This is a genomic window from Brunnivagina elsteri CCALA 953 (assembly GCF_002289455.1).
GTDB lineage: Bacteria > Cyanobacteriota > Cyanobacteriia > Cyanobacteriales > Nostocaceae > Brunnivagina > Brunnivagina elsteri.
This window is the reverse complement of record NZ_NTFS01000005.1, coordinates 1-43,048: the sequence shown is the minus strand read 5'-3', so window position 1 is coordinate 43,048 and position 43,048 is coordinate 1. Positions and strand designations below refer to the sequence as shown.

The 43,048-nt window shown below is 39.5% G+C and carries 41 protein-coding genes, 1 tRNA gene and 1 other RNA gene; 20 read left to right on the top strand and 23 right to left on the bottom strand.

Going from position 1 to position 43,048, the window contains the following annotated elements; genetic code table 11:
• Window positions 1-109 precede the first annotated feature (109 nt).
• Together CK510_RS01100 and CK510_RS01095 are read left to right on the top strand one after the other, a co-directional pair.
• Window positions 110-1,045, top strand: a complete 936-nt coding sequence (locus tag CK510_RS01100) for an alpha/beta fold hydrolase (protein ID WP_095719924.1) — start codon at window positions 110-112, stop codon at window positions 1,043-1,045.
• A gap of 52 nt (window positions 1,046-1,097) precedes the next feature.
• Window positions 1,098-2,204, top strand: a complete 1,107-nt coding sequence (locus tag CK510_RS01095) for a glycosyltransferase family protein (protein WP_095719919.1) — start codon at window positions 1,098-1,100, stop codon at window positions 2,202-2,204.
• 14 nt (window positions 2,205-2,218) lie between these two features.
• On the opposite strand, the gene CK510_RS01090 is transcribed toward CK510_RS01095, so the two are convergent.
• Window positions 2,219-2,452: a hypothetical protein gene (locus tag CK510_RS01090; RefSeq protein ID WP_095719918.1), complete on the bottom strand. Its 234-nt coding sequence runs from the start codon at window positions 2,450-2,452 to the stop codon at window positions 2,219-2,221.
• A 184-nt stretch (window positions 2,453-2,636) separates the two neighbouring features.
• Between CK510_RS01090 and CK510_RS01085 the strand changes: the two genes are divergently transcribed.
• Window positions 2,637-3,050 carry a secondary thiamine-phosphate synthase enzyme YjbQ gene (locus CK510_RS01085; RefSeq protein WP_095719917.1) on the top strand — a complete coding sequence of 138 codons (414 nt, stop codon included), beginning with the start codon at window positions 2,637-2,639 and terminating at the stop codon, window positions 3,048-3,050.
• 327 nt (window positions 3,051-3,377) lie between these two features.
• On the opposite strand, the gene CK510_RS01080 is transcribed toward CK510_RS01085, so the two are convergent.
• From CK510_RS01080 to CK510_RS01070, 3 genes are all read right to left on the bottom strand, one after another.
• A complete protein-coding gene (locus CK510_RS01080; RefSeq protein WP_095719916.1) occupies window positions 3,378-3,773 on the bottom strand; it encodes a VOC family protein in 396 nt (131 codons plus the stop codon).
• 314 nt (window positions 3,774-4,087) lie between these two features.
• Window positions 4,088-4,858 carry an SDR family oxidoreductase gene (locus CK510_RS01075; protein ID WP_095719923.1) on the bottom strand — a complete coding sequence of 257 codons (771 nt, stop codon included), beginning with the start codon at window positions 4,856-4,858 and terminating at the stop codon, window positions 4,088-4,090.
• Between the two features lie 127 nt (window positions 4,859-4,985).
• Window positions 4,986-5,792: a DUF8623 domain-containing protein gene (locus tag CK510_RS01070; protein ID WP_095719915.1), complete on the bottom strand. Its 807-nt coding sequence runs from the start codon at window positions 5,790-5,792 to the stop codon at window positions 4,986-4,988.
• Between the two features lie 80 nt (window positions 5,793-5,872).
• On the opposite strand from CK510_RS01070, the gene murG reads away from it, so the two are divergent.
• Window positions 5,873-6,943 (top strand): undecaprenyldiphospho-muramoylpentapeptide beta-N-acetylglucosaminyltransferase, encoded by a 1,071-nt coding sequence (murG, locus tag CK510_RS01065; RefSeq protein WP_095719914.1) that lies wholly within the window; start codon window positions 5,873-5,875, stop codon window positions 6,941-6,943.
• A gap of 197 nt (window positions 6,944-7,140) precedes the next feature.
• On the opposite strand, the gene CK510_RS01060 is transcribed toward murG, so the two are convergent.
• Complete coding sequence (locus CK510_RS01060; protein ID WP_095719913.1) at window positions 7,141-7,665, bottom strand: hypothetical protein; 525 nt, start codon at window positions 7,663-7,665, stop codon at window positions 7,141-7,143.
• Between the two features lie 222 nt (window positions 7,666-7,887).
• On the opposite strand from CK510_RS01060, the gene CK510_RS01055 reads away from it, so the two are divergent.
• Window positions 7,888-8,445: a Uma2 family endonuclease gene (locus CK510_RS01055; protein WP_095719912.1), complete on the top strand. Its 558-nt coding sequence runs from the start codon at window positions 7,888-7,890 to the stop codon at window positions 8,443-8,445.
• A 126-nt stretch (window positions 8,446-8,571) separates the two neighbouring features.
• On the opposite strand, the gene CK510_RS01050 is transcribed toward CK510_RS01055, so the two are convergent.
• From CK510_RS01050 to CK510_RS00985, 14 genes are all read right to left on the bottom strand, one after another.
• The gene (locus CK510_RS01050; RefSeq protein WP_373695775.1) at window positions 8,572-10,887 is read right to left on the bottom strand and encodes a pentapeptide repeat-containing protein; all 2,316 of its coding nucleotides are present in this window, start codon (window positions 10,885-10,887) and stop codon (window positions 8,572-8,574) included.
• A 16-nt stretch (window positions 10,888-10,903) separates the two neighbouring features.
• The gene (locus tag CK510_RS01045; RefSeq protein ID WP_095719910.1) at window positions 10,904-11,902 is read right to left on the bottom strand and encodes a zinc-dependent alcohol dehydrogenase family protein; all 999 of its coding nucleotides are present in this window, start codon (window positions 11,900-11,902) and stop codon (window positions 10,904-10,906) included.
• Window positions 11,903-11,962: 60 nt separating this feature from the next.
• Entirely contained in the window at window positions 11,963-12,736 is a 774-nt protein-coding gene (locus CK510_RS01040; RefSeq protein WP_095719909.1) for a coiled-coil domain-containing protein, read from the bottom strand.
• 167 nt (window positions 12,737-12,903) lie between these two features.
• Window positions 12,904-13,311, bottom strand: a complete 408-nt coding sequence (locus tag CK510_RS01035) for a PIN domain-containing protein (RefSeq protein ID WP_095719908.1) — start codon at window positions 13,309-13,311, stop codon at window positions 12,904-12,906.
• A complete protein-coding gene (locus CK510_RS01030; RefSeq protein WP_095719907.1) occupies window positions 13,311-13,538 on the bottom strand; it encodes a hypothetical protein in 228 nt (75 codons plus the stop codon). The genes CK510_RS01035 and CK510_RS01030 overlap by 1 nt, the downstream gene beginning before the upstream one ends.
• 274 nt (window positions 13,539-13,812) lie before the next feature.
• Window positions 13,813-13,886: transfer RNA gene (locus CK510_RS01025), tRNA-Pro, on the bottom strand.
• A 101-nt stretch (window positions 13,887-13,987) separates the two neighbouring features.
• A complete protein-coding gene (locus CK510_RS01020) occupies window positions 13,988-14,353 on the bottom strand; it encodes a DUF1818 family protein (protein WP_095719906.1) in 366 nt (121 codons plus the stop codon).
• Window positions 14,354-14,377: 24 nt separating this feature from the next.
• A complete protein-coding gene (locus CK510_RS01015; RefSeq protein ID WP_095719922.1) occupies window positions 14,378-14,830 on the bottom strand; it encodes a hypothetical protein in 453 nt (150 codons plus the stop codon).
• 315 nt (window positions 14,831-15,145) lie between these two features.
• Window positions 15,146-15,382, bottom strand: a complete 237-nt coding sequence (locus CK510_RS01010; RefSeq protein WP_095719905.1) for a DNA-directed RNA polymerase subunit omega — start codon at window positions 15,380-15,382, stop codon at window positions 15,146-15,148.
• 228 nt (window positions 15,383-15,610) lie between these two features.
• Complete coding sequence (locus CK510_RS01005) at window positions 15,611-17,152, bottom strand: glycoside hydrolase family 13 protein (RefSeq protein ID WP_095719904.1); 1,542 nt, start codon at window positions 17,150-17,152, stop codon at window positions 15,611-15,613.
• 177 nt (window positions 17,153-17,329) lie between these two features.
• Window positions 17,330-17,950, bottom strand: coding sequence for a GDSL-type esterase/lipase family protein (locus CK510_RS01000; RefSeq protein ID WP_095719903.1), 621 nt, complete (start codon window positions 17,948-17,950; stop codon window positions 17,330-17,332).
• 315 nt (window positions 17,951-18,265) lie between these two features.
• Window positions 18,266-18,616, bottom strand: a complete 351-nt coding sequence (locus CK510_RS00995; protein ID WP_095719902.1) for a ribulose bisphosphate carboxylase small subunit — start codon at window positions 18,614-18,616, stop codon at window positions 18,266-18,268.
• Between the two features lie 174 nt (window positions 18,617-18,790).
• Complete coding sequence (gene rcbX, locus CK510_RS00990; protein WP_095719901.1) at window positions 18,791-19,183, bottom strand: RuBisCO chaperone RbcX; 393 nt, start codon at window positions 19,181-19,183, stop codon at window positions 18,791-18,793.
• Between the two features lie 184 nt (window positions 19,184-19,367).
• The gene (locus tag CK510_RS00985; protein WP_095719900.1) at window positions 19,368-20,798 is read right to left on the bottom strand and encodes a form I ribulose bisphosphate carboxylase large subunit; all 1,431 of its coding nucleotides are present in this window, start codon (window positions 20,796-20,798) and stop codon (window positions 19,368-19,370) included.
• Window positions 20,799-21,649: 851 nt separating this feature from the next.
• On the opposite strand from CK510_RS00985, the gene CK510_RS00980 reads away from it, so the two are divergent.
• From CK510_RS00980 to CK510_RS00965, 4 genes are all read left to right on the top strand, one after another.
• Complete coding sequence (locus CK510_RS00980) at window positions 21,650-22,747, top strand: ligand-binding sensor domain-containing protein (protein WP_095719921.1); 1,098 nt, start codon at window positions 21,650-21,652, stop codon at window positions 22,745-22,747.
• A gap of 233 nt (window positions 22,748-22,980) precedes the next feature.
• Window positions 22,981-23,751 carry a 3-methyl-2-oxobutanoate hydroxymethyltransferase gene (gene panB, locus CK510_RS00975; protein ID WP_095719899.1) on the top strand — a complete coding sequence of 257 codons (771 nt, stop codon included), beginning with the start codon at window positions 22,981-22,983 and terminating at the stop codon, window positions 23,749-23,751.
• A 79-nt stretch (window positions 23,752-23,830) separates the two neighbouring features.
• Window positions 23,831-24,577 carry a Uma2 family endonuclease gene (locus tag CK510_RS00970; protein ID WP_095719898.1) on the top strand — a complete coding sequence of 249 codons (747 nt, stop codon included), beginning with the start codon at window positions 23,831-23,833 and terminating at the stop codon, window positions 24,575-24,577.
• Between the two features lie 146 nt (window positions 24,578-24,723).
• Window positions 24,724-25,458 carry a Uma2 family endonuclease gene (locus CK510_RS00965; protein WP_095719897.1) on the top strand — a complete coding sequence of 245 codons (735 nt, stop codon included), beginning with the start codon at window positions 24,724-24,726 and terminating at the stop codon, window positions 25,456-25,458.
• 291 nt (window positions 25,459-25,749) lie between these two features.
• On the opposite strand, the gene CK510_RS00960 is transcribed toward CK510_RS00965, so the two are convergent.
• Window positions 25,750-26,817 carry a CsgG/HfaB family protein gene (locus CK510_RS00960; protein WP_245911795.1) on the bottom strand — a complete coding sequence of 356 codons (1,068 nt, stop codon included), beginning with the start codon at window positions 26,815-26,817 and terminating at the stop codon, window positions 25,750-25,752.
• Between the two features lie 616 nt (window positions 26,818-27,433).
• On the opposite strand from CK510_RS00960, the gene serA reads away from it, so the two are divergent.
• The gene (serA, locus tag CK510_RS00955; RefSeq protein ID WP_095719896.1) at window positions 27,434-29,014 is read left to right on the top strand and encodes a phosphoglycerate dehydrogenase; all 1,581 of its coding nucleotides are present in this window, start codon (window positions 27,434-27,436) and stop codon (window positions 29,012-29,014) included.
• Window positions 29,015-29,257: 243 nt separating this feature from the next.
• Window positions 29,258-30,178 (top strand): 50S ribosomal protein L11 methyltransferase, encoded by a 921-nt coding sequence (gene prmA / locus CK510_RS00950; protein ID WP_095719895.1) that lies wholly within the window; start codon window positions 29,258-29,260, stop codon window positions 30,176-30,178.
• A 148-nt stretch (window positions 30,179-30,326) separates the two neighbouring features.
• On the opposite strand, the gene trxA is transcribed toward prmA, so the two are convergent.
• A complete protein-coding gene (trxA, locus tag CK510_RS00945) occupies window positions 30,327-30,644 on the bottom strand; it encodes a thioredoxin (RefSeq protein WP_095719894.1) in 318 nt (105 codons plus the stop codon).
• Between the two features lie 180 nt (window positions 30,645-30,824).
• On the opposite strand from trxA, the gene fabG reads away from it, so the two are divergent.
• The 3 genes from fabG to CK510_RS00930 are packed head-to-tail and all read left to right on the top strand — an operon-like array spanning window position 30,825 to window position 32,090.
• A complete protein-coding gene (gene fabG, locus CK510_RS00940; RefSeq protein WP_095719893.1) occupies window positions 30,825-31,592 on the top strand; it encodes a 3-oxoacyl-[acyl-carrier-protein] reductase in 768 nt (255 codons plus the stop codon).
• Window positions 31,593-31,632: 40 nt separating this feature from the next.
• Window positions 31,633-31,881, top strand: coding sequence for a type II toxin-antitoxin system HicA family toxin (locus tag CK510_RS00935; protein ID WP_095719892.1), 249 nt, complete (start codon window positions 31,633-31,635; stop codon window positions 31,879-31,881).
• Entirely contained in the window at window positions 31,881-32,090 is a 210-nt protein-coding gene (locus CK510_RS00930) for a type II toxin-antitoxin system HicB family antitoxin (protein ID WP_095719891.1), read from the top strand. Before CK510_RS00935 ends, CK510_RS00930 begins: the two co-directional genes overlap by 1 nt.
• Before the next feature lie 186 nt (window positions 32,091-32,276).
• Here the strand turns inward: CK510_RS00930 and CK510_RS00925 are convergent, their stop codons facing one another.
• Entirely contained in the window at window positions 32,277-33,404 is a 1,128-nt protein-coding gene (locus CK510_RS00925; protein WP_095719890.1) for an MraY family glycosyltransferase, read from the bottom strand.
• A gap of 363 nt (window positions 33,405-33,767) precedes the next feature.
• On the opposite strand from CK510_RS00925, the gene groL reads away from it, so the two are divergent.
• The 6 genes from groL to CK510_RS00895 all read left to right on the top strand — a co-directional run bounded on the left by groL (window position 33,768) and on the right by CK510_RS00895 (window position 40,640).
• Window positions 33,768-35,471, top strand: coding sequence for a chaperonin GroEL (gene groL / locus CK510_RS00920; protein ID WP_095719889.1), 1,704 nt, complete (start codon window positions 33,768-33,770; stop codon window positions 35,469-35,471).
• Window positions 35,472-35,958: 487 nt separating this feature from the next.
• Window positions 35,959-37,113, top strand: coding sequence for a magnesium/cobalt transporter CorA (gene corA, locus CK510_RS00915; RefSeq protein ID WP_095719888.1), 1,155 nt, complete (start codon window positions 35,959-35,961; stop codon window positions 37,111-37,113).
• A 95-nt stretch (window positions 37,114-37,208) separates the two neighbouring features.
• Window positions 37,209-37,916: a hypothetical protein gene (locus tag CK510_RS00910; RefSeq protein WP_095719887.1), complete on the top strand. Its 708-nt coding sequence runs from the start codon at window positions 37,209-37,211 to the stop codon at window positions 37,914-37,916.
• Window positions 37,917-37,967: 51 nt separating this feature from the next.
• Window positions 37,968-38,424, top strand: an RNA gene (gene rnpB, locus CK510_RS00905) — RNase P RNA component class A.
• Between the two features lie 383 nt (window positions 38,425-38,807).
• A complete protein-coding gene (rnc, locus tag CK510_RS00900) occupies window positions 38,808-39,521 on the top strand; it encodes a ribonuclease III (protein WP_095719886.1) in 714 nt (237 codons plus the stop codon).
• Window positions 39,522-39,632: 111 nt separating this feature from the next.
• Window positions 39,633-40,640, top strand: a complete 1,008-nt coding sequence (locus CK510_RS00895; protein ID WP_095719885.1) for a Gfo/Idh/MocA family protein — start codon at window positions 39,633-39,635, stop codon at window positions 40,638-40,640.
• A gap of 260 nt (window positions 40,641-40,900) precedes the next feature.
• On the opposite strand, the gene CK510_RS00890 is transcribed toward CK510_RS00895, so the two are convergent.
• Complete coding sequence (locus tag CK510_RS00890) at window positions 40,901-42,301, bottom strand: peptidoglycan-binding domain-containing protein (protein WP_095719884.1); 1,401 nt, start codon at window positions 42,299-42,301, stop codon at window positions 40,901-40,903.
• Window positions 42,302-43,048: the final 747 nt, after the last annotated feature.

The following is a 43,048-nucleotide window of genomic DNA, read 5'->3' as shown; positions in this document are numbered from 1 at the left end:
GGTTAATTAAGTATTCAAGAGTCAGGATTCAGGAGTTAGAAAATCTAAAGCTTGTATTCAGCGACAGTGAATGTATCCAAAATCTAAAATCCAAAATCTAAAATCTAAAATGAAAGATTGGTGGCAGCTAAACTTTCCCAAGGGTAGACAAAGTTTAACTATTACAGATGCTAACGGTTATCCCGTCAAAATTGCCTATGGTGAAGTAGGTACAGGAAAACCATTATTTTTATTTCATGGTGTTGGTAGCTGGAGCTATAATTGGCGCAATAGTATTAAACCGCTATCCAAATATTTTCGGGTTATTTGCTTTGATGCTAAGGGTTATGGATTTTCAGAAAAACCAGTATCACGTCGAGAAACAGAAGGACATCAAGTTATTGAATTTGTGCGAATTATTCAGGCATTATGTAATGAACCTGTCGTAATTTTAGCAGAGTCTTTGGGTGCTTTAACTGCACTTGCGATCGCGCAGGAAAATCCCGATTTAATTGCGAGGTTAGCGGTGATTAATGTGCCTATTTTTGCCCAAAAATTACCTCATTGGGGAATGTCTTTACTTTCACAAGTTCCACTTGAGTTAATCCAAACTATAGATAGTTTACGTCTTCCTTATTTGTTTTCACCTCTAGTTAGAGAAGTGATGGCAATCGAACGTCGTAGTGTATTATATAATCCATCAACCCTAACTAAAGAGGATGTGTATTGGATAACTTATCCCTATCTCGAATTCTCTGGTACTCTCACAAAAGTCGCAGAAGAATTAAAGATTGCTGCACAAGAAATTGAATGTTCGCAAAAAAATAAACCTAATTGGTTAACTAAAATCCAAAGTAATCTCAGTAACATTAATGTTGCCACGTTAATTATGTGGGGGGAACATGATACTTGGTTTCCAGCAAGTGATGGAAATAAATTACACCAACATATTTCTAATTCACGCTTGCAAATAATTAAAGAATGTGGTCATGATGCCTCATCAGATGCATCACTAATTATTAATAAAAATGTTATAAATTTCTTGAAAGATACTCAATTCATTTGATTTGCTTTCCCCGATAGAGAGATATTAACTCTAACTTAAATATTCTAAAATTATGCAACGTCCCACTATCTATATTGCTATTACCAACCACGGATTTGGTCATGCAACTCGCACCGCATCTGTAGCTGCAACAATCCAAAAGCTATTACCTGAAGTTTTGCTTATTCTCACAACAACTGCACCAAGATGGCTCTTAGAATGCTATATCGAAGGTGATTTTATCCACCGTCAACGTGCTTATGATTTAGGTGTAGTACAAGCTGATAGTTTAACGATGGATAAACCAGCAACTCTAGAAAAACTGTTAGAAATTCAAAAAAAACAAAAATCAATCGTCGCTACCGAAGTAGATTTTATTCAACAAAATCGCGTTGATTTAATCTTAGGAGATATTCCCTTTCTGACACCAATTATCGCCAAACAAGCAAATATTCCTTGCTGGATGATTAGTAACTTTTCCTGGGATTTTATTTACCGTGATTGGGGATGTGAATTTATTGCGATCGCAGATTGGATTAGTGAATGTTACGGTATGTATCCAGGAGTAACCCCAGAAGAATACCGCACTTTCCGTCTTCCCTTCCACGAACCAATGCAAGCATTTCCCAATATTACCGATATTGGTTTAACTGGTGGTTCTCCTCGCTATTCAGAAACAGAAATTCGTGCTATTTGGAATATTCATACAGCCAAAGAAAAAACTATCTTACTTACATTTGGTGGATTAGGTTTGCAACAAATCCCCTACCATAACCTCAAACGATTCCCCGACTGGCAATTTATCACTTTTGATGCATCAGCACCAGATTTGCCAAACTTAATCAAAATTGCCGATAAAAAATGTCGTCCAGTCGATTTAATGCCAGCTTGTAGTCGAGTATTATCTAAACCTGGTTTTGGAACCTTTTCGGAAGCAACCAAACTTGATTTACCAATAGTTTCCGTGACTCGCAACGACTTCGCAGAAGCAGCATTCTTAATCGAAGGAATTTCCAACTACAACCAACACCAAATTTTAACACCTCAGGAATTTTTCGAGGGAGATTGGGATTTTATCAATCAACCACTTCAACAACCACGCAAAACAGAACCCATTGCTAAAGATGGCAACGAATTCATAGCCAAAAATGTAATTAACTTTTTTAAAAGTATTAATTAAATTATCAGCCAAAATTACCAACCAAAAAACTTTTTAATGTCTGTCACCATCTGTTGAATCATTTGAGGAAAATTGCTGATTTTTTGGATAAGAGCTTCTGGACTATATCCGAAAAACATGAGAACAATTGCGATTACAAAGATTGCGATCGCAGCACTAATTACTGTATTTAATACATTCAGTAAAGCTTTAAAAATTAGCCATACAACTACTAATTGAGCAATTAAAAATATTAAACTAGCTGACATACAAATGCCTTAACCGACTCTGATTATTAACTCCTTACCTTAATCCTTCCCAAAAAATATTTCAGTGCCGATAAATACTCTTCTCAAAACTAAGCATCTAAAACATATTATATATTCCTCTCTGCGCCTCCGCGACTCTGCGTGAGATAAGTTAATCTAGACTAAACACAATAAATTCATCACAATGACTCACTATCAAAAACTACTCAAGGTTTCTACCAACGGCAAATCACTGTATAATATCACACCAAGGATTGCCGAAATTGTCACCGAATCAGGAGTGAAAATAGGACTTTGCACAGTATTTTTACGACATACATCAGCTAGTTTAATTATCCAAGAAAATGCCGATCCAGATGTTTTACTAGATTTAGCCAACTTCATGGCAAAACTTGTTCCAGAGTCAGCAAAATATATCCATGATGCTGAAGGAAGCGACGATATGCCAGCACATATCCGCACTGTCTTAACTCATACTTCCGAACAGATTCCCATCAATAATGGACACTTGGTTTTAGGAACATGGCAAGGTATTTACGTTTGGGAACATAGACAACAAAACCATGTTCGAGAATTAGTAGTTCATATCTCCAGTTAATCTCAAAATTAAAGAATGAATATTTATTTTGAATATTTAATTAAATCGAAAAAATAAATCACCAGAGTGTAGAAAATCACTGACATTACTGAAACAAATTTAAACAAAATATCTCAATATACTCAGTATTCAAGTACATGGCTGCCAACCACTTTTGTAACTAGCTATCTTCTACTACCCCGGTGTTTTTCAAGCGGATAATTCCGCTAAAAGTACAAAAGTAAAGGGTTTGGTAATACTATCTCTGTTATGTTTCAGATACAGTATCCTGTTACACAGTTTTCTCGAAAATTTGCCGACATATCCCCGATATCTAGAGAATTAATCTTATCTCAGAGCATAATCTGGCTGATATTCTACTAACTCTATTTCATTTCCGTCTGGATCATTTACATATATTCTATGTTTAGTTTCCGGGGATTGCATTATGTAGTAATCAATTCCTTCTTGCTTTAAGTGCTGTTGCATTGCATCACCATCTTTAATTACGATTCCAACATGATTAATGCCAATATTCTCGTAATTTGTGTGAACTTTTTCTGCGTTTGGTGTATGATTTAGGGCTAGATAAAATTGGTTATTACCGAAATGTAGCCATTTTCTACCTTCATAAACTCCTTCAACACGTACGTTCCAATCGGGAAATAGTTTGTGATAAAATTGCTTACTTACATCAATATTTTTGCAGGAAAGATTGATATGTTCAAATCGCAGCATGTCCATATTTTTGTTCCTTATTTAGATTTAGATGAATGAGATAATTGCATCACGCAGAGACGCAGAGAAATTACATAATTAGAATTGAGAGTATCGCACCAATTACAAAATTCTCCATATATGGGGTAACTTTTTTTGTCTCTTAAATAAATTATAGTCGTAATGACTTCGACTTGCGAGGCGTAAAGAGTTATTATTAATGGTATATTTGTATTATTTTTGTTAAAGAAGCTGAATATATACTAAAAACTGATTAGGGCTATTACTTTTAAATAAAGTGAAAACCTTTGAGATGCCTCCTTCGTCAGCATGACCGAATTTCAGTATATTTGAATTCTATTACGATTAACCAAAGTTGCACTAGCTTGATCGACAGGCATTAAAATTACTTCATTAATATTTACATGTGGTGGACGAGTCGCGCAGAAAAAGATGACATCAGCAATATCATCAGGTGTAAGTGGGGTTAAACCTTGATACACTTTATCCGCACGTTGATTATCCCCATGAAAACGCACATTACTAAATTCAGTTTCCACCATTCCCGGATCGACAGAAGTAACTCGAACTTGCGTACCAATTAAATCCAGCTTTAAACCTTCAGAAATCGACTTGACGGCGGCTTTTGTAGCACAATAAACATTACCACCGGGATAGGTTTGATGTCCAGCAATCGAACCAATATTAATAATATGACCTTTGTTACGTTGCACCATTCCCGGTAAAACGTTGCGAGTCACGTAAAGTAAACCCTTGACATTGGTATCAATCATATCCTCCCAATCTTGGAAATCGGCTTCTTGGAGTTTGTCCAAACCGCGACTTAAACCAGCATTATTGACCAAGATATCAATATGCGACCATTCAGGGGGAAGATGGGAAATAGCAGACTCAACAGCAATGCGATCGCGCACATCTAGCTGAATTAAATGTACATCTGAAGCTTGAATATTCAGAGTTTCCACAACCTGCTGCAATTTCCCCATCCGTCGTGCAGCCAAAATTAATTTTGCCCCAGCTTGAGCAAAATATTTCGCACAAGCAGCACCAATACCACTACTAGCACCTGTAATTAATATAATTTGATTCATATATTGAGAATTGGGCATTGGGGATTGGGCATTGGGCATTCGGTATTAAAGAGGATACAAGAAAATGAGAAGACAGTTATGATGAGGGCAAAAATATATTTTATTCCTTCTGCCTTCTGCCTTTCTCCTACTTAACTATTTGGACTCGTTGCGTCACCATTGTTGTACCATCACCACGCATAATCACAGCAGAAACCCACTGACTACCGGGGGTTGCGGGAGCTGTACCAACCTTAAATAATCCACCTGCGGAGAGTAATTCCAGATTAACAGGAGTGGGATTGAGGTATTTTTCGGGTTTTACAGGTTCCTCCAAAGCAGCACCTAAAAGATAATCTTCGCTAAGGGGTTCTTGAACGATCGCATCAAAAGTATACTGTTGTCCCACCTTTACTTGCTGAGGTAACTTGATATCAATTTGGGGTGGTTTTGCTCCGGATGTAATTTGGGTTCGTTCGGATAATATATCCTGTTGGATGATTTGCGAACCAGAAATGCGTTGACGTGAGCGAATTGTCGTGTTGAGTGCTAAATTCTGGCTGTTTGTCGAAGGTAAACCAGATATCTGGGTTACGGTTTCGGCAATGGTGACATTACCTTGAGTTTTCCAGGATTGTAGCTGTGTCGTGTAGCGTAATTTGGGGTAACGCTGCCAAAGCGATGCTAAAGCCTTTTCCATATTTGGGCGTGTCAAGCCGTCACCATGTGTAAAATTTGGACTATAGTATTGCATTACAGTTTTGATATCGCCCTTAGTTGCTGCGGTATCAATTTGCACCAATAAATTGGTGAGGGAGGGAGGAGCATTAGATGGAGTAACGGCTTTAACGGATTGCCAGCCAGTAATTAAACTGAAAGCAATTAGAAAAAAAGTTGACTTTCGGTTGACTGCCACTAGGGAGCGTCTCAGTAATAAATTAATTTGGTTAGACATTGCTGATACGTTGGATATTTAACTACAGAAAACTGTGAATTGTTTTATCTTAATGAAGCTATAGCTCTGGGACAAGTTGGATGGTTGATACGATACGATTATTAATTGCAGCAAGCGGTACAGGAGGACACCTGTTTCCTGCGATCGCACTGGCAGAGAAATTGCCAGGGTATCAAATAGAATGGCTGGGTGTTCCGAATCGCCTGGAAACGCAGCTAGTTCCCAAACAGTATAAGCTGAATACTATATCTGTTGAAGGATTTCAAAAAGGTTTTGGGATTTCGTCGCTCCTCACGCTGGGTAAGCTGGTTGGTTCTGTAATCGCAGTTCGGAAATTACTGAAACAAGGCAATTTCCAGGGTGTTTTTACTACAGGTGGTTATATTGCTGGACCGTCGGTAATTGCAGCGAGATCGCTTGGTTTACCTGTGATTCTCCACGAGTCAAATGCCTTACCTGGTAAAGTTACCCGTTTTTTTGGACCCTGGTGTGATGCGGTGGCTGTTGGTTTTGATGTGGCGGCAAAGTACTTACCTAAATCAAAGGTAATTTATACTAGTACTCCAGTTAGAAGTCAATTTTTAGATGCGGAAATTGTTTCAACTTTAGATTTATCAATTCCCCCAGAAGCACCTTTAATTGTCGTATTTGGCGGCAGTCAGGGTGCGATCGCGGTTAATAAATTAGTGCGGAGTTGTTCCCCTGCATGGTTTGAAGCGGGTGCTTATGTGGTACATATCACTGGGGATAAAGATGAGGAAGCTGGGAGTTTGCAACATCCACAGTATATAAGTTTGCCTTTTTACGAGAATATGGCAGCATTATTACGTAGGGCAGATTTGGCTATTAGTCGTTCTGGAGCGGGCAGTTTGACGGAATTAGCGGTATGCGAAACCCCAGCAATTTTGATACCCTATCCTTTTGCGGCTGAAGACCATCAGACGTATAATGCGAATGTGTTTACTGCTGTGAATGCAGCATTATTATTTAAACAAGCGGAATTGACAGAGGATATTTTGCGAAGCGAGGTTTTGCGGTTGTTAAAATCCCCCGATGAGTTGCGGAAAATGGGGGAAAATGCCAAAACCGTAGCTTTGACGGATAGTGCGGAGAAATTAGCGCAGTTATTGCGGGAAGTGATGGAAAAGTAATTTGAGGCAAGGAAGTGAGGGAACCCAGGAAGTCGGGTTCCTTTCCCCACGAACAATCTCCCACTCAGCATGACTAAATTACGAAGTCTAAATTACGAAGTCGGGTTCCTTTCCCCACGAACAATCCCCCACTCAGCATGACTAAATTAGTAACCCGACTTCTAACCCCACGCGAAAACCCCAGTAAATGCTTACGATTATGGCTGAATGAAAATAGTACCTGAATTGCGATGGACAGGATTACCGTAGTAATGGTGATGGGGATTTAGAATTCTGGGGTTAATAATAGTTGAGTTGCGAATATTCGGATTGAAAAAAATTGGATTTATCAAAGTTGTATCCTTGATATATCGTCTTACACGGGGTTGGATAATTACCCTCCGTTGAGAATAAGAATTATGATAAAAATTATCGTTTCCTTGAATTATTTGTCCGTTGTATGGGTTAACGGGAAATGGTGTAGAAATTGGACTACCGTAGATAAAGTTAGTTACGTAAGGTTGGAAATCACGCTCACTGGTTTGTGTATGTTGGTAGATGACGCTGGGTTCATGGTAATTATCGTAAGTTGTGGTGCGTTGATAGATAATTGTCGAACTTTGGGCAGATGCGGGAGATGTCATTGTCAATGTAGCTGTTAATGTAGCGCTGACTCCCAATGCTAAAAAAATTAAGTTGGAGGTACGCGAACTCAGTTTGCTAGAAAACATACTTTGAAGCATACTGTTATTTTTCAACCCGGTGATTTCGGGATTTTTTGATAGTTTTACTTTATTTATACATGTTATTTTCCCGCAGAAAAACAGTACAGAACAAGTTATAGAAAATACAAAGATTGGATATTAGTCTAAAAAATGATTTCATCCTTTTGAGTCCTACGCAAGCTAAAATACAATGGTGATTCTAAACTTGCCACAAAATGTCAGTTAAAGGTGGTTGCGAAAATGACGATTTCAATCCCCAAAGTTACTTTGGAAGAGTTTTGTAAACTTTCGTATATCGATGAATCACCAGCTTGGGAATACATCAATGGAGAGGTGATTCAGAAACACATGGGAGGAGGTAAACATAGTCTTTTACAAAAGTGTGCAGTGGCAACCATTGATGCAGTAGGTAGTAACTATGAAGCTTTTCCAGAATTACGTTGTTCATTTGATAATCGCTCTGTAGTTCCTGATGTAGCAATTGTAGCCAGGGAGAAAGTACCTGTTGATGAAAATGGTGATATTATTAGCACTGGTATTAATTTTGCACCTGCTTGGGTAATTGAAATTCTCTCTCCAGACCAAAGTCAAACTAAAGTGACTGGTAATATTTTACATTGTCTTAAAAATGGTAGTGAGTTAGGATGGTTAATTGACCCAAGTGAACGTTCTATTATAGTTTATCAACCCAATTCTCTGCCTATTATATTAACAGCAGATGGTACTTTACCTGTATTAGCAGGAATGAATCTAACGCTTTGTGTTGGTGAAGTTTTTTCTTGGTTAAAACGAAGATAGAATTTTTGGATAATTTGGAGTGAAAATCGCGCAAAGACGCAAAGGAATCAAATGCAAAGAAGTAAAATATTTTATTGTCGTTGTGTGACTGGAACTAATATCACGTTTTTTTAAATTCTCAATTTTCTACTTCAAATAAATCAATAAATTCAAACCAGGAATTGTGCGGGAAAGTGTCCATAAAAGCAAAGTGATATAAAGTACTCCCAAACTCCATTGATACCATGCCAAACTGGAAATAATGCCAGGAAGATATTCATCCCGCAATCGAATATCATTGAAACCTAAACGTAATAAATTATTCAAACTAAAATCAAAATAATTTAACCAATTCCAACGTCTATCCCATAATATTGGCATATATCTTTCACGAAAAGACGGATTTCTGGGAATCACAGGTAAACGTCCAATAAGTAAACGCAATTGTCGTAATGTTCCATCTTCAGTGAAATAGGAAATATCCATTTGATTGTGAAAACGTCCAATTTTATAAAGTCGAATAATTAAAGTTATCGGAATTGGCAAAATGATTAATAGCAAACATCCCAAAGTTAGCCAAGGTTGTTCGGCATTCCGAAAAATTGCTAATAATCCAATAATATTAAAAATGCAGAAACTTCCTAAAATCCAATAAGTTTCATAAGAATTAGGGAGAATTGGCACTGGATGGAGACGACGAAACCTATCTATCAACCAATAGATGATACCAAAAAATGCGATCGCAATTATTCCCACTCCAAATACTAACCATACCTGCGTACCATATCCCGATAGCAGCAACAACAAGGATAAAGCAAACCAACTCCAAGCAGTTAATAACCAGCTACCTAATAATAAAGGTTCACTGATTATGATGCGGCTTCGTTTCTCACTTACTCGTGTTGGGTTATCCTGGGGGAATATCTCCGATAAACGCTCATCACTAACTTGAAGATACGTATCAAAATCAATACCAGGCAGTGCAAGTAATTCACTGCGATCGCGAAATGGTTCTTCTTGACGATGCTCAATAATCGCTTCTATCTGTGCAGCAGAAAAACCCAAATCAATTAATTTTTCTGCCGAAACCGTATTAATATTAGTACCAAATAATTTTCGAGCAAATTCAATCAAACGTAATTGCTGCTTAGTATATTCTAGTTGGTTAACATCAGAAATTTGCTGTAGCGCTCGAAAATTCTGTACCAAGTTTCGTAAAACATTCTGATTCCCCTGTAACCCAGAAACAGAAAGCATTTTGCCAATTTCACCGGGATTTCCCAAAATCTTCGCTTGATTCGAGTTAAACCCCAAACCCGACACATTTAAATAAGCAGACTTGGTAAAATTAGTATCGCTAAAATCAGCCAAATTTAAAATGCTCGCACTTCGCAAATTCACAGGTAATTTGAAATTTGCTTCCCTAAAAGTAACAGCTTGTTCAAACGTCGCTTCTGTCAACAATAAAAACTGATTAAAATTACTTCTAGTAAATTGCGTTTGTCCAGCAAAACGTACTTGGGAGAAATCCACATTCTTCCACCATGTAGAACGACTAAATTTAGCTAACTGTTTAAAATTTGCTTGAGTAAAATTAGCATTTTCTTGAAAACTACTATCTTGAAAATAAGCACCTTCTTGAAATTGAGTTTGTTTAAAATCAGTTCTATCAAAAAAAATACTATTGAATAACTGAACTTCCCTGCGAAAAGAAACATTAGTAAAATTAGCTGCACGACCAAACCTTGTCTCAGTAAAGTTTACAGATTGATTAAAAATAGCACCCTGTGCATCAATAGGTTGGAGAAAAAAAGTATTTGCAAATTGAACAGCACCATTAAATCGCGTTTGTTGCATTGTTAATGTTCCGCGAAAAACGCTAATATCGCTAGATAAATTTGCCTGACTCCTTAATAGCGATCGGCAATCCTTAGAACTTGGTAAAGACATTCCTAATAATTCTAAACAAACACCGCGTAATTGTTCAATTTGTTCCTGTTCTATTGGGGAAAAAGTTGGTGAAATTGCTTGTGGATATATGGTAGTTCGTATACCCAAATCACTACCAATAAAATCACCTTGAATCAGTGAATTACTCAAATCCAAACCCAAAGACTTCGCACCAGCCTTTTGTAACTCCTTCCGTAAAACCTGATAAAATTCATCACGAAAGCTTGAATTTTCTGGTCGTAAATCTATCGTCATTTGTCGTAAATCTAGAGTCAAATTACCCTCACGTAAAATTGGATTATGCAGTCGTTCTTGCAATAATTCCAATGTTAGGGGTATCCGTTCCATCTGCGATTGTGCTTGTGCGGTAAGAGGGAAGAAGAGGAGAAATAGAGAAATTAGTGAAACGCAGAGGTACGCAGAGGTAAAACGCAGAGGTACGCGAAGTAGTTTCTCTGCGAGACTTTGCGCTTTTCTCAGCGAAACTCTGCGTTTAAACAATGATTCGTCCAACTTGATTGTGTTTTAATTAATTATCAATTAGTAGAACAATTTTACCTGTCATTGACCCACTTTCAAGTAATTGATGAGCTTTTGCTGCATCTGATAACGGAAACTCATGACTAACGTGAATTTTTAACTCTCCTCTATCCATCCAACTCGCACATTGTTCGAGAATTTCCCCATGATATTGTTGCACTTCTACCATTCCTTGCAACATCGGTGTCAACATTAATTCTAAGCTAATACGGAGATTACGGTTACGTGCAACCTTCCAAATAGTGTTTGCATCGGGTTCCAAAATCGTCACAATATCCCCATATACCCGTACTGCTGGAAAAGATTGAGAAAATATTTCCCCACCAATAGTATCAAATAGTAAACCCACACCTTCCCCATTCGTCCAATTTAAAGCAGCTTGGACAAAATCGGTTTGCTGGGAATTGATGACTTGATCTGCTCCCAATTGTCGAACAAAGCTAATTTTATCCGAGGAACGCACAGTTGTAGCAACCATCGCACCTTTGAGCTTTGCCAATTGTATCGCCACATGACCCACACCACCAGCACCAGCATGAATTAATACCTTTTCCCCAGGTTCAAGTCTGCCGCGATCGTATAATGCTTCCCAAGCTGTGATTAATACCAAAGGAGCAGCAGCAGCTTCCGCAAAGGAGACAGAAGTCGGTTTCTTTGCCGCAAATTTCTCATCAATGGTAGTGTATTCGGCGTAATTCCCTTGGTGTCCACCCAATCCACCATTACAGAAGTATACCTCATCACCAACGCGGAATTTCGTCACTTCTGCACCGATAGCTTCGACAATTCCCGCTCCATCGCAACCAATAATTGCAGGCATTTTATCGGGGTAAAAAGTACCACGTTGCCGGAGTTTTGTGTCAATAGGGTTGATTCCTGCGGCTTTTAGTTGAACTAAGATTTCTGTTGGTTGGGGAGAAGGTTTTGGTACTTCCTGTAGTTGCAATACCTCTGGGTTTCCTGCTGCTGTCATTAATACTGCTTTCATGACTTTCTCCTGCGATGCACTTCTTTAAGGTTAATTTATCGTAAATGGGAAGAGCAATAATTATCCATTTGGTCGTCTTCTGTAATGCGCTTTCACATAGGTTCCATCTTTCCGATAATACGAATTGACATACACATAATCATTTTGATTATAAATTCTTAGATATTCTTCTACCGAAATTTTCTTTTTGGTTGCAATCTGATTATTATTGGGTTGTGACTGTTGTGAGCGTTTCGCTTGAGCAATTTCTGTCTTCAACCTAGCTATTTCATTATTTTGTTGTTGGTAGTTTTGATATAGCGTTTGATACCTTTGTTCCCATTCATCTTTTTTAGCCTTTAATCGAGACTTTTCATTTTTTAATTCTTCAAGTTCAGATATTTTGCTTTGAAGACTATTGGATAATTCCCTAATTCTGCTATATTTTTCTGATTTTTGCTGGTTAAACTGAGATATTTGGTCTTGTAGATTATTGATTATATTTTCTTTTTCTCGATTAAAATTTGTTGAATTTTGAGTACTTATTGTTAAGTCAGATATTGTATTTTGTAAGTCATTTATATGAGATTGTTTATCTTGAACTGTTTTTGTAAGGTTTTGAATATTTTCTTGTAAAACAACTATATCGGCATCACGGTTAGATATTTCTCTATGCAAATTAGAAATATTTTTTGAAAGATTAGAAATTTCTTTTATACGATTATCTAGATTATTTTTATTAGTTTGCCTCTCTCTAAGTAAATTATTAAACTCTTCAGATAAACGATTTAGGCGGGAATTTAACTCGTTAATAATTGATTGATAATTGCTATCAGTAGTAGAAGTGTTAGTCACGAGGACTAACTTTGTTGATATAACTCTTATTAACTCATCAACCCTATAAGCAAGACGAAGACGATAAGGGCTAATTTGATTACTATTTTGTGCTATCTCGGTAGCTAATTTATCGATAACTTCCGAAAGAATAATTTCTGAGGGTTGTCTACTTTTAGTAAAAAGAACTAAAGCTGTAACAACTCATGAATTGACAACACAGATATGGATGAACTCAAAAAACCTTGCTTATCGCGTGTCAAAATAGCCTCTAAGCCTTCAGCAACGGCGCAAAAAATCTGAACAGCATCTTCAAAATCTGTCAAACCAGATGCGATCGCCGATTCCAAAACTGCTCGATTAACAGGACAAATTGCCATAACAGTCAGTGTCTCTGAAACTGCTTGCCTTGCTTGCTCAAGGCTACGGGTATATTTTCGAGCAATGTAAAAAATGTCCGTTAGCGTTGTTGCCGTTACGTAACCAACAACTTGACCAGAATCCATCGCTTGGAACAGCAGTTCTGCGTCTTGGAAAAATGGCTCTCGCTGCAATAGAAAATCTAGGACAATATTAGTATCAATTAAAACTCTCACTACAGATACTTCTCCGCTCGTCCCTCTTCTAACATTGCAGCCACTTCTTCATCCGTCGGTGCTAACTGATCTGTTTTTAACAAGCCGCGCATTCGACGGATTGCTTTAGAGCGATTAGGTTGGGGGATTAGATCATTTTGCAAAGACTCAATAATGGCACTTACCAGCGCTAGGCGATCGCTTGGTGGTAACTTGAAAACTTGCTCCTGCAATTCTTGTAGCAACATAAAGGTTTTTCTTATATTTTACAATTTTGCTAATTGGTTGGTAGAAAAAATCAAAAATGATTTAGTTTAGGTAATTTGGGATTTTCTCATCATAGAAAAATCGGGTTTCTTTCGGTTTCTGAGGTGGTGTGATTGAAATGCGATCGCGAAGCGACTCCTGTGGAGTTATCGCACCCCAAACACTACAATCAACCCAAAATTCAAAAACCTGCTAGCGTCTCAAACACCAACAGGTCAAAGCTTTTTTCAATGAAACGGTTTTTAAAAACCAAAATCGGAACGTTGGGATTTGAACCCAAGACCTCCACTACCCCAAAGTGGCGCGCTACCAAGCTGCGCTACGCCCCGTAAAAGCGACTTTAGATTATCTACATGAAAAATCTAAGCTTCGCAACTATCAACCCAAACATAATAGCATAATTTGCTAGAAAAATAATCTTACCAGAAAATTAAAACACTTTCAGCATACTCGCAGCTTGAAGCAAACCACCAACCGCAGCAGCAGCAAATTCACCCTCTACAGAGCGTCCTGAATTGAGAATAAAGCGTAAACTATAGTCATGGGGATAACCTTCAACTTCCAGCCAAACCAAATCACTCTCAGCTTCACAAGCAATTTTTTCCTCATCCATCAATTCAGATGCTAATTGCTGCATTGTATTTGACAATTGTAGAGATAAACGACAAAAATCATCTAATTCAGCTTCAGTTAATTCCACAGCCCAATTTTCAGTACCCAGCAAACCTTTAAATACAGGAACAGAAGGATTCCAACCAATTCTCCAACCAACTCCAGTTTTAATGACACGATTCATTTTAGTATTGGGTATTGGGGAAATTTACGATTTGGGACTAAATACATTAACCAAAGTTTGAACTAATTCATTACGTTGACTACGAGAAAGTTTTGCGATCGCAGCTTTATCTCCATCCAAAGGATTTTTTTTCAACAATTCGTGTCCTGGATAATTAGTATCATATATAACTTCGTTTGCATCTAAGTAATCAGCTAATGTGATTTTCCAATCCAAGCGATAATTTGGCGCACGTCCTTTAATATAAACATGATATTGAATTATCCGTCCGACTAAAGTGTTATTTTCAGCAACTTTTCCACCTTCCCGACTTGTGTAATTATTTTCTTTGGGAAAATCAGGTAATTGCTGATAAACTTGTCTCCAAACATCACCAACTGTAATTCGCTGTGCCATGACAGGTTGAGTCGCAAACCAGCCTGAGCCTAGAGTAGTATTAATATTACTTGGTTCAGCACTAAAAAATACGGCAGTCATAACTATTATTAATAGTGCTAAATATAAAATTCTGCGTGTTGATTTTAGCCTGAAAAATCTTGATTGATTAATTAAGTAAAAAGGAATATTGGGAATATTTAGAAACTTTTTATTTGCCATTATTTTAGTAGCTTTTCTATATAGTGTTACATTCTCTAAAAATAATTTTAAATTTCTACCTAAATCAAGATCGAAAAACTACAAACAAGAAATTTCCACTAAAAATATATTCCACCAAAAATATAATATTACGAATAGACAACGTAGGGGCGAAGGGTTCTTTGCCCCTAATTGCCCCTAGATTTTAGTGTAAAACTAGAGTTCACCAATAATTTCAGGTTGAGTCAACTCATCCGACATCTCGATAATTGCCCGCAACACAGGTTTCATCAGCACATCATCCGTATTGTCAAAATCTTCGTAACGACGACGCTTTGCACGATTTGCCACCTGAACCGTAATACGATAGCGATTTGAGGCTGCATAAATCAAATCTTCTGCACGATGCATAATTTGAGATTGTGTTGTCTCGAATTTAGAGCGCTTGAGCATAATCACTTGTTCTTGAGGTCAATTCTTAGTGTAACAGTGGCGAGTGGGGAATAGGGACAAGCGGGAAATTTAATAATTTTCCAATAGCCATTAACCACTTCTATTGATTGAGGTAAGCTTTGCTATAGAAATTTTATAAGTAATCTGCAATACTCTCAAAATTCATCCATACAACTTCATGGCTAATTTAGTGGAAACATCGGTTGAACTCAGAAAATATGACCTCAATTATTTATTCCCAACTGCCAAAATACAACCACTACGAGGAGGAACATTTAAGCTAAGATTCTGAATTTCTCCCTCTTCATTCCATTCAACTTCAGCATCCCCATAAAGTAATTTTCCCGGTTGAAAATCCAATTCAGCCACACCAAAAGTTGCTTTTGCCGATGCAGTACCTGCGTTAACTGCAATCAACAACTTTTCATTCTCAAACTCATTTTCTGACTGATTGTTTAATATCCGGGCAAAGATATATAATTCACCTTGGGCGTACAATGTTTTGTATTCACCGATTCGCAAACATGGATATTGGTGACGCAGGGCAATTAACTTTTTATGTGTATCAAGTATTTCTCTATCCCAAGCTGATTCTAGTGGAAATACCCGTCGTGAATCCGGATCAATTCCTCCAAACAATCCCACTTCATCGCCATAATAGACACTCGGCGCACCTGGGAATGTCATCATTAGTAATGTAGCTAATTTAACACTATCCTTATCTCCACCTGCTATTGTCATCAATCTTGCAGTGTCGTGACTAGCAAGTAAATTTAATTGAGTTAGCTGAATTTCCCAAGGATAAAGTGCGAGTAAATCTTGAATTTTGGCAGCATATTCGGCAGCAAACAATGGTGGATATGGCTGATAATCGCGGGATTGAACCTGTTCTAAAACAACCCTATCACCTGCGGCAAATGCGATCGCAGCACCAGCAAAAATATAATTCATCACACCATCAAATTGGGTTCCATCCAACCACTCTCTAGAATCACCCCATACTTCCCCCACAATATAGGCTTCAGGGTTAATTGCTTTGACGCGATCGCGAAATTCCTGCCAAAAACCTGGTGTCTTAATTTCAAATGGTACATCCAATCGCCAGCCATCAATACCAAATTCAATCCAATATTCGGCAATTTCCATAATATATTCCCGCACATCGGGGTTATCATGGTTAAATTCTGGCAAAGCACGATTTTCACCCCAACTTCCATAATTAGCTGGTGCATCTCCAGTATAAGGTGCCAGGGGCCAGCCTTCTATCTTGAACCAATTTACCCAAGGGGAATAAGGACCATTTTCTAATACATCGTGAAAAAAGAAAAAACCACGACTTGAATGATTAAAAACCCCATCCAAAACAACTTTAATATTACGAGAATGTGCCGCATCCAATAATTCTTTAAATGCTGCATTACCTCCCAACATTGGATCTACTTGGTAATAATCATGAGTATGATAGCGGTGATTGCTAGCTGATTGAAAAATTGGAGTAAAGTAAATTGCATTAATCCCTAAAGATTCAATATAATCCAACTGTTCCATAATTCCCCACAAATCTCCTCCTTTATATCCTTGTAAAGTTGGCATTGCTTCCCAGTCTTCCCAACTTGCACTCTGGAATAATCTTTTGCGGGGTTGTTTGCTCTTCGCATCATATATTTGTTTGCTCTTCGCGTCAGATATTTGTTTGCTCTTGGCAAAACGATCGGGAAAAATTTGATAAAAAACAGCGTGCTTTACCCAATCAGGCGTTTGAACTTGCATGTGTTACCAATCATAGCTTCATCGCCATAATTACAGATTAATCATACTTTGCGATCGCACTGAGGGTAGAACTTTTAGCACTTAACAATTGAATACTCTTAAAACTCTTCTTCTCCGCGTCTCTGCGCCTCTGCGTGAGTTAAATTAATATTGTAAGCAGTAGCGATATTACTTACATCAAGTGCGATGTGGAAACCACTTTAACCAACCATCCCAATTTTGAACAATATCAGCAAATGCTTGATAACCTCCACTACGAGGATGTGCTTTATCATTCGCGTATGCTTCATCAAACCAAATAGTTGATTTTTTCAGAACCGGGAAAACATCAAGATAGGGAATATCTAATTCCCGACAAATCTTGGCAAAATAATTTGATAATTCGGCAATCCGAGTATTTTGTTCATTATCCAACATTGGTGATGGTCCAACCATTAAAACTGGATATAATTCTTTTGCTTCCTTCAAAATTTGCCGCACATTAAATATAGAATTTAACAGCGATACTCGCATTTTTCCATTGACAATAGCAGTATCATTTACCCCAAATGAAAATACAATTCTACCGTCATCATCAGATGGTAAGCGATGTAGAACTTCATTTCGCCAGCGCTGTTTCAGTTCTTGAGTTGTTTCACCTCGAACTCCTAAATTGTAATAAGTTAGGTCATAACCTTTTTTATTAGCATCGACGCAAACTCTACCAGTCCAACCAAGACATTCAGAGTCTCCAGTACCATTAACAAAAGACTCGCCAACAAAGCAAATTCTAACCGGAGGTAGATGGTCTGATTTCACTGTATTATGTATTTATGAGAACGTTAAGAAGCACATTCTAACCGATGAAACTCTAATTGCAAATTGCGATTGTAAGTTTTGAGACTTGAAAAATCATAAAATTATGTTAAGTAGAGTCAAAAAGTTAATCCTGCATTAAAGTTTATGGCACTCAAACTAAATAAATGCTTGATAAATGCTTGAAAATATCCGAAAACAAATAGGAGAGGCAGAAATTCCACCTCTCCTATACATGGTGATAAATAAACCAAAGTTAAAGTCAAACCTAATTGCTTAACCAGACTCAAATTTGCTCATCAAATCTACTAATTAAACTTAGTAGCGATAGCCACTAGTACCACCTTGGCTTGGTTTGTGAACAATAAAGCTAAGTACTTGACACTGCTTGATATTGTCAAAACCAACAACGCGGATGTAGCAATTACCATACTGAGAACGGCACTCTTGTACTTCACCAAGTACTTCTTGGGTGCTACGTGCGTTGAACAAAGGCAACTTCCACAATGTCCAATAAAATTCGGTTGGATCGGACTTTTCATTGAACTCAATAGCAGGAATATAACCTTGGTTCAAAATGTACTGAACTTGTTTTTGAATTTGAGCGTCAGAGAGAGGGGGAAGGTAAGAGAGAGTCTCAAAACGACGCTCTTTTGGTAAAGTTTGCATAGTTTAATGGTGTGATGGGTTGCAAATAATTGATTATTTGATAGTTTTTAGTTATTAGCTAGTTAGTATCGGTTAATTTAGTTATTAGTTATTAGTTATTGATTTCTGGCTTCTGCCTGTAACCATTATCTATTAACAATTACCCATTACCCATTACCCATTAGTAATTATCTATTAACTACCATCGTGTAATTCATTGTCCAATTCATTCTTAGAGCTTGGGTGAGACACGCTAAACTGCGTGATACGCTCAAAATGCTGCTTACGGTGTTCCATATTGGCTTGCTGAATCCCCATACGAACCATTTCGGGTAAAAATTCAGCAACTTCTTCGGCAATGTGTTCGCGAACAGTCATTATTCGCATCGCTAAATCTGGTTTTTCACAGAATAAGCTTTCGATAAACTTTTCCCCATCTTGAACCTTACCTGCGGAAAAGTTGTGCAACCAATGCTGTAAGGGAGGATTGGTTTCATCAAGCTGTAATAACACCGTTCGCAATGCCTGATATGTCAAGTAGCTTTGCAGCGTCTTTGCTGTATCTTTCGCAATTTGCTTTATATTCATGCCTGACCCCAGCTTTAGGAGTGATGAGTATGAGTGATGAGTTATGAGTTATGAATTATAAGTGTTAAGTTCTGAATCATGAAGTTAGCAAAAATACCAACTTCCAACCCTCAGCCCCTAAATCTCAACTCCTAACTCCTGTACAGACGACCCGGTGGGTCGTCTCTCAACTCCTAACCCTTCATCAGACGGTATCCATTGCCTCGAACTCGAACTTGATTTCTTTCCACAGTTCGCAAGCAACAGCAAGTTCAGGAGACCATTTACAAGCTTCGCGGATAATGTCGTTACCTTCGCGAGCCAGGTTGCGTCCTTCGTTACGTGCTTGGATACATGCTTCAAGAGCAACACGGTTTGCGGTTGCACCAGGTGCATTACCCCAAGGGTGTCCCAATGTACCACCACCGAATTGGAGTACGGAGTCATCGCCGAAGATTTCAACGAGTGCGGGCATGTGCCATACGTGGATACCACCGGAAGCAACTGCCATCACACCGGGCATGGAAGCCCAGTCTTGGGTAAAGTAGATACCACGAGACTTGTCTTGCTCTACGTAGTTTTCGCGCAATAGGTCAACGAAGCCCATTGTAATACCGCGTTCACCTTCGAGTTTACCAACAACGGTTCCGGTGTGGATGTGGTCTCCACCAGACATACGTAGGGTTTTAGCCAATACACGGAAGTGAATACCGTGGTTCTTTTGGCGGTCGATTACTGCGTGCATTGCTCGGTGAATGTGCAGCAAAATACCGTTGTCACGACACCAATGAGACAGGGTGGTGTTAGCGGTAAAACCTGCTGTCAAATAGTCATGCATGACGATGGGCATTTTGAGTTCTTTGGCGAACTCAGCCCGTTTCATCATTTCTTCGCAGGTAGGAGCGGTGACATTCAGGTAGTGACCTTTGATTTCGCCTGTTTCTGCTTGTGCTTTGTGGATTGCATCAGCTACAAACAAGAAGCGATCGCGCCAACGTTGGAAAGGCTGGGAGTTAATGTTTTCGTCGTCTTTGGTGAAGTCCAAACCACCACGCAAACACTCGTATACAGCACGTCCATAGTTTTTAGCAGATAGACCTAATTTGGGTTTAATTGTACAACCCAACAAAGGACGACCATACTTGTTTAATTTGTCACGCTCTACTTGGATACCGTGGGGAGGACCTTGGAAGGTCTTCAGGTATGCAACAGGGATACGTAAGTCTTCCAAACGCAATGCACGTAACGCTTTAAAACCAAATACGTTACCTACAATCGAGGTCAACATGTTAGTTACAGAGCCTTCCTCGAACAAGTCGAGAGGATAAGCTATGTAAGCAATGTATTGATTATCTTCACCAGCAACTGGCTCGATATCATAGCAACGACCTTTGTAGCGGTCTAGGTCGGTAAGCAAGTCAGTCCATACGGTAGTCCAAGTACCTGTGGAAGACTCAGCCGCAACAGCAGCACCAGCCTCTTCGGGTGGTACTCCTGGTTGGGGAGTCATCCGGAATGCTGCAAGAATATCTGTATCTTTAGGTGTGTAATCTGGGGTGTAATAAGTAAGTCTGTAATCTTTGACCCCTGCTTGATACCCTGTTTTAGCCTGGGTCTTCGTTTGAGCGTAAGACATATTTCCCTTCCAACAAGATGTCACTTATCGACTATCAACGCGATCGCAATTCGCACAATACGCAATTTCACTCTCTATCAAGCATTATTACTATCTAAGCCCTGTACTTAAGTAATTAACATAAGTACATGATTTTTTTATTCTTTTCTGCTATGTAAATAGAGCCTCTCTATCTTTTGCCCAACATCCAACTAAATCGTCTCGAACTTATTAACCGCTTTGTTCAAAGAAGCAGGTTTTACATATCTTCTCTTTGTTATACTCTTTTGACTCAAGGAACGCGAACTAGCTGAAAGTCTTTTCGGCTCTCGGTTGCGATTCTACTTGACTTTCATCTGGGCACAAACATAGACAAAAATTTCTCTGAAGGAGATTTAGGTGAACGAACGGCGAAAGACAAAAATTGCACATTGCGTAAATTGTGATTCGTTAATCACTATACCAATAATAGGATAAGTTAATCTTTGAATATTCTTAACATTCTTATTTAATTTTGTTATTCCATTTTTATTTAAACTTTTTGTAACAAATCTTTTACAAAGGGCTTGATTTGTGATTTTGGGAATAGGGAATTAAAAGAGTGGTAAAGTGTTCTGTATTTAAATCATATAATCTAAATTATTATAATTATTGTGGAGTAGGCATCCCTGCCTGCCCTAATATATAATTTAGGCGCTTTTTAGCTTAATTACCTTAAAAGACCGATAGAACTACGGAGAGCATAATTAGTTCGTATAATTAGTTTGCAATATTGCCCATTAACCAATTTAGTCAAAAAAAATACCCATAAAGTATTGAAAATTCCAAATTTTGGGAACACTGATAATAATCCTGAGCTTTTCGCAAAGGCGATGGGGAGTGTCTCCAAAGGAAACTTAACAGTGGTATTTTTTCGTAAGCCGACTAGTTTATTAATTACATCTGCCTTAACAGGGTTGATAGTTTTGTCTGGGGCAAATAGGGTGACATTTGCTCAAAGCACTCTAGATATCGATCCATCCGAATTAACTCCAGCTTATCCGGCTTCTGCACCTCCTCCAGGAAAAGGAGAAGGGAACGATGATAGAAGGCAGGAAATTGACTACCGAGTTAACGCTTTACAAAGGGATTTTACGGGTAATCTCTGGGTTGGTGCGTGGCGAGGATTATCGCGAATTGACCCAAATACAGGTAAAATTTTAGCGAGAGTAAGTTTACCCAATACTGCAATTGGCGCGATCGCACAAGATAAGGTTGGGCGTTTGTGGGTAGGAACTTACGAAGGCTTGAAGCGAGTAGATTTACGTACAAGTGAAATCACCGCTCAGAATTTATTTTTACCTTCCAAGCGCGTCCTGTCATTATTAGTAGATAAACGTGGTTACTTGTGGACGGGGACTGATAACGGTTTGGCGTTGGTTAGTCCCGACCAAGGTTTAATTATGACCACAGTTAAAAATTTACCTGGTGTTAGTGCGAATGCGATGACATTGGATGCAGAAGGACAACTTTGGGTAGGAACCCTCGATGGTTTGGTACGGGTAAACTCAGCCAATGCCTTGATACTAAAAAAAATTCAGAATTTACCAGGGGGAACAGTACAAACCCTGGCAATTAGCCCCCAAGGATTAATCTGGGCTGGGATGCCAAATAATTTACTCGTGATTAATCCCAAAAATGGTATGGTGTTGCGTTCTGTAACAAGATTGCGCGGTAAAAATGTCACATCAATTCGCTTTGCCAAGGATGGTAGTGTTTGGGTGGGTACAAATAGTGGTTTAATGCGTTTAAATCCGAGTACGGGAGCGCTTTTAGACCAAGTTGCAGGCTTACCATCAAGCCGAGTTTTGGCACTAGAACCCGATACAGGAAACAAATTGTGGGTTGGAACTAGTGAGGGTTTAGCTTGGTTGATGCCAAAAATGCCCAAAGCAAAAACCCATGTGGCATTCAGTCGGGAAGTAAAATAGAGTTAGAAGTTAATAGTTAGGAGTTAGGAGTTAGAAGTTATACTGCAAACGGCTTAAAATTTGACTAATATAGAACCCCTCTCCAACCTCTCCCCTTACTAAGGGGAGAGACTTAATAAATATTAGGTTTGGCAGATAAAAAGTATAATCCTTAAGCGTTTTTAGTATAATAATTCCCAACTCAAAACTCATAATTCCTAACTCAAAACTTATAATTCCTAACTTTGCCGATTATGCCTGTCACCATTCAGCAACTAATTCAGTGGAAACAACAAGGTCGTTCGATTATATCTTTGACGGCATGGGATTATATAACTGCTCAAATCCTTGATGCTGCTGGTGTCGATTTGATCTTGGTTGGTGATTCAATGGCAGCAATACTTGGGTATGAAACGACACTACCAATTACATTAGATGAAATGATTTATCATGCCAAAGCAGTGCGACGTGGGGTAAACAGAGGATTAATAGTAGTAGATTTACCGTTTTTGACTTACCAAGAAAGTATTCAGCAAGCGATACATTCGGCTGGTCGGGTATTAAAAGAGACGGGGGCAAAAGCCGTAAAGTTGGAGGGTGGATATCCAACAATGGTGGAAACAGTTTCCCGTTTGGTGGAAGCTGGGATTCCGGTGATGGGGCATGTGGGATTAACACCGCAGTCAGTACATCAATTGGGATTGCGACAACAGGGGAAAACACAGGAAGCTGGAGAGAGAATTTTACACCAAGCGATCGCATTGGAAGAAGCAGGAGCATTTGCGATCGTTTTGGAACATATACCCGCAGATTTGGCTTTGCAAATTACCCAAAAATTAAGCATTCCCACAATTGGTATTGGTGCAGGGAAGGATTGCGACGGGCAAGTTTTGGTGACTTCAGATTTATTAGGACTAACCGAAAAACAACCACCTTTTGCCAAGGTTTACACTAATTTACGTCAGATAATAAATAGCGCAGTCCAGGAATTTAGCACGGAAGTCAGAGAAAAGAATTTTCCGTAATAAATCCGCAATAAATCCGCAATAAATTTGATTAAAATGTAAAGGCAAACTCCAACCCCAATTAACTTGGAGTGTTCCTATGGTTTTACAAATTAAACCAATCCCAAAAGAACCAATTGTTACCTGGGAAGCACTCCCAGCAGACTATGTTCTCCCCGATGATCCAGTGGAAAATATTCAACAACCCTCCCTTGCATCTGCCCTTACCAATGCTTTAGGTGCAGCAGAACGCATTCAACCACAAATGCTAATTGGTTCTAACTTTGGACTAGTTGCCACAGTCAACAAGAAAATTGTTGTCAAAGCACCAGACTGGTTTTATGTACCCCAAGTGCAACCTGTCGCAGCAGATATCATTCGTCGCAGCTATACCCCAAATTTAGAAGGTGCTTCTATTGCTGTAGTCATGGAATTTCTTTCAGATACCGAAGGTGGAGAGTTATCGGTACGTTCTACTCCTCCCTATGGGAAGCTTTATTTTTACGAAAATATTCTTAAGGTTCCGACTTACGTTACCTACGACGACTACGAACCAAGTATAGAAGTACGTTGCTTACAAAATACGGAATATACCAAAATCTCCGCAGATGAGCATGGACGCTATTGGATTCCCCAACTGGAATTATTTTTAGGAATTTGGCAAGGTGAAAGGTTATGTCAAACCCTAAACTGGTTGCGATGGTGGGATAAAGATGGAAATTTGCTGTTGTGGAGTAGCGAACAAGTCGAACAAGAAAAACAACGTGCTGAACAGGAGAAACAACGTGCTGATTTATTAGCCGCTAAATTACGGGAATTGGGTGTTGATCCCGACACTCTATCTTGAATCATCATGTTCTAGTGCAAACTCTACTGTGCTAGAACATTTATACTCAAGCACTCATCAAAATAGTAAAATGTAGTTTAATCACAAACTTATGTTATCGACCCGAATATAAAGACGCGTTTATTTCCCACATACTGAGTAATTTTATGACTTCTACTCCGGAAATATTATCGATATCAACACCAGCACCTTTCCCAGACCATACGCAGCTACCAGAGTCTGACGGCACATTTGTGAAGAATTTTCAAGAGCATCCCCAAAGTATTTTACTAACAGATTCAATTACTCCAGTATTGCAACATATTCATCCAACTGGAGACTATTGTATCGGTCAAGATAGTGGCATTTATTGGCGAATGATGGACCCACCAGAAAAAGGTGCAGAAGCTCCAGACTGGTTCTATGTAGGGAATGTACCGCCAGTTTTAAATAATCAAATGCGACGTTCCTATGTGTTGTGGCAAGAGTTGATTCCCCCACTTATTGTTTTAGAATTTGTTTCTGGTAATGGTGAAGAAGAAAGAGATAAAACTCCTTGGGTTGGTAAATTCTGGGTTTATGAACAAGTAATTAGACCTGCTTTTTACGGTATTTATGAAGTACAGCAAAGTCGAGTGGAAGTTTACCATTTAGTCGAAAATCGTTATGAATTAGTTACAGAAAATCAACGGGGACATTTTTCTATTCCTCCCCTTGGTGTGGAATTGGGTATTTGGCAAGGTCTGTATCAAAATGTAACCTTACCCTGGTTACGTTGGTGGGATGCAGATGGCAATTTGTTATTAACAGGTGATGAACGCGCTGAACAGGAAAAACAGCGTGCTGATTTACTAGCGGCTAAATTACGGGAATTGGGTATTGATCCCGATAATCTCTGTTGATAACAAATAATTCGTAATTAGAGGTAATATAGCACTTCCTGTTTGGATGCAATGTAATACGGTTCGGTTAAGGTTCTGGAGACGTTCCACCGGAACGTCTTTACAAGGGTTCTAGCCACATTTGTTGTCTTAACCGTAGCTTGCTTCTCTCTTCTGAGTACCGTATTGGGATGCAATGTAAATTGGATGCAATGTAAATAAGTGCAAAAATCAAGGGCAAACATCTGTTTACCCTTACGATGTTAACTTACTGCAAATATTACGAACTATTAATTACAAATTATGTGGTGTTTATTCAGTTGGTTTTGCTACATCGCCAACTTTGAATGTGGTGCCAGAAACGATTTTACCGATGCTGGATAATGCATCGACTTCCGTTAATTCAACTACACCAACTTGTTGAGTAATTTTACGGATGACTTTACCTGTTGCGGGGTCTTTGACTTCTCTGGTTACTCGTTCAATTGATAGTTTCATTCCTTGACGATAACCGCTAGAACTACCTTGATTAAAAATTACACTTTTACCGGAAATATCAGCAACTAAAGCTTCTTTTGTAGGTAATGATTTTGGGACTGCTGCAATTTGACTGGAATCAGAATTGATTTTTTTAGCTACTTGCTCAATCGCATCTGCGGTTGCAAGTGTGAGTAATTTAGATTCTTTATTTGAGTTACTATTAATACTAAATCCACGCACGCTGAGATTTCCATCACCACGTCCTGATTTACCTTTGCCTTCTGCGGTGGCAATAATTTCACCTGTGGTTGTATTTACCATGCGTACATTTAATTGTACGTTTGCAGCAGCTTTTTTACCTCCAGCACAAACCCCAAAAGCGCAGACTCCACCATTGTCACGTTCGATATTAAAACCAGTCACAGAACCAATGACGACAACATCAACTCCCAGAAGTTTACCAATTTGGGCAGCAGTACTTGTGTCAACTCTTCCCGATGCACCAAGATTTTGCTCTTTTAAAATTGCGTCTAATTTACTCCGTTCAATTACACTATATTTGCCACTATCTACTAACTTATTCACTAAAATATCGCTGACACCTTTTCCATCACCGCGAATATACCAATACCAAGACTCAACGTTAGCAACGGAACTATAATCAAAATCCAAAACAGCGATTCTAACTTTCTCTTTGGATGTTGATTTGAGATTTTTAAGTTTGACAGATGCAGTATTTTGAATATGTGTATTTACTAGTTTTTTATCTATGGCATTGACGCTATTAATATTTATCGTCCCCAAACCAAATATCAATCCAGTAGTGATAACAGGTAGATAGAAACGTCCTAAAGCCATAATATTTTTTGTAGGTTTTGTATTATTGGTAACTTTATACATCTGTATTACTCCTTTCACCATCAATTTAAGCAAATAGTATTGAATCCGATTCCTGTGCTTCTAAGTAACTCTGAGGAAACTAGATAACTCATCATATCTACTATTTTTCCAAAAACAAGTATTGTCACTACATATATCAGCAAATTTACGTAATCTTCATGGCGATATATGCTGGATATGCTGGGAAACGCCACTACAAGACATAAATTTTATTTTCTAACGATAGGTATTGACTGAATCTGATACTGAAGTTGGCACTCTGATTACGGTAGAAGCTTAGGGAACAGAAAATTATCAGAAAAAATAATTAAAAATATTGGTATGTGGGGGCAGGCAATAGTTTATATTTACCGAATGGGTGGCGATACGCCTTTGCGGTTAAGCTCTGCTTATCGCAGCCACTAGCTTCTTGATAGTGGAGGACGCAAAGCCGGAAAAGTAGACTTAGCAAGTAGCAAACGAAGTAATAACGGATAATAAAAATAATAAAAATTATCAAAAGTTATCAAAAGTTGTTGTCGTTCCTGCTGAATCGGAAGCATTTAAGTCTAAACTGAAGAGTCTTGCCCAAAAATTAACTCAAGCTTTAAACCTCAAGCTTTAAAATCAAGTAATCATGTCTAAGGTTCTCGTCTCCGATCCAATTGACCAGGCTGGGATTGATATCTTATCCCAAGTCGCTACAGTTGATGTAAAAACAAATTTAAAACCAGAAGAACTCATTAGTATCATTGGTGAATACGATGCGCTAATGATTCGTTCGGGTACTCGTGTTACTCAAGAAATAATTGAAGCTGGTACGAACTTAAAAATTATAGGTCGTGCTGGTGTTGGTGTTGATAACGTTCACGTTCCCACAGCAACTCGTCATGGGATTGTGGTTGTTAATTCACCAGAAGGTAATACGATCGCAGCAGCCGAACATGCGATCGCAATGATGCTAGCCTTATCTCGCCACATTCCCGATGCCAATGCTTCGGTAAAACGTGGTGAATGGGATCGCAAAACTTTTGTGGGTACGGAAGTTTATAAAAAAACCTTGGGTATCGTCGGTTTAGGTAAAATTGGCTCCCACGTTGCTGCTGTTGCTAAGGCAATGGGGATGAAGTTACTCGCTTTTGATCCCTTTATTTCTACCGAACGAGCCGAACAAATCGGTTGTCAACTTGTGGATATGGATTTATTGGCTCAACAAGCCGATTATATTACCCTCCACATCCCCAAAACACCGGAAACGACACACCTCATTAACGCTGAACTACTGGCGAAAATGAAACCGAATGCCCGCATTATTAACTGTGCCCGTGGCGGTATTATCGATGAAGATGCACTTGCTAATGCTCTCAAATCAGGGCAAATCATAGGTGCGGCAATCGACGTATTTGAATCCGAACCCCTGGGAGAGTCAAAATTACGGGACATCGGTAAGGAAATCATCCTCACACCCCACTTAGGTGCATCCACTGCCGAAGCTCAAGTTAATGTGGCAATCGACGTAGCCGAGCAAATTCGCGATGTATTATTAGGACTTCCCGCACGTTCTGCTGTCAATATCCCTGGACTTGGACCAGATGTACTAGAAGAACTCAAGCCTTATATGCAGCTTGCGGAAACCTTGGGTAAATTAGTCGGACAGCTTGCTGGTGGTCGAGTAGAATTACTCAATATCCGTCTTCAAGGTGAACTTGCGACTAACACAAGTCAACCGCTAGTCATTGCCAGTTTAAAAGGGTTATTACATCAAGCATTGCGCGAACGAGTTAATTACGTAAATGCCAGCATCGAAGCTAAAGAACGAGGTATTCGTGTGATTGAAACCCGCGATGCCTCGATTCGCGATTACAGTGGTTCATTGCATTTGGAAGCGACGGGGAATTTAGGAACCCATGCGGTAACTGGTGTACTATTAGGTGATAGTGAAATTCACCTGACTAATATTGATGGTTTCCCCATCAACGTTCCCCCCAGCCAGCACATGCTATTTACCCTACACCGCGATATGCCAGGGATTATTGGCAAATTAGGTTCCCTTTTGGGTAGCTTTAATGTCAACATTGCTAGTATGCAGGTGGGTCGTAAAATCGTCCGTGGCGATGCGGTAATGACACTCAGTCTTGATGACCCTTTACCCGATGGTATTTTAGCTGAAATTATTAAAGTACCCGGTATTCGAGATGCGTATACGGTAACACTTTAAATATACTAAAAACGACTAAAAAATAAACTTCTGTCATACTGACGAAGGAAGTATCTCAGAGTTTTTTACTTCATTTAAAAGTAAAGCTCTAATCAATTTTTAGTATAGTTAGGAGTGATGAGTTAAGAATTAAAGTGTTGGATTTCTCATTCTTCATTCCCAATTCTTAATTTATAACTTTCAACTCCTAACTTTCAAATCTTAATTCCTAACTTCCAACTCCTAACTCTTAACTTTATTTTTGTGTCTAATACCTGGTGGGAATTACAGATTTTTTGCGAGACTGAACTGGAAGAATCGGTTTTTTGGCGGTTAGAAAATTTTGGCTGCCAGGGAAGCGCTAGCGAGCGGAAAGGTGATTCTAGTGTCGTTAAAGCTTATTTGCCGCAAATTAAAGTCCATTTACTCGATTTAGCAGCATTATCTTTGTGGCTGCGACAGGATGCTCTTTGCTTCGGAATCGTTGAACCTGAATTGCAGTGGAATTTAATTGATGAGCAAGACTGGGCAAGCAGTTGGAAACAATATTGGCATCCCCAAGAAATAGGCGATCGCTTTTTAATCAATCCAGCATGGCTACCACCACCAGAAAACTCAGACCGTTTGCTAATTAAGCTTGACCCTGGTGTTGCTTTTGGCACAGGGAATCATGCAACAACACAACTTTGCTTAGAAGCGTTAGAAATGCGTTTCAGTGATTATAATTCATTTTTTCAAAGCGGTAATACTAAAGAAGATAATGCGGTAATTGCGGATATTGGTTGTGGGTCTGGTATCCTTTGCGTCGGTTCTATTTTACTTGGTGCAAAGAAAGCCTATGGTGTGGATACTGACCCTTTGGCAGTAAAAGCGACTATGGAAAACCGTATTCTGAATGGGATAGCAGCCGAGCGGATAATTGCTGGAGAGGGAAGCGTTGAAGCTTTAGTAAAAATGCTCGAACAGCCAGTGGATGGCATTGTTTGTAATATTTTAGCCGATGTAATTATTAGTTTAGTGCCGCAAATAAGCGCGATCGCAAAGCCTTCGACTTGGGGTATCTTTAGCGGAGTTTTGGTAGAACAATCTAAATCTGTTGCCGATGCTTTAGAAAAACATGGTTGGATAGTCGCAACGCTCTGGAAACGCAAAGAATGGTGTTGTTTAAATGTACGGCGTTCTTAGGATTTTTGGATTTTGCGAAAAAGTGCTAATTACAGCACATCAACCCTATCATTTATGAGTGAGGGCGGGAAAACCCCACCCCTACATCAATTTGGGTAAGATAATTTATTTTTGCTCTACCCTAATTCTAAATATATGTAAATTGAAGTTAAAGCTTAGTTTCCAAATGTCGTACTAAATCTGGAGCTTGCATAACACCCTCAATTTTATCTACGGGTTGACCCTGTTTAAATAAAACCAATGTTGGTAATGCATAAATTTGATATTGGGTTGCTAACTGCGGGTATTTTTCAGTATCAATTTTGGCAACCTGCATCCGACCTTGGAGTTGAGCATTGACCTGCTCTAAAACCTGACTCATAATCTTACAAGGTCCGCACCAATCAGCATAAAAATCCACCAGCACGGGCACATCAGAATTAGCAAGCATTTCTTCAAAACTGTTAAATTGCTTTTTCGTAGCCATATAGCACCGATTAATCTATGGTTATAGTTCGTCTTTAATCTTAGTTGGGGAAAAGGGGAAAAGGACAAAGGAAAAGAGAAATTTTTAATTCGTAACTTGTAATTTCCATACCAAATACCCAATGCCCATTAACCTGTAATATAAATTTGCGTGTTAATTAAAAATTGTGAGGAGTCTTCAATGGAACTGCTACCAGAAAACTTGCAAACATTACGGGGTCAAGTTGCGATTGTAACAGGTGCGTCGAGAGGGATTGGACGCGCGATCGCACTGGAATTATCCAAGCAGGGTGCGACTATCGTTGTTAATTATGCTGCTTCTAGTGGTGCTGCAGATGCAGTAGTTGATACCATTACCCAAGCAGGAGGAATTGCGATCGCGCTTCAAGCTGATGTCTCTAAAGCCGACCAAGTTGACGCACTATTTAGTGCGGTTATGGAAAAATTTAGTCGCGTTGATATTTTAGTTAACAATGCTGGTATAACTCGCGATGCATTGCTACTCAGAATGAAACCAGAAGACTGGCAAGCCGTGATAGACCTCAACCTCACTGGTGTATTTCTTTGCACTCGCGCAGTTAGTAAAATCATGCTCAAACAGCGCTCTGGTCGGATTATTAGCATTACCTCCGTTGCTGGGCAAATGGGTAATCCTGGACAAGCAAACTACAGCGCAGCTAAAGCTGGGGTAATTGGTTTTACAAAAACCGTAGCCAAGGAACTAGCTTCCCGTGGTATCACAGTAAATGCTGTTGCTCCTGGCTTCATAGCGACCGACATGACCAGCGAACTCGGCAACACCGCAGAAATCTTAAAATTCATTCCCCTAGCCCGTTTTGGTCAACCGGAAGATATTGCGGGAATGGTACGATTTTTAGCAGCCGATCCAGCCGCAGCTTATATTACCGGGCAAGTATTTAACGTCGATGGTGGCATGGTAATGGCTTAGGAAGGAGAAATGGGGGACAAGGGGGAATCTCAACGGTAAGATGAAAGTTCGTGAAGTGATTAAACTAATAGAGGCAGATGATTGGTATCTTGCGAGAACTAGGGGAAGCCATCGTCAATATAAGCACAATGCAAAATCGGGTTTGGTAACAGTTCCAGGAAAATTATCTGATTATTTAGCACCAGGAACTTTAAATAGTATTTTGAAACAAGCTCAGTTAAAAGGGGACATACAAAGTAGCGAAGAAACACTACCAACAGAAGAGAAAAAAGAAGAGGAGAATAACTAATGCGTTATGCAATAGTAATCGAACAAGCAGCAAACAACTATTCAGCTTACGTGCCAGATTTACCTGGATGTGTCGCGACTGGTACAACTATTCAAGAAGTTAACCAACAAATTAAAGAAGCGATCGCTTTTCATTTGGATGGATTACGGGAAGAAGGGTTGCCAATTCCCGAATCAACTACTTTGTGCGAATATGTGGAAGCCTCATGAATAATGTTGGTTGCCAATTGGTTAGTACCAGATTCAAATACATCAAAAGAATTATTATCGATTTAGAAGATACTTCAAAATTTAGATCGAGTGTTCGCTTCCAATAACCGAAATTGAACCTATTTATCAAAGAGAAAGTAGTACGATCGCAGTTCAATTATGCGATCGCACCTCACAAAATTAACCCTATTCTCCCTCCTTTACCGTCACCCGATCTTTTTCTGGAATTGTCATCCGTAAGGCACGAATTCGCTGCCAAACAGTAAACGCCAACAGCAGAATAATGACAATAGCTGTCACCAGTATCTGCACTGAAGTCAAACGCTGGAAGTACATTGCCACCAAATTAGAAACCAATGCGATCGCCCACAAAGTTATTGCCGCATGTCGCTGGGATAAACCCCATGCCAGCAAACGATGGTGCAAATGGTCTTTTCCGGGGGTATTCATCGGATTTTTACCTGCCATCAACCTCCTTACCACAACTTGGGTAGTGTCGAGTACAGGCAGCAAGAGAAACAAAACTGGGGGCACTAATGCAAAAATTGTCGATGCTTGAAGTTTGCCTAAAATCGCCGTAGCAGCAAGCACATAACCAAAGAAGTACGCACCCGCATCCCCCATAATAATCCGTGAGGGGTAAAAATTGTGGCGCAGAAAGCCGAGTGCCCCACCTGCCAAAGCAGCTAACACAAGTGTTGCGGCAGCACGGTTAAATGATTGGGCAGATACAGCAAGTAAGCTCATTGAGGTAATAAATCCTACCCCTCCCACTAAGCCATCCATCCCATCCATTAAATTAATGGCGTTGGTGATTCCGACTACCCACAACACCGTCACTAAAACTGAGAGGGTTGAGTCAATAGGGGTTCCAATTGTCACCTCGATGTTAATCTTGTTAGCCACAAGTAACAAGGCGGTCAGGACTTGGACAAGTAGTCTTACTGAGGAGGGTAAGCCAAATTGGTCATCAATAAAACCAATTAATACGAGTATTGAGCCTCCCAGTAAAATAGTTAAAACTTGAATTAATACACTTTGAACTTCAATTGGTCGTAACCAGCTAGCCAATACCATTGCAGCGATTACGCCAGTGTAAATAGCTAACCCTCCTGCATTTGGTAAAGGTTCACGGTTTAGTCGTCGAGCGTTGGGTTGGTCAGCCCAACCAACACGTAGAGCAAATTTTCTAACTGTGGGAATTAAACGCCATGTAACCAGCCAAGCTAATAAAAAGGTAAACACTACCGCTAACCAGCCGGAACCGCTAGGTTTGGCAATTCCGAGAGATTGAAGAAATCCTTGTATATCCATCTCCCGACTCAATAACTACTGTGGTTTTCCGCGAGCTTCAAATGTATATTAATCATTTTTTTTCAATTTATCTGTATCTGAGCGAATTTTAGGCTAAACAATAAGCTGGCAGAAGCCGATGCCGATGCCGACAAAATACCAAATTATTCAAAGGTTTTAAACCTTCTTCAGGGTTAATCCACAAAGATGCGATAAGCTGACCGCATTAAGCTCCGCTTATCGCGTAGCGGTTCTTCTAGAACATCAGACAGATAAGCTAACTATAAAATCCACAATCCAAAATTAATTTGACGGTATTTACGAATTAGCACTCCTCGCCGTTGAGTGCTAAATTGTCTATTGTATAGAGTTAAAAACGAAAATATGGCAAAGATTGTAGCATTTAAGGAAGAATCTCGGCGTGCCCTCGAACGGGGGATTAATGCTCTGGCGGATGCTGTGAAAATTACGTTGGGTCCCAAAGGTCGTAATGTACTTTTAGAAAAGAAATTTGGTTCTCCTCAGATTGTCAATGACGGGATTACCGTAGCTAAGGAAATTGAATTGGAAGACCCCCTAGAAAATACTGGGGCGCGATTGATGCAAGAAGTAGCTTCTAAAACCAAAGACGTTGCTGGTGATGGTACCACAACTGCGACGGTTTTGGCACAGGCAATGATTAAAGAAGGTTTACGAAATGTTGCTGCTGGTAGCAATCCGATTGCAGTTAAACGCGGGATGGATAAAACCATTGAGGCTTTAGTAGCGGAAATTGCTAAAATTGCCAAACCAGTCGAAGGTAGTGCGATCGCGCAAGTTGCTACGGTTTCTGCTGGGAATGATGAAGAAGTCGGGGCAATGCTTGCCGAAGCGATGGAAAAGGTGACTAAAGATGGTGTGATCACCGTTGAAGAATCCAAATCTCTTTTTACCGAACTCGAAGTTGTGGAAGGGATGCAAATCGACCGAGGTTATATTTCTCCCTACTTCATCACCAACAACGAACGGATGACGGTTGAGTTTGAAAATGCTCGCATCCTGATTACCGACAAGAAAATCAGCAGCATTCAAGATTTAGTTCCGGTTCTCGAAAAAGTTGCCCGTTTAGGTCAGCCGTTACTAATTATCTCTGAAGATGTTGAAGGGGAAGCACTAGCGACTCTGGTTGTGAATAAAGCTCGTGGCGTTTTAAATGTAGCTGCAATCAAAGCTCCTGGTTTTGGCGAACGTCGTAAAGCAATGCTCCAAGATATCGCTGTGTTAACCCAAGGACAATTAATTTCCGAGGAAATTGGTTTGAACTTGGAAACCGCAACTTTGGAAATGTTGGGTACTGCTCGTAAAATCGAAATCGATAAGGAAAGTACTATCATTGTTGCTGCTGGCGAAAATCAGGAAGAGGTGCAAAAGCGCATCGTTCAAATTCGCAAGCAACTTGAAGAAACTGATTCCGATTACGATCAAGAAAAATTACAAGAACGCATCGCTAAATTGGCTGGTGGTGTGGCTGTAATTAAAGTTGGTGCGGCAACCGAAACCGAACTGAAAGACCGGAAATTACGGATTGAAGACGCACTCAACGCGACTAAAGCCGCAGTTGAAGAAGGTATTGTTCCTGGTGGTGGTGCAACCTTAATCTACTTATCGACAAAAGTTGATGATATCAAGAAAAATTTCACCGAAGACGAAAAAATCGGCGCTGATATCATCGCTCGCAGTCTCGAAGCACCCCTACGTCAAATGGCTGATAATGCTGGTGTTGAGGGTATGGTGGTAGTTTCCCGCGTTCGCGAAACCGGTTTAAATATTGGTTATAACGCGGCTACAGGGGAATACGAAGACTTAATTGTTGCTGGTATTATCGATCCTGCAAAAGTAGTGCGTTCTGCCCTCCAAAATGCTGGTTCGATTGCTGGTATGGTTCTGACTACCGAAGCTGTCATCGTTGAAAAGCCTGAGAAAAAACCTGCTGGTGGTGCCCCTGATATGGGCGGCATGGGCGGCATGGGTGGCATGGGTGGCATGGGTGGCATGGGTGGCATGGGCGGTATGGGAATGGGTGGTATGGGCGGCATGGGCATGATGTAGTATCAAGCTGAACACATAGCCCTTAGTGAGGGAGCTTAATGCTTCCGGTACATGGCAAAAACATGCGATAAGCGGAGCTTAATGCCTCTGGCATATCGCGTTTAGTTATTTGTAAATTTTTATAAAGCAGTTTGTTCAAGTACGACAAACTGCTTTTTTATCTAATTTTTGATAATACTGCTGATTTTCCGCAAATATTTCGTAAATATTGACTTTACTGGCAACACTGATACAAATAGGGAAGGTGGTGCTAGTTTTATAATTTAGTGCTATAAATCTTAATTTGTAAACCTAAAATTGTAAATCCCAAATCAGTACAAGGCTGGTAATATAATATGGCTGTATTTTTAACTAAGTCTGCCAGATTACAGATTGAGTATTTTAATTAATTCAATCCTATAATTAAATTGCCAAATTCTCTGTCTAAAATTTAAAATTGGGCAAAATATTTAATATAAATCACAAATGAACATATTATGTAAATTGCATGAAAAGAAAACATCGCCGTCCTCAAACACATTTTCTAACTGTAGAGAAAACAGATGATAACGAATTTTATCATCAACCTGGTGAACTACCAGGGACAATCAATGTTCGAGCTAATTCGCCACTTCCGCAAATCCGTTTAATAGATTATAACGAATTAGATTATGTCGATAAAAGTAATATTTCTGCCGATGAATGTGAGGATTTTTTGGATACACATTCAGTTTCTTGGGTTGATGTTCAAGGTTTAGGTAGCCTAGAGACTTTACAGACTTTAGGTAATGTATTTAAGCTACATCATTTAGTTCTAGAAGATATAGTTAACATGTCAGAACGTCCCAAAATAGAAGAATATGAGGAACAGCTAGTAATCATTGCCCGTATGGTTGTACCTAAAGATTTCACTTGCGGTTTTTATAGTGAGCAAGTGAGTTTTGTACTAGGAGAACATTACTTACTGACAGTTCAAGAAGAACCTGAATATGATTGTTTTGAACCTGTACGTCATCGAATTAAAAACAGTAAAGGAGTAATTCGTAAACGCGGTGCTGATTATTTGGCTTATGCACTTTTAGATGCAGTCATTGATGGTTTTTTTCCTGTTTTGGAAAAATATGGCGAGCGGATAGAGGAATTAGAAGAAGAAGTAATTGCGAAGCCGACTCGCGAAACTCTCAGGAATATATATCAAGTTCGACGTGAATTATTGCAGTTAAGACGTGCAATTTGGCCCCAGCGCGATGCTATAAATTCATTGATTAGAGATAGTAGCGATTTAATTAGTGAGGAGGTTCGGTTTCATTTGCGGGATTGTTATGACCACACCGTGCAAGTGATGGATATGGTTGAAACTTACCGAGAACTAGGAGCTGGTTTAATGGATGTTTACATGTCAGCAGTAAGCAATAAAATGAACGAAATTATGAAACTGCTCACAGTTATTTCTGCCATTTTTATTCCTCTAACTTTTATTGCAGGTGTTTATGGAATGAACTTTAATACGGAGAAATCACCGCATAATATGCCAGAGTTGAATTGGTATTGGGGGTATCCCCTGTGCTTGGCAGTGATGGGAACCATAGCTCTAACTTTGCTGTTCATTTTTTGGCGATACGGTTGGTTAGAAAATCCTTCTTCAATTAAAAAGATGAAGTAAGTTGTTCATTGTTAATTGTTAAATATCACCAATTATCGATTACCTATAATAACTTACAAAATAAATTATTCGTGAGGAGTTAAAAACTTAAAAATATGCGAGCAGGTGACAATAACTTACTAATTTTAACCTTCTATATCATCGGTATATCTTATACAATCAATCGCATGATTGAGTCCATCGATGACAAAATCAATTTTTCCTACAATAAGGCATCAGTTGATGAGCAACTCAAAGAGCAGAATATATTTGATGATGTAGGAATTAACTTTAAGCTAGCTCCCACACACGGATTAGAAGACTTAAAAGAAGTATTAATGTTTGTAGAGAATAAGTCTAAAAATCTTGCAGTTTATGTTGATTGGGATAATAGTTCCATAGTAATTAAACATAATAAGCAATCGATGCGAGTGATTCGGAAATCTCCTGATATCACCCGTGACTTAGCTGTGCCCCAAAGCCCCGGTTTGGTAGCACCAGAAAAAACACTTACGACAACAATTACTTCCGAAAATACATTTGAGCGTGACAAAGAAAGCGGAGTTTATAACACTAAAAAGCCAATTGTTGATATCAAAGGCTTAGAAAAAAATCCCGTCAAAGCTAATCGAATTTTATACAAAAAATTCATGAATGAAGAAGTAACCTTAGAATTTTCGTTGCAACTTGTACTGAGATTGTCAGAAGTACGTGTTGGACTTAGCCCTGGTGTAAATAAACCACCTATGTGTATTGTTAATTGTCCCTTCACTATCAAAAAACTACCTTGGACCTACGCTTTGCCTTGGAACAAAAGAAGATAATTAAAAGTTGGAGTCTAAATGCCATCTAAAGATTAAACTAGATAGTGGGAGAGAGTAGGTGTAGGTGGTTGCAGATAAGTCGTAAATGACAAGTTTGAGGAAAGTCCGGGCTTCTGAAAGACCAAACCTGCTGGATAACGTCCAGTGTGAGCGATCGCGAGGATAGTGCCACAGAAAGATACCGCCAAAGTAAAGTTAGGAGTTAGGAGTTAAATGTTAGGAATTAATAACTCATAACTAATAATTCATAACTTATAACGTAGTTTGGTAAGGGTGCAAAGGTGCGGTAAGAGCGCACCAGCAGCATCGAGAGGTGCTGGCTCGGTAAACCCCGGTTGGAAGCAAGGTAATGGAACTATGGTTGGTCTTTTACCAGTTCCGCAAATTGAGCCGCTAGAGGTGTTCTGGTAACAGGCATCCCAGATAGATAACCGCCATTGTTTTGTAAAGTGTTACTTGTAACGTTTTACAGGCAATAACAGAACCCGGCTTATGTCCGACTCTCTCCTTATATTTTTTATTGGCTAGGGAACACCAACAAATAAATTGTCCCAATATATAAGGGGGATACCCTTCGGGTAAGCGCAAAGCGCAGGCTTCGCCAACGCCACTTTGGCGAAGAGAAGTTGCGTGCGCGGGTTCCCCGCGTTGAGCAAACTTCGGGGACGGAAGCCGACACCGCCAAGTGGACTCACCCAGCCCCTACGAATGATACGATTGATAATTATATAATCGGGGTATTTTATTTTCTGGAAGTCCTTTAGAAAGTGATTGGGTTATTTATCCTTTGTTTTGACTTGTTTTGACTAATTAATTAAAACACTCATGCCCAATTCCCAATTCCCAATTCCCAATTCTCAATTCTCAATGCCCAATTCCCAATAAATAATAATGTCTCTTGCGTACCCACGCCGTCAGCGTCAGCTTGAAAATTTGGTCAAAAAATTTGGTCTCCCATTAGAAGCACCCATTAAGTGGGATTTGCTGGATATGGCGTTGACCCATCCAACAGTATCAGAATCGGCAAATTACGAGCAACTGGAGTTTGTTGGTGATGCAGTTGTGCGCTTGGTTGCTGCTGTTGTGTTGTGGGATAATTATTATGAATGTTCAGTGGGTGATTTTGCGGCGATTCGTTCGGTTTTAGTGAGCGATCGCATTCTCGCACAACTCGCCCGTTCCTATGGTTTAGAACTATATTTACTTGTCGCTGGTAGTGCAACCACCGATCAAGTTGGTCAAGAATCACGATTCGCAGATTCATTTGAAGCGGTACTTGGTGCCCTTTATCTCAGTACCAACAATCTTGACCTCATTCGTCCTTGGCTTGACCCCCATTTCAACGAACTTGCAGCCGAAATTCGCCTCGATCCAGCCCGACTTAACTATAAAGCCGCACTTCAAGAATGGACGCAGGGACAGTATAAAGTATTACCAGAATACCGAGTTATCGAAATTCAGCAAGCGCAACACAACGAAGACCGTTTTAATGCAGAAGTCTGGTTGCACGGCAAAAAACTCGGTCAAGGCAAAGGACGCTCAATCAAAACTGCCGAACAAGCCGCAGCAAAAGTTGCATTTTTAGGGTTGCCGCCTCAGCAATAATACTGAGCCAAATTTAGAATATGTTAGTTAATAATCAATAAGGTTGTTAATGGGTATTGGGTATAACTAATAACTAATAACTACTAATTATTAACTATTAACTACTAACTAATGACCAAAAAAATTAATATAGCCGTAATTGGAGTTGGACGTTGGGGAGTCCACTGGTTAAGGGTTGTATCAGAACATTCGCAGGTAAATTTAGCCGCAGTAGTAGAACCTAATCGAGAACGCTTGGAAGTTGTCAAAAGGCAATATAAACTAAGCGATGATGTTTTGCTAACAACTGAATGGCAAGCATTACAAAATTTGCCTGAACTTGATGGAGTCATAATTGCAACTCCCGCAGCAACCCATTACTCATTGATTGCTGATGCATTGCACTGGGGATTGCATGTTCTTGCTGAAAAACCTCTGACTATTGATCCTAGGAAATGCCGAGAATTATGCGATTTAGCAGAACAGCAACAGCGTATCCTCATGGTGGATCACACTTATTTGTTTCATCCCGTAGTGGAAAGGGGTAAAATCATTATCGAGTCGGGGGAGTTAGGTAATTTACGCTACGGATATGCGACTCGTACTCACCTAGGACCAGTTCGTCAAGATGTTGATGCACTTTGGGATTTAGCAATTCACGATATTGCAATTTTTAATACATGGATTGGGGAATCTCCAGTGAAAGTGCAGGCGACGGGTAAAACTTGGTTGCAAGGGGTATCCGATTTAGTTTGGGCTACACTTACTTATCCCAGTGGATTTGAAGCATATATTCATTTGTGCTGGTTAAATAATGATAAGCAGCGACGGCTGGGTGTAGTTGGGAGCCAGGGAAGCTTGATTTTTGATGAAATGTTGGTTAATGCTCCATTGACCCTATTGAAAGGAGAATTTGAGGTACAGGGAAATAGCTATATTCCCATTAATCAAAGTCAGCAAGTATTGGAATTAGAAAAAGCTGAACCCTTGAAGAAAGTTTTTCAGTGCTTTCTTGAATGTGTGGAAGCAAATACTTCTCCTGTTATTTCATCAGGGAGGGTAGGTACTGAGCTAGTGCAAATTCTCACAGCTTTGAGTGAATCTTTAAATCAAGGTGGAATCTCAGTTGTAGTTTTGTAGCGACTGTCTTGAAAGTCAAGCGATCGCACTGCGAACTGATGCAGGGATATCTTTTTAGTGGTGCTGTATCTGCGGAAGAAGAGACTCGATTATTAAAGCACTATAAATTAATAGCAAATTTTGTTTAGTTGCTTAATCTAATTGGGTTTATTAGTAGAACAAAAAATATTTATGTTGGGTTACGGCACATTATGTATTATTCGTTATTCTCAAATATTTGCATGTGCCTAACCCAACCTACGTAATATTACTGAATCTAATTAAAAATACTCAACTCTGGCATCGAAACCGCGATCGCGCAGTTGTTCGCTGAGTCTTTGGGCATCGGAACGTTCTACAAATGCACCTGCGTTGACGTAATCACCTCTGCGGGATTGTGCTGAAAATGCCTGGGGAAGTAACTGACGGACACGGTTAAGGGTGTCGTTAGCGGAGATGGGAACAACGACTATATAACGGTTTTCAGCAGTAGGTTTTTGGACATTGGGAGGAGTCGTGTTGTTGGAAAAGCCTAATGCTTGCCAAGTACGGAAATCGACAAAACCTGTCATGGGTAATCCCGATGCACGCTGGAATTGCGCTACTGCATCCCTGGTGGATGGTCCATAAAATCCATCTGCGTTACCTCCGTATACTCTCCATTGCTGCAAACGCTGTTGTAGAACAATTACGCGCTGGCTACGTTCTCCCACACAAAGTTCTCCTTGGGCAACAGAACAACCATCTGTAGGGTTGTTGGGATTATTGGGGTTATTTGGATTGGAAGCGAGAGCTTGAGTAATTCTATTTAAAGTTTGCGAGTCAGCAATCCCATTGGGAATAATTCCATTTTGGCTTTGGAATCTAGTTACTGCATTGCGGGTTGCAGGTCCGAAATTTCCGTTAGGTGTTGTATTAAAGAAACCTAAGCGCTGCAAATTTTGTTGCAACTGTTGTACTAATGGACCTCTGTCACCGAAATTTAAAGCATTTGGTAAGCTATCTCCACCAAAGCCGTTATTCCCAGGATTGGGATTGATTAGAGCTACAATTGTGTTCTGGGTTCTGCTACCAACGGTTCCATCGGCTGTAATCCCATTCCGACGTTGAAATAAAATTACTGCTTGCTGGGTTTGGGGTCCAAAAGTGCCATTAACTGGACCGTTAAAATAACCCAAGCGTAGTAAATTTCGCTGGAGATTGCTTACAGCGACACCTCGACTACCAAGCTTGAGAACACCGCTTGTATTGTTAACTGGATTACGGGCTATAGGACGATTTGTACCCCTTGCATTACATTGCGATCGCAGTAATCTTTGTGTTTGAGGACCGACAGAACCAATTGCAGGTAGTCGATTTGCTCTTTGGTATCTAGCAACAGCATCTTGAGTACGTGGTCCGTAGTTGCCTGTTACTGGTCCTGAGAAGTAACCTAAGCGTTTTAAGCATTGTTGAATATTACTTACTTCAGCACCTCCAGTTCCTGGTTTTGCTGCTAAAGTTTGTCCCGCAATGCTAACAATAGATAGTGACAAAGCTACGGGTAAAAAATGCATCACCGCGCATAAGGACAACTTCTTCCAACTCCAGAACGCTAAACCAACCCGCTCAGAAACAGTCTCAGTGCTTGTGGATACGTCGTTGTCGGCTGAAGTCATATGAAGATAAGCTGTGTTTTCCATAGTTTTATCAAGCAAGTTTTGGTTAGATAAATTCCCTGTCGTGTGAGAAGTTGATGGCAAGAACTTTCTCAGGAGAATAGAGAGGTTCTGTTGAGAAAAGTTCTAATATTAAAGTATTTCCTCGCTATAGGTATTTCTAGCGAGATACCTGATTTAAAGGACTAAACCTAAAGGATTAAACCATCCGAAAAAGAGTAAGAGTAATCCAAGAAATAAATGATCCAACTGTTGATCCTGAGTCGCTATGTAATAGACAGAGATGCTTCATTGCGCTTCGCTCCATTCAGCATGACAATTGGGCACTTTTTTACTTGGAACACTCTAAGTTGGGGTTCGTAATGTCTGCACTTAATGATTAGAATCACGTCCGTGTAGTTGTTTTCCGGTAACAATTAAAATTTTGTTTGCAGGAAAATCACTCGTAATCAAAATAACATTACAGGATGCTAAAGTCCCTGCGATATGCCGTAGGCATTAAGTTCGCGAAACTTTGCTGTGGGATGTATCCCCCAGTCAGATTTTGCCGCTTATCGCAAAGTGTGAACGGTTGATTTATCGCTCTTGTTCTCCTGCATCCTATTTTCTAAAAGAAAACAACTACAACGCAATATACCACCGACTTTAGTCAAATGCGTCACTTTATTGCCGATTATTGAAAGATATTTACTGTGTATTTGCTGGTCTCTATAATTTTATATTCTAAGTGATTTCGCTAGTTCTTTTAGTAATTTTAACTATAAATTTATA

Excerpts from the sequence above, each read along its gene's own strand:
- CK510_RS00985 (WP_095719900.1), bottom strand. The coding sequence starts at position 20,798 with ATGTCTTACGCTCAAACGAAGACCCAGGCTAAAACAGGGTATCAAGCA.
- corA (WP_095719888.1), top strand. The coding sequence starts at position 35,959 with ATGAAAAGAAAACATCGCCGTCCTCAAACACATTTTCTAACTGTAGAG.
- panB (WP_095719899.1), top strand. The coding sequence starts at position 22,981 with ATGCCTGTCACCATTCAGCAACTAATTCAGTGGAAACAACAAGGTCGT.
- CK510_RS00995 (WP_095719902.1), bottom strand. The coding sequence starts at position 18,616 with ATGCAAACTTTACCAAAAGAGCGTCGTTTTGAGACTCTCTCTTACCTT.
- CK510_RS01095 (WP_095719919.1), top strand. The coding sequence starts at position 1,098 with ATGCAACGTCCCACTATCTATATTGCTATTACCAACCACGGATTTGGT.
- CK510_RS01080 (WP_095719916.1), bottom strand. The coding sequence starts at position 3,773 with ATGGACATGCTGCGATTTGAACATATCAATCTTTCCTGCAAAAATATT.
- serA (WP_095719896.1), top strand. The coding sequence starts at position 27,434 with ATGTCTAAGGTTCTCGTCTCCGATCCAATTGACCAGGCTGGGATTGAT.
- CK510_RS01020 (WP_095719906.1), bottom strand. The coding sequence starts at position 14,353 with ATGAATCGTGTCATTAAAACTGGAGTTGGTTGGAGAATTGGTTGGAAT.
- CK510_RS01005 (WP_095719904.1), bottom strand. The coding sequence starts at position 17,152 with ATGCAAGTTCAAACGCCTGATTGGGTAAAGCACGCTGTTTTTTATCAA.
- CK510_RS00895 (WP_095719885.1), top strand. The coding sequence starts at position 39,633 with ATGACCAAAAAAATTAATATAGCCGTAATTGGAGTTGGACGTTGGGGA.
- CK510_RS00960 (WP_245911795.1), bottom strand. The coding sequence starts at position 26,817 with ATGTATAAAGTTACCAATAATACAAAACCTACAAAAAATATTATGGCT.
- CK510_RS01060 (WP_095719913.1), bottom strand. The coding sequence starts at position 7,665 with ATGCTTCAAAGTATGTTTTCTAGCAAACTGAGTTCGCGTACCTCCAAC.
- CK510_RS00935 (WP_095719892.1), top strand. The coding sequence starts at position 31,633 with ATGAAAGTTCGTGAAGTGATTAAACTAATAGAGGCAGATGATTGGTAT.
- CK510_RS00980 (WP_095719921.1), top strand. The coding sequence starts at position 21,650 with ATGGGGAGTGTCTCCAAAGGAAACTTAACAGTGGTATTTTTTCGTAAG.
- CK510_RS01090 (WP_095719918.1), bottom strand. The coding sequence starts at position 2,452 with ATGTCAGCTAGTTTAATATTTTTAATTGCTCAATTAGTAGTTGTATGG.
- CK510_RS01085 (WP_095719917.1), top strand. The coding sequence starts at position 2,637 with ATGACTCACTATCAAAAACTACTCAAGGTTTCTACCAACGGCAAATCA.
- rcbX (WP_095719901.1), bottom strand. The coding sequence starts at position 19,183 with ATGAATATAAAGCAAATTGCGAAAGATACAGCAAAGACGCTGCAAAGC.
- CK510_RS00965 (WP_095719897.1), top strand. The coding sequence starts at position 24,724 with ATGACTTCTACTCCGGAAATATTATCGATATCAACACCAGCACCTTTC.
- CK510_RS00970 (WP_095719898.1), top strand. The coding sequence starts at position 23,831 with ATGGTTTTACAAATTAAACCAATCCCAAAAGAACCAATTGTTACCTGG.
- groL (WP_095719889.1), top strand. The coding sequence starts at position 33,768 with ATGGCAAAGATTGTAGCATTTAAGGAAGAATCTCGGCGTGCCCTCGAA.
- CK510_RS00890 (WP_095719884.1), bottom strand. The coding sequence starts at position 42,301 with ATGGAAAACACAGCTTATCTTCATATGACTTCAGCCGACAACGACGTA.
- CK510_RS01070 (WP_095719915.1), bottom strand. The coding sequence starts at position 5,792 with ATGTCTAACCAAATTAATTTATTACTGAGACGCTCCCTAGTGGCAGTC.
- CK510_RS01055 (WP_095719912.1), top strand. The coding sequence starts at position 7,888 with ATGACGATTTCAATCCCCAAAGTTACTTTGGAAGAGTTTTGTAAACTT.
- CK510_RS00925 (WP_095719890.1), bottom strand. The coding sequence starts at position 33,404 with ATGGATATACAAGGATTTCTTCAATCTCTCGGAATTGCCAAACCTAGC.
- CK510_RS01015 (WP_095719922.1), bottom strand. The coding sequence starts at position 14,830 with ATGACTGCCGTATTTTTTAGTGCTGAACCAAGTAATATTAATACTACT.
- CK510_RS00930 (WP_095719891.1), top strand. The coding sequence starts at position 31,881 with ATGCGTTATGCAATAGTAATCGAACAAGCAGCAAACAACTATTCAGCT.
- CK510_RS01075 (WP_095719923.1), bottom strand. The coding sequence starts at position 4,858 with ATGAATCAAATTATATTAATTACAGGTGCTAGTAGTGGTATTGGTGCT.
- fabG (WP_095719893.1), top strand. The coding sequence starts at position 30,825 with ATGGAACTGCTACCAGAAAACTTGCAAACATTACGGGGTCAAGTTGCG.
- CK510_RS00910 (WP_095719887.1), top strand. The coding sequence starts at position 37,209 with ATGCGAGCAGGTGACAATAACTTACTAATTTTAACCTTCTATATCATC.
- murG (WP_095719914.1), top strand. The coding sequence starts at position 5,873 with ATGGTTGATACGATACGATTATTAATTGCAGCAAGCGGTACAGGAGGA.
- rnc (WP_095719886.1), top strand. The coding sequence starts at position 38,808 with ATGTCTCTTGCGTACCCACGCCGTCAGCGTCAGCTTGAAAATTTGGTC.
- trxA (WP_095719894.1), bottom strand. The coding sequence starts at position 30,644 with ATGGCTACGAAAAAGCAATTTAACAGTTTTGAAGAAATGCTTGCTAAT.
- CK510_RS01010 (WP_095719905.1), bottom strand. The coding sequence starts at position 15,382 with ATGCTCAAGCGCTCTAAATTCGAGACAACACAATCTCAAATTATGCAT.
- CK510_RS01045 (WP_095719910.1), bottom strand. The coding sequence starts at position 11,902 with ATGAAAGCAGTATTAATGACAGCAGCAGGAAACCCAGAGGTATTGCAA.
- CK510_RS01030 (WP_095719907.1), bottom strand. The coding sequence starts at position 13,538 with ATGTTGCTACAAGAATTGCAGGAGCAAGTTTTCAAGTTACCACCAAGC.
- CK510_RS01100 (WP_095719924.1), top strand. The coding sequence starts at position 110 with ATGAAAGATTGGTGGCAGCTAAACTTTCCCAAGGGTAGACAAAGTTTA.